50 protein-coding genes (1 of these 50 running past the window's edge) are annotated in these 56,113 nt (G+C 62.0%); 29 read left to right on the forward strand and 21 right to left on the reverse strand.

What is annotated here, in order from left to right:
• Together recJ and NCCP436_RS03130 are read left to right on the forward strand one after the other, a co-directional pair.
• Positions 1-1,278, forward strand: partial view of a single-stranded-DNA-specific exonuclease RecJ gene (gene recJ, locus NCCP436_RS03125; protein WP_220802331.1) — the 3' portion only. Its footprint begins 432 nt before the window's first position; 1,278 of the gene's 1,710 nt are visible here — the last part of the coding sequence; its start codon lies beyond the left edge, outside the window; it ends in the stop codon at positions 1,276-1,278.
• 99 nt (positions 1,279-1,377) lie between these two features.
• Positions 1,378-2,100 carry a tellurite resistance TerB family protein gene (locus NCCP436_RS03130; protein ID WP_220802332.1) on the forward strand — a complete coding sequence of 241 codons (723 nt, stop codon included), beginning with the start codon at positions 1,378-1,380 and terminating at the stop codon, positions 2,098-2,100.
• Position 2,101: 1 nt separating this feature from the next.
• Here the strand turns inward: NCCP436_RS03130 and NCCP436_RS03135 are convergent, their stop codons facing one another.
• Positions 2,102-3,868, reverse strand: coding sequence for a SulP family inorganic anion transporter (locus NCCP436_RS03135; protein ID WP_220802333.1), 1,767 nt, complete (start codon positions 3,866-3,868; stop codon positions 2,102-2,104).
• 191 nt (positions 3,869-4,059) lie between these two features.
• On the opposite strand from NCCP436_RS03135, the gene prfB reads away from it, so the two are divergent.
• From prfB to NCCP436_RS03175, 8 genes are all read left to right on the forward strand, one after another.
• Positions 4,060-5,155, forward strand: a protein-coding gene (prfB, locus tag NCCP436_RS03140; protein WP_220802334.1) for a peptide chain release factor 2 whose coding sequence is annotated in 2 segments (ribosomal slippage) — positions 4,060-4,131 and positions 4,133-5,155 — 1,095 coding nt in all. Because the reading frame shifts where the segments join, the coding sequence is not laid out codon by codon here.
• Positions 5,156-5,303: 148 nt separating this feature from the next.
• Complete coding sequence (gene lysS / locus NCCP436_RS03145) at positions 5,304-6,806, forward strand: lysine--tRNA ligase (RefSeq protein WP_220802335.1); 1,503 nt, start codon at positions 5,304-5,306, stop codon at positions 6,804-6,806.
• Positions 6,807-6,932: 126 nt separating this feature from the next.
• Positions 6,933-7,646: a TetR/AcrR family transcriptional regulator gene (locus tag NCCP436_RS03150; RefSeq protein WP_220802336.1), complete on the forward strand. Its 714-nt coding sequence runs from the start codon at positions 6,933-6,935 to the stop codon at positions 7,644-7,646.
• A 37-nt stretch (positions 7,647-7,683) separates the two neighbouring features.
• Complete coding sequence (locus tag NCCP436_RS03155) at positions 7,684-8,244, forward strand: hypothetical protein (protein WP_220802337.1); 561 nt, start codon at positions 7,684-7,686, stop codon at positions 8,242-8,244.
• Positions 8,244-9,533: a flavohemoglobin expression-modulating QEGLA motif protein gene (locus NCCP436_RS03160; protein WP_220802338.1), complete on the forward strand. Its 1,290-nt coding sequence runs from the start codon at positions 8,244-8,246 to the stop codon at positions 9,531-9,533. Before NCCP436_RS03155 ends, NCCP436_RS03160 begins: the two co-directional genes overlap by 1 nt.
• A gap of 58 nt (positions 9,534-9,591) precedes the next feature.
• Positions 9,592-10,338, forward strand: coding sequence for a TIGR00266 family protein (locus NCCP436_RS03165; protein WP_220802339.1), 747 nt, complete (start codon positions 9,592-9,594; stop codon positions 10,336-10,338).
• Between the two features lies 1 nt (position 10,339).
• A complete protein-coding gene (locus NCCP436_RS03170) occupies positions 10,340-11,206 on the forward strand; it encodes an alpha/beta hydrolase (protein ID WP_220802340.1) in 867 nt (288 codons plus the stop codon).
• Positions 11,206-11,529 (forward strand): hypothetical protein, encoded by a 324-nt coding sequence (locus NCCP436_RS03175; protein ID WP_220802341.1) that lies wholly within the window; start codon positions 11,206-11,208, stop codon positions 11,527-11,529. Before NCCP436_RS03170 ends, NCCP436_RS03175 begins: the two co-directional genes overlap by 1 nt.
• Before the next feature lie 60 nt (positions 11,530-11,589).
• Here the strand turns inward: NCCP436_RS03175 and NCCP436_RS03180 are convergent, their stop codons facing one another.
• Complete coding sequence (locus NCCP436_RS03180; protein WP_220802342.1) at positions 11,590-12,375, reverse strand: OmpA family protein; 786 nt, start codon at positions 12,373-12,375, stop codon at positions 11,590-11,592.
• Between the two features lie 46 nt (positions 12,376-12,421).
• Positions 12,422-12,835, reverse strand: coding sequence for a DUF4398 domain-containing protein (locus NCCP436_RS03185; protein WP_220802343.1), 414 nt, complete (start codon positions 12,833-12,835; stop codon positions 12,422-12,424).
• Between the two features lie 883 nt (positions 12,836-13,718).
• Here NCCP436_RS03185 and adk point away from each other — a divergent pair.
• The 5 genes from adk (at position 13,719) to NCCP436_RS03210 (ending at position 17,467) form a co-directional block, all read left to right on the forward strand.
• Complete coding sequence (gene adk, locus NCCP436_RS03190) at positions 13,719-14,366, forward strand: adenylate kinase (RefSeq protein ID WP_220802344.1); 648 nt, start codon at positions 13,719-13,721, stop codon at positions 14,364-14,366.
• Positions 14,367-14,547: 181 nt separating this feature from the next.
• Positions 14,548-15,321 (forward strand): 5'-nucleotidase, lipoprotein e(P4) family, encoded by a 774-nt coding sequence (locus NCCP436_RS03195; protein WP_220802345.1) that lies wholly within the window; start codon positions 14,548-14,550, stop codon positions 15,319-15,321.
• Between the two features lie 116 nt (positions 15,322-15,437).
• Positions 15,438-16,121, forward strand: coding sequence for a tRNA (adenosine(37)-N6)-threonylcarbamoyltransferase complex dimerization subunit type 1 TsaB (gene tsaB / locus NCCP436_RS03200; protein WP_220802346.1), 684 nt, complete (start codon positions 15,438-15,440; stop codon positions 16,119-16,121).
• A gap of 105 nt (positions 16,122-16,226) precedes the next feature.
• Positions 16,227-16,574 (forward strand): hypothetical protein, encoded by a 348-nt coding sequence (locus tag NCCP436_RS03205; protein ID WP_220802347.1) that lies wholly within the window; start codon positions 16,227-16,229, stop codon positions 16,572-16,574.
• A 23-nt stretch (positions 16,575-16,597) separates the two neighbouring features.
• Positions 16,598-17,467: a DUF72 domain-containing protein gene (locus NCCP436_RS03210; protein WP_220802348.1), complete on the forward strand. Its 870-nt coding sequence runs from the start codon at positions 16,598-16,600 to the stop codon at positions 17,465-17,467.
• Between the two features lie 41 nt (positions 17,468-17,508).
• Here the strand turns inward: NCCP436_RS03210 and NCCP436_RS03215 are convergent, their stop codons facing one another.
• Complete coding sequence (locus NCCP436_RS03215; RefSeq protein ID WP_259651432.1) at positions 17,509-18,273, reverse strand: hypothetical protein; 765 nt, start codon at positions 18,271-18,273, stop codon at positions 17,509-17,511.
• A 105-nt stretch (positions 18,274-18,378) separates the two neighbouring features.
• On the opposite strand from NCCP436_RS03215, the gene NCCP436_RS03220 reads away from it, so the two are divergent.
• Entirely contained in the window at positions 18,379-19,167 is a 789-nt protein-coding gene (locus NCCP436_RS03220; RefSeq protein ID WP_220802349.1) for a class I SAM-dependent methyltransferase, read from the forward strand.
• A 1-nt stretch (position 19,168) separates the two neighbouring features.
• On the opposite strand, the gene NCCP436_RS03225 is transcribed toward NCCP436_RS03220, so the two are convergent.
• Positions 19,169-19,819: a TetR/AcrR family transcriptional regulator gene (locus NCCP436_RS03225; protein WP_220802350.1), complete on the reverse strand. Its 651-nt coding sequence runs from the start codon at positions 19,817-19,819 to the stop codon at positions 19,169-19,171.
• A gap of 141 nt (positions 19,820-19,960) precedes the next feature.
• Between NCCP436_RS03225 and NCCP436_RS03230 the strand changes: the two genes are divergently transcribed.
• Both NCCP436_RS03230 and NCCP436_RS03235 read left to right on the forward strand, forming a co-directional pair.
• Positions 19,961-21,061: an efflux RND transporter periplasmic adaptor subunit gene (locus NCCP436_RS03230; protein ID WP_220802351.1), complete on the forward strand. Its 1,101-nt coding sequence runs from the start codon at positions 19,961-19,963 to the stop codon at positions 21,059-21,061.
• Between the two features lie 6 nt (positions 21,062-21,067).
• Positions 21,068-24,151, forward strand: coding sequence for an efflux RND transporter permease subunit (locus NCCP436_RS03235; RefSeq protein WP_220802352.1), 3,084 nt, complete (start codon positions 21,068-21,070; stop codon positions 24,149-24,151).
• 34 nt (positions 24,152-24,185) lie between these two features.
• On the opposite strand, the gene bfr is transcribed toward NCCP436_RS03235, so the two are convergent.
• From bfr to NCCP436_RS03250, 3 genes are all read right to left on the reverse strand, one after another.
• Complete coding sequence (gene bfr / locus NCCP436_RS03240; protein WP_220802353.1) at positions 24,186-24,656, reverse strand: bacterioferritin; 471 nt, start codon at positions 24,654-24,656, stop codon at positions 24,186-24,188.
• Between the two features lie 260 nt (positions 24,657-24,916).
• Positions 24,917-26,446: a glycerol-3-phosphate dehydrogenase gene (gene glpD / locus NCCP436_RS03245; RefSeq protein WP_220802354.1), complete on the reverse strand. Its 1,530-nt coding sequence runs from the start codon at positions 26,444-26,446 to the stop codon at positions 24,917-24,919.
• A gap of 130 nt (positions 26,447-26,576) precedes the next feature.
• Positions 26,577-27,335 carry a DeoR/GlpR family DNA-binding transcription regulator gene (locus tag NCCP436_RS03250; protein ID WP_220802355.1) on the reverse strand — a complete coding sequence of 253 codons (759 nt, stop codon included), beginning with the start codon at positions 27,333-27,335 and terminating at the stop codon, positions 26,577-26,579.
• A 149-nt stretch (positions 27,336-27,484) separates the two neighbouring features.
• On the opposite strand from NCCP436_RS03250, the gene ybaK reads away from it, so the two are divergent.
• From ybaK to NCCP436_RS03265, 3 genes are all read left to right on the forward strand, one after another.
• Positions 27,485-27,955, forward strand: coding sequence for a Cys-tRNA(Pro) deacylase (gene ybaK / locus NCCP436_RS03255; protein WP_220802356.1), 471 nt, complete (start codon positions 27,485-27,487; stop codon positions 27,953-27,955).
• A 112-nt stretch (positions 27,956-28,067) separates the two neighbouring features.
• The gene (gene glpK / locus NCCP436_RS03260; RefSeq protein ID WP_220802357.1) at positions 28,068-29,555 is read left to right on the forward strand and encodes a glycerol kinase GlpK; all 1,488 of its coding nucleotides are present in this window, start codon (positions 28,068-28,070) and stop codon (positions 29,553-29,555) included.
• Between the two features lie 94 nt (positions 29,556-29,649).
• Positions 29,650-30,456, forward strand: coding sequence for a PhzF family phenazine biosynthesis protein (locus NCCP436_RS03265; RefSeq protein WP_220802358.1), 807 nt, complete (start codon positions 29,650-29,652; stop codon positions 30,454-30,456).
• Between the two features lie 11 nt (positions 30,457-30,467).
• On the opposite strand, the gene NCCP436_RS03270 is transcribed toward NCCP436_RS03265, so the two are convergent.
• Complete coding sequence (locus NCCP436_RS03270; protein ID WP_220802359.1) at positions 30,468-31,577, reverse strand: ABC transporter ATP-binding protein; 1,110 nt, start codon at positions 31,575-31,577, stop codon at positions 30,468-30,470.
• Positions 31,574-32,494, reverse strand: coding sequence for an ornithine carbamoyltransferase (gene argF, locus NCCP436_RS03275; RefSeq protein WP_220802360.1), 921 nt, complete (start codon positions 32,492-32,494; stop codon positions 31,574-31,576). Before argF ends, NCCP436_RS03270 begins: the two co-directional genes overlap by 4 nt.
• A gap of 388 nt (positions 32,495-32,882) precedes the next feature.
• Between argF and NCCP436_RS03280 the strand changes: the two genes are divergently transcribed.
• Together NCCP436_RS03280 and grxD are read left to right on the forward strand one after the other, a co-directional pair.
• A complete protein-coding gene (locus NCCP436_RS03280) occupies positions 32,883-35,009 on the forward strand; it encodes a molybdopterin oxidoreductase family protein (protein WP_220802361.1) in 2,127 nt (708 codons plus the stop codon).
• A gap of 108 nt (positions 35,010-35,117) precedes the next feature.
• Positions 35,118-35,444 (forward strand): Grx4 family monothiol glutaredoxin, encoded by a 327-nt coding sequence (gene grxD, locus NCCP436_RS03285; protein WP_220802362.1) that lies wholly within the window; start codon positions 35,118-35,120, stop codon positions 35,442-35,444.
• Positions 35,445-35,504: 60 nt separating this feature from the next.
• Here the strand turns inward: grxD and NCCP436_RS03290 are convergent, their stop codons facing one another.
• The 3 genes from NCCP436_RS03290 to NCCP436_RS03300 all read right to left on the reverse strand — a co-directional run bounded on the left by NCCP436_RS03290 (position 35,505) and on the right by NCCP436_RS03300 (position 38,651).
• Complete coding sequence (locus NCCP436_RS03290; protein WP_220802363.1) at positions 35,505-35,843, reverse strand: YdbL family protein; 339 nt, start codon at positions 35,841-35,843, stop codon at positions 35,505-35,507.
• 65 nt (positions 35,844-35,908) lie between these two features.
• Positions 35,909-36,100, reverse strand: coding sequence for a YnbE family lipoprotein (locus tag NCCP436_RS03295; protein ID WP_220802364.1), 192 nt, complete (start codon positions 36,098-36,100; stop codon positions 35,909-35,911).
• A gap of 4 nt (positions 36,101-36,104) precedes the next feature.
• The gene (locus NCCP436_RS03300; RefSeq protein ID WP_220802365.1) at positions 36,105-38,651 is read right to left on the reverse strand and encodes a YdbH domain-containing protein; all 2,547 of its coding nucleotides are present in this window, start codon (positions 38,649-38,651) and stop codon (positions 36,105-36,107) included.
• An 872-nt stretch (positions 38,652-39,523) separates the two neighbouring features.
• Here NCCP436_RS03300 and rmuC point away from each other — a divergent pair.
• Positions 39,524-40,999 carry a DNA recombination protein RmuC gene (gene rmuC, locus NCCP436_RS03305; protein WP_220802366.1) on the forward strand — a complete coding sequence of 492 codons (1,476 nt, stop codon included), beginning with the start codon at positions 39,524-39,526 and terminating at the stop codon, positions 40,997-40,999.
• Positions 41,000-41,010: 11 nt separating this feature from the next.
• Here the strand turns inward: rmuC and NCCP436_RS03310 are convergent, their stop codons facing one another.
• A complete protein-coding gene (locus NCCP436_RS03310) occupies positions 41,011-44,499 on the reverse strand; it encodes a PAS domain-containing hybrid sensor histidine kinase/response regulator (protein ID WP_220802367.1) in 3,489 nt (1,162 codons plus the stop codon).
• 197 nt (positions 44,500-44,696) lie between these two features.
• Between NCCP436_RS03310 and NCCP436_RS03315 the strand changes: the two genes are divergently transcribed.
• Positions 44,697-45,311 carry a GNAT family N-acetyltransferase gene (locus NCCP436_RS03315; protein WP_220802368.1) on the forward strand — a complete coding sequence of 205 codons (615 nt, stop codon included), beginning with the start codon at positions 44,697-44,699 and terminating at the stop codon, positions 45,309-45,311.
• Here NCCP436_RS03315 and NCCP436_RS03320 read toward each other — a convergent pair.
• The 6 genes from NCCP436_RS03320 to NCCP436_RS03345 all read right to left on the reverse strand — a co-directional run bounded on the left by NCCP436_RS03320 (position 45,290) and on the right by NCCP436_RS03345 (position 49,817).
• A complete protein-coding gene (locus NCCP436_RS03320) occupies positions 45,290-45,991 on the reverse strand; it encodes a YebC/PmpR family DNA-binding transcriptional regulator (protein WP_220802369.1) in 702 nt (233 codons plus the stop codon). The two genes, NCCP436_RS03315 and NCCP436_RS03320, sit on opposite strands and share 22 nt — an antisense overlap.
• A gap of 221 nt (positions 45,992-46,212) precedes the next feature.
• On the reverse strand, positions 46,213-46,494 hold the full coding sequence (locus NCCP436_RS03325; RefSeq protein ID WP_220802370.1) for a peptidylprolyl isomerase: 282 nt from the start codon (positions 46,492-46,494) through the stop codon (positions 46,213-46,215).
• A 101-nt stretch (positions 46,495-46,595) separates the two neighbouring features.
• The gene (gene phnE / locus NCCP436_RS03330) at positions 46,596-47,360 is read right to left on the reverse strand and encodes a phosphonate ABC transporter, permease protein PhnE (protein WP_220802371.1); all 765 of its coding nucleotides are present in this window, start codon (positions 47,358-47,360) and stop codon (positions 46,596-46,598) included.
• A complete protein-coding gene (locus NCCP436_RS03335) occupies positions 47,357-48,184 on the reverse strand; it encodes an ABC transporter permease (protein WP_220802372.1) in 828 nt (275 codons plus the stop codon). Before NCCP436_RS03335 ends, phnE begins: the two co-directional genes overlap by 4 nt.
• Positions 48,178-48,978, reverse strand: coding sequence for a phosphonate ABC transporter ATP-binding protein (locus NCCP436_RS03340; RefSeq protein WP_220802373.1), 801 nt, complete (start codon positions 48,976-48,978; stop codon positions 48,178-48,180). Before NCCP436_RS03340 ends, NCCP436_RS03335 begins: the two co-directional genes overlap by 7 nt.
• A complete protein-coding gene (locus NCCP436_RS03345; protein WP_220802374.1) occupies positions 48,975-49,817 on the reverse strand; it encodes a putative selenate ABC transporter substrate-binding protein in 843 nt (280 codons plus the stop codon). The genes NCCP436_RS03340 and NCCP436_RS03345 overlap by 4 nt, the downstream gene beginning before the upstream one ends.
• A 150-nt stretch (positions 49,818-49,967) precedes the next feature.
• Between NCCP436_RS03345 and selD the strand changes: the two genes are divergently transcribed.
• The 4 genes from selD (at position 49,968) to NCCP436_RS03365 (ending at position 53,865) form a co-directional block, all read left to right on the forward strand.
• Positions 49,968-51,002: a selenide, water dikinase SelD gene (gene selD, locus NCCP436_RS03350; RefSeq protein ID WP_220802375.1), complete on the forward strand. Its 1,035-nt coding sequence runs from the start codon at positions 49,968-49,970 to the stop codon at positions 51,000-51,002.
• The gene (gene mnmH, locus NCCP436_RS03355) at positions 51,002-52,108 is read left to right on the forward strand and encodes a tRNA 2-selenouridine(34) synthase MnmH (RefSeq protein WP_220802376.1); all 1,107 of its coding nucleotides are present in this window, start codon (positions 51,002-51,004) and stop codon (positions 52,106-52,108) included. The genes selD and mnmH overlap by 1 nt, the downstream gene beginning before the upstream one ends.
• A gap of 75 nt (positions 52,109-52,183) precedes the next feature.
• Positions 52,184-53,074 (forward strand): NAD(P)-dependent oxidoreductase, encoded by an 891-nt coding sequence (locus NCCP436_RS03360; RefSeq protein ID WP_220802377.1) that lies wholly within the window; start codon positions 52,184-52,186, stop codon positions 53,072-53,074.
• Entirely contained in the window at positions 53,071-53,865 is a 795-nt protein-coding gene (locus NCCP436_RS03365) for a hydroxypyruvate isomerase family protein (protein WP_220802378.1), read from the forward strand. Before NCCP436_RS03360 ends, NCCP436_RS03365 begins: the two co-directional genes overlap by 4 nt.
• Before the next feature lie 28 nt (positions 53,866-53,893).
• Here the strand turns inward: NCCP436_RS03365 and NCCP436_RS03370 are convergent, their stop codons facing one another.
• Entirely contained in the window at positions 53,894-56,074 is a 2,181-nt protein-coding gene (locus NCCP436_RS03370; protein WP_220802379.1) for a hypothetical protein, read from the reverse strand.
• Positions 56,075-56,113 lie beyond the last annotated feature (39 nt).

Below are 56,113 nucleotides of genomic sequence, written 5' to 3' on the forward strand. Positions count from 1 at the left end.
GCCAAGGCCGCCGGGCTCAAGGTGCTGGTCACCGACCACCACCTGCCGGGGCCGGAACTGCCCGCAGCTGACGCCATCGTCAATCCCAACCAGCCGGGTTGCGCCTTCCCGAGCAAGGCCATGGCCGGCGTCGGGGTGATGTTCTACGTGCTGCTGGCGTTGCGCGCGCGTCTGCGTGAAAACGGCTGGTTTGCCAGCCGTGGGGAGCCGAACCTGGGCGAGTTGCTCGACTTGGTGGCGCTTGGCAGTGTGGCCGATGTGGTGCCGTTGGATGCCAACAACCGCATCCTGGTGCACCAGGGGCTGGCACGCATTCGCGCAGGTCGGGCACGGCCAGGACTGCGGGCGATTCTCGAAGTGGCCGGGCGCGATCATAGGCGCATTACTTCCACCGACCTGGGTTTTATTCTTGGCCCACGGCTGAACGCGGCCGGGCGCCTGGACGACATGAGTCTGGGGATCGAATGCCTGCTCTGTGACGACGAGGCGCTGGCCCGCGACATGGCGGTACAGCTCGACCAGCTCAACCAGGATCGCAAGGCCATCGAGCAGGGTATGCAGCGCGAGGCGCTGGCGCAGCTCAAGGATTTGGCTCTGGACGATATGCCGTTCGGTCTGTGCCTGTTCGAGCCGGACTGGCATCAGGGGGTGATCGGCATCCTCGCTTCGCGGCTGAAGGAGCGCTATCACCGCCCGGCCATCGCCTTTGCCGATGCAGGGGAGGGCATGCTCAAGGGCTCGGCGCGTTCGGTGCCGGGGCTGCATATCCGTGACGCGCTGGACGCCGTGGCGGCGCGCCATCCGGGGCTGATCAGCAAGTTTGGCGGGCATGCCATGGCCGCTGGACTGTCGCTGCCGCAGGCTAATTTCGGCGCGTTCGCGGCCGCCTTCGATGCCGAGGTGCGTCGCCAGCTCAGCGAGGACGACCTGACCGGTCGACTGCTGTCTGACGGACAACTGGCAGCCCACGAGTTCCACCTGGAACTGGCGCGCGCCTTGCGCAACGCCGGCCCCTGGGGCCAGCACTTCCCCGAGCCGCTGTTCCATGGTGTGTTCCAGATCGTGGGGCAGCGCATCGTAGGTGAGCGCCATCTGAAACTGGTGCTCAAAACCGAGTGCGGCAGCATGCAGCTCGACGGCATCGCCTTCAACGTGGATCGCGACGTCTGGCCCAACCCCACGCTGCGCTGGGCTGAACTGGCCTACAAGCTCGATCTCAACGAGTTCCGTGGTGTCGAGAGCGTGCAGTTGTTGGTGGTACATATCGCGCCGCGCTGATGTCGGCAGGGCGACGGTAATATCCGGAAGCACTCCGACGGCTGTCCGCAGTGACGCCCAGGCCTACACTCAGCAGGATTTTCTTGCGGAGAATGTGTGATGAATACCCGTGGACTGCTCGACCAATTGCTCAAGTCCGGACAGGATCTGTTGCAGCAAAAGGGTGGCTCTGGTGTTTCCTCCGGTTTCGGTGAGGCGCTCGGCAGCTTGCTCGGCAGTGGCGGCAGCAAGCCCGCAGGTTCTGGCGGCGACCTCGGGTCGTTGCTCAAGGGGGCTGGTGGTGGCGCTGCGCTGGCCATGCTGCTGGGCAACAAGCGGGTGCGCAAGGCTGGCGGCAAGTTGGCGGTCTATGGCGGTCTGGCCGCGCTCGGTGTGCTTGCCTACAAGGCCTACGGCAACTGGCAGGCGCAGCAGGGACAGGCACAATCGATCGAGCCGCGTACGCTTGATCGCCTGCCGGCGCCACAGGTCGAGCAACATAGCCGCGCTATTCTCAAGGCGCTGGTAGCGGCGGCCAAGGCTGATGGTCATGTGGACGAGCGCGAGCGGCAGTTGATCGAGCAGGAACTGGCCCGGCTGGAGCCGGACGCCGAGCTGCAGGCCTGGCTGCACACTGAGCTGAACACGCCGCTGGATCCGCAGTCCGTAGCCAAAGAGGCTGTTACGCCGGAGATGGCGGCGGAAATGTACCTGGCCAGTGTGCTGGTGGTGGACGAGCAGCACTTCATGGAGCGGGCCTATCTGGATGAGCTGGCGCGCCAACTGCAATTGGCGCCGGAGCTGCAGCGCGAGCTGGAGGCTCAGGCAGGTATCAGCCGTTGAGTCAGTCGGCGTGCCGGATACTGTCCGGCCTGGCATGACTGCCATGGTCATTCAGGTAGGCATCCACCGCCGCCCCTACAGTTGGCTGGAAGTGTTGCTCTCGGGCCGGATCTAGCAGACCGAAGCGGCGCATCTTGTCCTTCACCGGGCTTTTCACTTCGGCAAAGTGCAGTTCGATTCCGGCCTGCGTCAGCAGTCGTTCCAGTTCCGTGAGCATATCTGCGGAGGTTACGTCGATGCTGGTAACCGGCTCGGCAGCAACCACTACCCTGTGCACCGGCGTCGGTGCGCAGGCTATAGCCTGTAGCAGACTCTGCTGGAATAGCTCGGCATTGGCGAAGAACAGCGGTGCATCCCAGCGAAACAGTAGCAGGCCGGGAATCTGCTGCGCTCCCGGGTTACGCTCGATGTCGTGAAAGCCGCGCACGCCGTCGACCTGGCCGAGAACGGCGTAGTAGGGGCGCCAGGCATCCCAGAGAAACTCGATGATCGCCAGCAGCACGGCCAGCCCGATGCCCGGGATCACGCCAAAGGCCAGTACGCCGATGAAACAGGCTATGGACAGCCAGAACTCCCACTGCTGGATGCGGAAGATGCGGCGCAGATCCGTGACCACGAACAGGCCCATGACGGCGGCTATCACCACGGCGGCCAGCGCACTGGTGGGCAGGTATTGCATCAGATCCGGCGCCAGAACCAGCAGCAGGGTAACGCACAGGGCGCCGACCACGCCGGTCAGTTGGGTCCTGGCGCCAGCTGCCTCGGCTACTGGCGTGCGCGACGAACTGCTGCTGACCGGAAAACCCTGGAACAGTCCGCCGGCCAGGTTGGCGGCGCCAAGCGCGATCAACTCCTGATTCGGGTCAACAGGGCGACCGGTACGCGCGGCATAGGTGCGCGATAGCACGCTGGTGTCGGCGAAGGCCACCAGCGCTACGGCGACGCCGCCCAGCACCACGCTGGCCAGATCAATGCCGCTGAGCCAGGGCAGGGTCAGGCTGGGCAGTCCCTGCGGCAGCTCGCCAAGTATCTGTACGCCGCGGGTATCGAGATCAAGCAGGGCGACAAGCAGAGTCGCCAGGGTCACCGCGATGAGGATGACCGGCAGTTGGCGGAAGCGCTGGAGCAGCAGGATCAACGTCAGTGTCCCGGTCCCAACGGCCAGACTATAGGGATTGATCAGCCCGGCGAGCGAGGCTTTGGTGATGACGTAGAGGTCTTGTACGGGGTTCTGGCTGTCGATGGAAAAGCCCAGCAGCCGTGGCAGCTGGCTGATCAGTACGCTGAGGGCGATGCCATTCATGTAGCCATAGCGGATCGGCTTGGACAGCAGTTCGGTGACAAAGCCCAGGCGCAGCAGACCGGCGATTATGCAGGTCAATCCTGCTACCAGTGCCATCATGCTGGCCAGGGTGATGGCCCGCATTGGGTCGCCTCTGGACAGAGGCAGTACCACGGCAAGTATCAGGGCGGCCAGGGCTGAGTCCGGGCCTAGCACGAGGATGCGGCTGGGGCCGAACAGGGCATAGGCCAGCAGCGGCACTATGGTTGCGTACAGGCCGTAGATTCCTGGCACCCCGGAGGCTTCGGCATAGGCGATACCTACCGGCACCAGCATGCTGGTCAGTACCAGGCCGGCAGCGATGTCTTTTGGCAGCCAGCTCATGCGGTATTCGCGCAGGACTTGCAGGCCGGGGAGCCAGCGTCGCCAGCTACTCTGCCGTGGTGACAGGACCTGACGGGAAAATGGCTGTGGAGAAGATGGCATGTGCAAAGGATTCGGCAAGACGTATGGCAAGTAAAGCGCATAACGCCAGCCGATCACCAGCGAGAGGATCCGGCTGGCATGCCGCCGGTCAATAGAATTGCCGGTGCAGACTATCGACGGGCTGCCAGAGTATTTGGGGTCAGGTATAATCCGGGGCTTTTCCGTCCGATTTGCCACGAGCGCGACCAACCATGGAAATCAACCCGATCCTCAACGCCATCAAGGACCTTTCCGAGCGCACCCAGACTATTCGGGGGTATCTTTGACTACGATCAAAAGCATGATCGGCTGGTCGAAGTAAACCGCGAGCTCGAAGATCCGAGCATCTGGAACAATCCCGAATATGCGCAGAACCTCGGGCGCGAGCGTGCCATGCTGGCACAAATCGTCGAGACCATCGACGACCTCAGCAGTAGCCTGAGCGATTCCCGCGATCTGCTGGACATGGCCGTCGAAGAGAATGACGAGACCGCCGTGGCCGATGTGGCCAGCGAAGTAGAGCGCTTGCGCGAAATCCTTGAGAAGCTTGAGTTCCGCCGAATGTTCAGCGGTGAGATGGACCCGAACAACTGCTATCTGGATATCCAAGCGGGTTCCGGTGGCACCGAGGCGCAGGACTGGGCCAACATTCTGCTGCGCATGTACCTGCGCTGGGCTGACAAACGCGGCTTCTCGGCCGAAATCGTCGAGCTGTCCGAAGGCGAGGTGGCCGGCATCAAGGGCGCAACCGTACATATCAAGGGTGAGTACGCCTTTGGCTGGCTGCGTACCGAGAGTGGCGTGCACCGTCTGGTGCGCAAGAGCCCGTTCGACTCCGGCAACCGTCGTCATACCTCGTTCACTGCGGTATTCGTATCGCCGGAAATTGACGACAACATCGAGATCGAGATCAACCCGGCGGATCTGCGTATCGACACCTACCGCTCTTCCGGTGCCGGTGGCCAGCACGTCAACACCACCGACTCGGCCGTGCGTATCACCCACGTGCCGACCAATACCGTGGTGGCCTGCCAGAACGAGCGTTCCCAGCACGCCAACAAGGACACCGCCATGAAGATGCTGCGGGCCAAGCTGTACGAGATGGAGATGCAGAAGCGCACGGCAGCTTCCCAGGCCCTGGAAGACTCCAAGTCCGATATCGGCTGGGGCCATCAGATCCGCTCTTACGTGCTGGATCAGTCGCGGATCAAGGATCTGCGTACCGGTGTGGAGCGCAGTGACTGCGACAAGGTGCTCGACGGCGATCTGGACGAGTACCTCGAGGCCAGCCTCAAGCAGGGGCTTTGAACCGGCGCGGCGTAGTCCGCTGCCCCGATCGCTCAGGGCTTTGCCGTTGCAGGCCCGGAGCCGTGCCCGAAGTGGAGGCTGTTCGTCCTGCTTCGGGCCATCAATTTGCAACAGGCGATGAATCGCCTTACCAGGAACTCCCGCAATCATGAGTGACCAACAACTCGACTCCCTCGAACTGCAACAGGAAGAAAACAAGCTGATTGCCCAGCGCAAGGAAAAGCTTGCCGCCATCCGTAAGCAGGGCATTGCCTTCCCCAACGACTTCCGCCGCGATAGCCTGTGTGGCGAGCTGCAGAAGAAGTACGAAGGCAAGAGCAAGGAAGAGCTGGAGGCCGCAGCCATTCCGGTCAAGATTGCCGGGCGCATCATGCTCAACCGTGGGGCCTTCATGGTGCTGCAGGACACCAGCGGCCGTTTGCAGGTCTATGTGGATCGCAAAGGCCTGCCGGCGGAAACCCTCGAAGCCATCAAAACCTGGGATCTGGGCGACATCATCGCTGCCGAAGGCACTCTGGCCCGCTCCGGCAAGGGCGACCTGTACGTACACATGAGCAATGTACGACTGCTGACCAAGTCGCTGCGCCCACTGCCGGACAAGCACCACGGCCTGACCGATACCGAGCAGCGCTACCGTCAGCGTTACGTCGACCTGATCGTCAACGAGGAAACCCGTCACACCTTCCGCGTGCGTTCGCAGGTGATCGCGCATATCCGTCGTTTCCTCAACGAGCGCGGCTTCCTCGAAGTGGAAACCCCGATGCTGCAGACCATCCCCGGTGGCGCCGCGGCCAAGCCGTTCGAGACGCACCACAATGCGCTGGACATGGCCATGTTCCTGCGTATCGCCCCGGAGCTGTACCTCAAGCGCCTGGTGGTCGGTGGCTTCGAGAAGGTCTTCGAGATCAACCGCAACTTCCGCAACGAAGGGGTCTCGACCCGGCACAATCCCGAGTTCACCATGCTCGAGTTCTACCAGGCCTACGCAGACTATCGCGACAACATGGATCTGACCGAAGAACTGTTCCGCGAGCTGGCCATGACGGTGCTGGGCACTACCGACGTGCCGTATGGCGACAAGGTGTTCCACTTCGGCGAGCCGTTCGCACGTCTGTCGGTGTACGACTCGATCCTCAAGTACAACCCGGACATTACCGAAGCCGATCTCAACGACATCGACCGAGCCCGCGAGATCGCCAGGAAAGCCGGCGCCAAGGTGCTCGGCCATGAGGGACTGGGTAAACTGCAGGTGATGATTTTCGAGGAGCTGGTCGAGCACAAGCTGGAACAGCCGCACTTCATTACCGAATATCCCTTTGAAGTATCGCCGCTGGCGCGTCGCAATGACGACAACCCGAACGTTACTGACCGCTTCGAGCTGTTTATCGGCGGGCGTGAGATCGCCAACGCCTACTCCGAGCTTAATGATGCCGAGGATCAGGCCGAGCGCTTCCTCGCTCAGGTGGCCGAGAAGGACGCCGGTGACGACGAGGCCATGCACTATGACGCCGACTTCGTCCGTGCGCTGGAGTACGGCATGCCGCCGACCGCCGGCGAAGGCATCGGTATCGACCGCCTGGTCATGCTGCTGACCAACTCGCCGTCGATCCGCGATGTCATCCTGTTCCCGCACATGCGTCCGCAGGCCTGATGGCCTGCCATGGGCCGTCCGATGGCGGCTCGTGGTAGCTATCCATCCGGCACTGAGTGATAGTTGGGGAAGGGGCGAAGCATAACGCTCGCTGGTCATCTTCAGAACGTAGAGGATCGAGTCATCGTGAGTTCCACGTCTTTGTCCCCGAATGCCGCCGAAGCGGCTTACGCGGTCGCCGAAAGAGTCCATTACCAGGGACGCAAGACCAGTCGTCAGGGCAGTGAACAGCGTCGTCAGACGATTCTTGAGGCGGTCATGCGCATCATCGTACGTGATGGTGTGCGTGCCGTACGCCACCGCGCGGTGGCTGCCGAAGCCCAGGTGCCGCTGTCGGCGACCACCTATTACTTCAAGGATATCGATGACCTGATCACCGATACCTTCGCTCTGTTCGTCGAGCGCAGTGCTGCACAGATGGCATCTTTCTGGGCCGGTATCGAGGAGAGTGTGGCTCAGATGGTCAGTCGCCTGGACGGTAGCGAACAGGCCCGTCGGCAGTTGGCCGACGAACTGGCCGCAATGGCGGTGAAGTATGTGCAGCACCAATTGCGTGAGCGTCGTGACCATCTGATCGTCGAGCAGGCTTTCCAGCAGGAGGCGCTGCTCAATCCGCGTCTGCGCGATCTGGTTCGGGCGCACCGGCGTATCCTGCAGCAGGGAGTGACTCACTTCTTTGAAGTACTCGGTTCACGCCAGCCGGAGCAGGATGCGGTGTTGTTGACGGCCACCATCGTACGAGTGGAGTATCAAGGCCTACTCGATGGCCCTGAACAACTGGACAGCGAAGGAATGCTGGCCATCCTTAAACGCTACATGAACCTGGTTCTTGGCTTTTGAAGCCGAGCCGGTCGGCGTTATTCACAAGGAGAGCGAAATGAAAGTCTGGCGCATACTGGTTGCCTTGTCCTGCCTGCTACTGGGAGGCTGCCTGGTTACTTTCAAGGAGCCTATCCCGGCCAATGAGGCGGCTCCCATAGCGCTGCTGGGCGAGTGGACTCAACTGGATGAATGGGGCGACCGGTTATTCCTGGAAATCACCCGGGCCGGCGCCAATCTCTACCAGGCACGACTGAGTGAAGGCAGCACCGACAGTGCAGCAAGTCTGGAGACTTTCGGTTTCACAGTTTCCCATCATGGCCGCCGCTGGTATCTGTCAGCCGGTTTGCCGAAAAGCGTCGGTGCCAACTTTGCCATCGCCGGATTCGAGCTGACCCGCAATAACGAGCTGGTGATCTACAACCTGGATGTCGCACGGATTCAGCAGGACATGCAGCGTGGTCTGCTGGAAGGGCAGACGGTGACCATGCCGGAGGCCGATGGCGTGCTGATCACCAGCCCGCTGGACAAGGTGTTTGGCTACCTTGATGATCCGGCCAATGCCGGCTTGTTCGTCGAAGTGGCGCGCTATCAGCGAGTCGAGCTACAGGAACCCTGATGAACGAAGCACTTGAGCTGGACGACTATCAGCGCTGCATCCGCAGCCTTTCCGACCGCATCGTCGAGGCACAGACGCCGATTCGCGTACTTGATGCGGTAAAGTGGGACGACTCCATCCGTGAGGATTTTCTCAAGGCCAAGGGCAAGGCCCTGCCGGCCGTCGACCGTGACTATTACCGGGGCCGGCCGTTGGCATTCGATGCCGCTGCGAAGAAACTGGAGTTCCAGAATATCGAGCGCGATATCACCCGCCAGTTGGGCCAGTTCAATCCGGTTGGACAGATCATGCGGCGCATGTGCAAGGAGTACCGCATGGTGATCCGCATGCTCGAGGCACGCGGAACCGAGGATTTCGGACTGATCTCGCAGGAGCTTTACGGCGCCGCTTCCGACGCCTTTCATGCCGGCGATCCAACCCTGGCGGATCTTGGTCTGATGCTGTCGGATTACCTCAACAACATCGCCGCCCGTGGCGATCTGGAAGACGAGCCGAAGACACTGGCTGCTGGCGATGCCGTGGATATTCTGCAGCAGCGCCTTGCCGAAGTGTTTGGTGACGACACCATTCGCGTGTTCGAGTCCGATGGCATCCTCGCCGATGCTGCAGCTGGTGCCGACTACATCAAGATCCGCAGCGATGCGCGTTTCAACGCTCGTGATGTCAAGGCACTGGAGGTTCACGAAGGGCTGGTGCATGTCGGCACCACGCTCAATGGCCTGAACCAGCCGATCTGCACCTTCCTGGCCAAGGGCCCACCTTCGTCGACGGTGACCCAGGAGGGGCTGGCGATTCTGATGGAGGTTATCGCTTTCGCGTCCTACCCGACCCGCCTGCGCAAGCTGACCAACCGCACCCGGGCCATTCATATGGCCGAGGAGGGTGCTGATTTTCTCGAGGTGTTCGCCTTCTTCCGCGAGCAGGGCTACGACATGGCTTCCAGCTACAGCAATGCCGGCCGGGTATTCCGTGGATCCCTGCCGAACGGTCTGCCGTTCACCAAGGATCTGTCGTATCTCAAGGGTTTCATCCTGATTTACAACTACATCCAGCTGGCGGTGCGCAAGGGCAAGCTGGAGCAGATTCCGCTGCTGTTTTGCGGCAAGACCACGCTGGAGGACATGCGTACCCTGCGCAAACTGGTGGACGAAGGTCTGGTGCTGCCGCCCAAATACCTGCCGCCGCAGTTCCAGGATATGAATGCGCTGTCGGCGTGGATGTGCTTTTCCAACTTCCTCAACCATCTGAGTCTGGACCGCATCGAGGCGGATTACGCCAATATTCTCTAGAGGCTTCAGATTCCTTCAGCCGCACCCCGGATGAAATCCGGGAACCGGAGACCTGTACGTGTCCTCTCATCAACTGGAGTACGAAATCCTCGGCGCATCAGCGCAATTGGTGGAGATCATTCTCGATCCCGGCGAGACGGTGATCGCCGAAGCCGGTGCGATGAACTACATGACCGACGGCATACGCTTCGAAACGCGCATGGGCGACGGTTCGACCAGCGGCCTGCTGGGCAAGCTGTGGAGCGCCGGCAAGCGCATGCTCACCGGCGAGTCGCTGTTCATGACGCATTTCAGCAATGCTGGTAGTGTCCAGGCGCGGGTAGCTTTCGCCGCGCCTTATCCGGGCACCGTGGTGCCCATCGACCTGGCCACGATCGGCGGGCGGTTGATCTGCCAGAAGGATGCCTTTCTCTGTGCTTCTTACGGTACCAGCATCGGCATCAGCTTTGCCAAGCGTTTGGGCGCCGGTTTCTTTGGTGGCGAAGGCTTTATCCTGCAGAAACTCGAAGGCGATGGCTTGGCGTTTGTGCATGCCGGCGGCGCCGTGATCCGCAAGGAACTGAACAATGAAACCCTGCGTCTGGACACCGGTTGCCTGGTTGCCTTTACCTCGGGCATCGATTACGACATCGCGCTGGCGGTAGGGCTGAAGACCATGTTGTTTGGTGGTGAAGGTATTCTCCTGACCACACTTAGGGGAACCGGCAGCGTATGGATCCAGAGTCTGCCTTTCTCGCGTCTGGCCGGACGTATCCAGGTCGCAGTCGGGCAGGCTCGTGAGGAGGTAAGGGCCGGTGGCAAGTAGCATGCGCATGTTGGTGCTATTGGCCGGACTGCTGCTGTCCGGCTGCAGCGGGCTGCTGTTCTACCCGGAAGCCGGGCTGCCAATCACTCCGGAACGTGCCGACCTGGAATATCGCGATGTCGAGCTGCGTGCCGCCGATGGTACGCGTTTGCATGCATGGTGGTTGCCAGCCAGGACAGGGACGAAAATCAAGGGTACGGTGCTGCATCTGCATGGCAATGGCGGCAATCTGGCCTGGCACTTGGGCGGTGTTTACTGGCTCCCTGAGCAGGGCTATCAGGTGCTGATGCTGGATTACCGAGGTTATGGTCTGTCCGCTGGAAAGCCGCGGCTGCCGGAGGTCTATCAGGATATCGACGCAGCCTTTGCCTGGCTGGCCCAGGCTCCGGAGGTGCAGAACCGGCCGTTGCTGGTACTTGGACAGAGTCTGGGCGGTGCGCTGGTGGTGCACTATCTGGCTGAGCGGCCCGAACGGCGGGTGCAGATCAATGGCCTGGCACTCGACGGAGCGCCGGCGAGCTACCGAGATGTGGCACGTTACGCCCTGAGTAATTCCTGGTTGACCTGGCCATTGCAGGTGCCGCTTTCCTGGTTGGTGCCCGATGGCGAGAGTGCAGTGCGCAGCATCGACCAATTGCAGGGGCTGCCCCTGCTGATTTATCACAGTGTTGACGATAGGATCGTGCCGTTTTCCAATGGGCGCCGCCTATACCGGGCTGCGCGCCCGCCGCATGCCTTTCAGGCAACCCGTGGTGTGCACGTGCAGACCTTTGCCGAGCCTACCTGGCGCCAGTCGTTACTGGCGTTCTTCAGTGCACCGCTGGCATTCGTCGAGCGTCGTGCCGAATCTGCAGAAGAGAGTCCGTAATGTCCGAACGAGATCCCATTCCCCTGATCCTCACCGCTGTAGCCAGCATCGTCGGTACCGTTGGTGTGCTGTGGTATTACGGCTACGTGCATTTTGCCAAGCCCGAGGATGCGCTGTTGCTGTCCGAGTTCACCATGCTCAAGACCATTCCGGGCGAGGACTACCGGGTTTCTCTGAAGCCGGCGGATCAGGTGGCGCAGTGCATCGATGGTGTGCTGGTACTTTTCGACACCCAGCAGAAGGGGCTGACCGGTGTTCTGGTGGATGATCGCAAGCGTGCGGTGCGCTGCACGGGCCAGGAAACCCCGCAGCTACAGGAGTAAGTTTGCCTGACAGAAAAAGAAACCCGCCATCAGGCGGGTTTCTTTTGGGGCGAGGTTCGGTCAGATAGCGCTGGCCGAACGGGGAGCCACCGGGCGGTTGTCGTTGGAGATGGTGACCTCCACGCGACGGTTCTGTGCACGACCGGAATCGGTGGAGTTATCGGCCACCGGATATTCCTTGCCGTAGCCCTGAGCGACGATGCGCGACGGCTCGATGCCGGCGCGAATCAGGGCGCGGCGCACGGATTCTGCGCGACGTTCGGACAGACCCTGGTTGTAGCTGGCCGAGCCAACACTGTCGGTATAGCCCTCGACGATCACCTTGCGCTCCGGATTTTCCTGGAGGAAACGAGCCAGTTGGGTAATGTTTGGCAGGGCGCTGCTCTTGAGTTCGGCCTTGTTGAAGTCGAACAGTACGTCGCCAAAAGTGACCAGTGTGCCGCGGTCGGTCTGCTTGGCGTTGAGGCTCTCCTGCAGTTTGCGGATCTCGGCGTCACGGGCGTCCAGCAGAGCCTGGGCACGTTTTGCCGAGGTGTTTTTTAGTTCTGCTTCCGCAGTGCGCAGGGCGATAGTCTGCTTGGCAACTTCGACGCGCTGGTTGGTCAGGTAGGCCAGTTGGTCGACCTTCTCTTTGTCCTCTTTCTCCAGGTAGGCCTTTTCGGCTTTGTTCAGCCACTCCTGGGCTTCCTTGGTCTCCAGAGCTGCAACCTTACTGGCCTGCGGATCACTCTGCAGAGAGGAGAAGTTGCTGCGAGCAGCCTCGAGGCCGGGATTGGGTTGGTACGAGCAGGCGGCCAGGCCGACGCTAAGCGCCAGCAGGGCAGGAATCATGACGAGTTTGCGCATGGCGTTCATCCTTTAATCAAAGTGCAAATGAGTAGTGTGTGTAGGCTCATTGCGCGTTGCGCATGCCTTCCTTACGCAGTTCCTGAACACCCTGGCGAGCATCCTGAAGCGCACGCTCGGCCTTGGCTGCCTGTGCCTTGCGTTCGGCCAGTCGGGCATCCCATTCGGCCTGTTCAGCCAGACGGCGGGCCTTGTCATATTCTTTCTCGTGCATGGCCAGCTCGGCTTCCTTGAGCTTGTCTTGCGCCGATTTCATCTCCACCGCCGCGAATTCAGTGCCTCCGGCGCTGATGGCTGAGTTCACCGCTGATTTAGTCACGGCATGCTGCTCGGTCGGCGGGTTGCCGGCACAGCCGGCCAGCACCAGGCTGCTGCCCAGTACCAGAGCTGCCAGTTTGATCCCATGCAGACGAGAGCGGTGGGATTTTTCGGTATGGGTATTCATGGCGGCTAACTCCATTTGAAACACTCCTAAATGAATATGTCCGTGCCTTCAAATTCATCCGCGACAAGGGATGAACTACGTGAAATGGACATGGCGTTTTGCTAAATGGTTCCGAAAAAAACTGAGCTGGATTCTTTTTTGCATGACCATTCAGTCATTTTTTTTGCTTCGAATAGCCCGGCCATGGGGCAGTTCAGTGCTATCGATGTTTGTACCTGCAAGATGGAGCGAGTAGGGCACGTGCTATCCCCAGCCAGCAGTGCAAGGGGAGTCGTTCATTCTGAAAACAGGAGTGGAAGGCGACGACATGACGTGAATCAGTGCACGTCTGGGCGAGTAGGATGAGCGGTCTGTCGAGCCGCTCAGCCCTCGGATCCTATGCTCTGTACGACGATTGCCTGGTGGAGCAGGTACTGGCTTGGCTCGAGGTTTTTACGCGACCTATTGTCGCATGCCGGTGCTTCGGTTCTGGAAATGACCGGTCAGTCTCGATGCCGGTGTGCAGTTTCGAGCCCCTGGAATCCATCTGCGCGGGCAATACCTACCTCTATTCGCATTACTCGCTTCAGGCCAGGCTGATGGCTTCTTGCTGCCTGCGAAAACAGGCGTCGCAGAGCCTTCTGGAGCAGGTGCAACCGGTCAGTATGACGCGTGACGTCACAGGTTTTCGTCGCACTGAGTGGGTCTGCAGGCAGGGTTAGGGACACCGCCTGAAAGCCCTCTGCCGGCTGTCGCCAGACGGTATTCCCTCCGACTTTCGATGGCTTGTGCACCCGAAACACGCTGTGTATCTTGGGCACCCTTTTGGTACTACAGCTGCCGAAGACGCACAGATTAAGAGATTGGCCCCATGAGGCGAGTCCGACCGATTACTACATAACTCTTGAGGAGCACATCGATGCGCGTGATTCTGCTGGGGGCGCCCGGTGCCGGCAAAGGCACTCAGGCTCGCTACATCACCGAGAAATTCGGTATTCCGCAAATTTCCACGGGCGACATGCTGCGCGCTGCGGTCAAGGCCGGCACCGAGCTGGGCCTGAAGGCCAAGAGCGTCATGGACGCTGGTGGTCTGGTTTCCGATGACCTGATCATCAATCTGGTCAAGGAGCGTATCGCCGAGTCGGACTGCGCCAATGGTTTCCTCTTCGATGGCTTCCCGCGCACCATTCCGCAGGCCGAAGCTCTACGTGATGCCGGCATCGCACTCGATCATGTGGTGGAAATCGCCGTGGATGATGAGGAAATCGTCAAGCGCCTGTCCGGCCGCCGTGTTCATCCGGCTTCCGGGCGTGTCTATCATGTCGAGTACAACCCGCCGAAAGTTGCCGGCAAGGACGATGTTACCGGTGAGGATCTGGTGCAGCGCGATGACGACAAGGAAGAGACCGTGCGTCATCGTTTGTCGGTCTACCATTCCCAGACCAAGCCACTTGTCGACTTCTATCAGAAGCTTTCCGCCGAGACTGGTACGCCCAAGTACACCCATATCCCGGGTGTTGGCAGCGTCGAGGAAATCACCGCCAAGACCCTGGCCGCACTCGCCTGAGCTGCGCACCAGTCGTCTGTCACCCAGGGCCCCGAAAGGGGCCTTGGTCGTTTATGGCGTCCGGATATGTTCTGGTCGCTTTCAGGCATGTCCCTGATCACGACGTAGCTAGTATCGAAGATGCAAGCTTCCGGCCTGCGTCGGAGCGCGTCGACAACCTGTTAGGAAGAGGGCATGGTACATGACCGAGAAACGCATCTGGCTGGGCCTTGCGGCGTCGCTGTTGAGCACTCCACTGGTATTCGCCGAACCTGCCGCAGAGTTCAAGGCTGACTGTTCCGTCGCGCAATTCACCATGGGCTTGCGTTTTCAGCAGCAGTCCGCGGAGATCCAGGCACTGCAACTGCAGGCCTACAACATCGCCACGGAAAGGCTCGACAAGGCGGTGGCTGCGGCGAAAGATCCATCGAAGCTGGCCATCGTTACCGACCTCGACGAAACCGTAATCGATAACAGTGCGTTGCTGGTGCGCGATCTGGCCAACTGTCATCAGTACGACGTCTGGGATACCTGGTTGCCCTGGGAGCGTGACGGTACGCCGGTGCTGATCCCCGGTGCGAAGAAGTTCCTCGAACATGCCGACAGGCTCGGAGTGACCATCCGCTACATCTCCGATCGCGCCGACGAACAGAAGAAATACACTCTGGCCACCCTGACCAAGCTGGGGCTACCGCAGGTGTCAGAGGAGAGTGTGCTGCTGCTCGGCCCGCCCAAGGTGGAACGACGCGCCATCGTCAGTGCCGATCACCAGATCATCCTGCTGCTGGGTGATACCCTGCATGACTTCGATGCACGCTTTCGCAAGACGCCGCTCGACGCTCAGCGCCAGACCGTGGCCGATGAGGCCGGCAAGTGGGGCGTGGAGTGGATAGTGTTCCCCAATGCGGGCTATGGCACTTGGTCCGAGGCGCCGCTCAAAGGTTGGGAGGCCGAGCTTGTGGTCGAGCCCTGGTAAGGCGGCAGTGAGCGATTCAGGTCGTCCCGCACAAGCCTCACAGACGTCATGAGGCTGGAAAAAAAAACTCCGAGCCGGTCTAATGCCGGCTCTTTTTATTTGACCGTCTGAACGCAATGACCACTCTCCTGGCCCTGGATACCGCCACCGAAGCCTGTTCCGTCGCGCTGCTGCATGATGGCCGCGTACTCAGTCACTACGAGGTGGCACCACGCCTGCATGCCCAGCGCCTGCTGCCGATAATCCGGCAACTGCTGGGGGAGGCAGGCATTACTCCGGGAGCACTGGATGCCATCGCCTTCGGGCGCGGCCCGGGAGCCTTTACCGGGGTGAGGATTGCCGTGGGGGTGGTGCAGGGGCTGGCTTTTGCTCTGGATCGCCCCGTATTGCCCGTATCGAATCTGGCATTGCTGGCGCAGCGTGCGCTGCGTGAGCACGGCGCCGAGCAGGTCGCGGCGGCCATCGATGCGCGAATGGATGAGGTTTACTGGGGCTGTTATCGCGCCGAGTCTGGTGAAATGCGCCTGTGTGGGAAGGAGGCAGTGCTGCCGCCGGAGCAGGCAGAGGTGCCACGCGGCAGCCAAGGGCGCTGGTTCGGTGCCGGTACTGGCTGGGGCACATATGGCAAGCGCATTTTTCTGCAGCCTGCGGGGCAGGACGGTGCAATGCTGCCGCATGCAGAGGATCTGCTGAGCCTGGCGCGCTTTGCATGGGGTCGCGGCGAGGCGTTGCCGGCGGATCAGGCGCAGCCGGTGTACCTGCGCGACCAGGTCGCCACCCCCAAGGCACCGATAGTCTGATCCCGGCAAGGCGAGGCGCATGACAGGCGGCATTTGCCAAGCCTCGGACGCGCCGCTACATTGCCTGCATCAGTAGCTGCATAGAGCTTTCGCGGACGTTTCCAGATGCGCATCGACGGTTTCCTTCCTCCGTACTCGCCGGATCGTGGGCCCCGCTCGGGGACAGCGGTCACGCCCTATCGCGAAGCGCAACACGAGGCCGAGGTTCGTCAGGAGCAACCGGTAGCACCGGCCGTCAGCCAGGGGCTGGAGCCGGTTGCGCAGATTCGCCGGGTGCAGCCTGGCCAGCCCGGTACCGACAGCCTGCCGAGCAGTGTCCGAAGCGGGCAGCTTCTGTACGACGCCGTTCCAGGCAGCCGCACCACACAAGCACTGGCCAGCTACAGTGCAACTGCAGCTTACGGCCAGGATTACGATGCCCAGGAAGTGCTCGGGCTCGATCTCTACGCCTGAAAATCTGCTGTCTTGACCGCCCGATGAATGCCCTTCTGCCGTACCGGCTCGGCTGTCCGTCATGGAGCGAAGCTGCCTGGCGCGGCTCGCTGTACGCCGACGATGCGCGTTCGGCTGATTTCCTCACCAGCTATGCCCGTGTGTTCAATGCGGTGGAGGGCAATACCACCTTCTATGCTCGTCCTTCTGCGCAGACTGTAGCGCGCTGGGCCGAGCTAATGCCGGCCGAGTTCCGTTTCTGTGCCAAGCTGCCGCGTGACATCAGTCATGCCGAGGATCTGTGCCGGCAACTGGACGAAGTAGCCAGCTTTCGGCAGCTGCTTGCGCCACTTGGTGCTCGGGTGGCCCCGTACTGGTTGCAGTTGCCGGCCAGCTTCGGCCCATCGCGCCTGGCTGAATTGGCCGCTTTCCTTGAGGCCTGGGGAGATTGGCCTTTGGCGGTTGAGCCACGGCATGTCGAATTCTTCGCTAAGGGCGAGGCCGAGCGCACGCTTAACTGCCTGCTGCTGGGGCGGGGAGTCGAGCGCATCTGCCTGGACACTCGTGCCTTGTTCAGTTGTACCTCAAAGGACAGTGCGGTGCTGCATGCCCAGTCGCGCAAGCCGCGTCGCCCCACCCGACCAACGGCCTTCAGCAGCAGCCCGCAGTTGCGCTTTATTGGCCATCCAGAGCTACTGGCCAATGATCCCTTTATGGCGCCCTGGCTGGACAAGGTCGCCGGCTGGATTGAACAGGGCTTGTCTCCCTATGTGTTTGCCCACACCTCGGACAACCGTCTGGCTCCGCAACTGGCCCGGCGCTTTCATGAGGGCCTTATGCAGCGCCTGCCGGGGCTGCCCGAACTGCCGGAGCTGGATGCTGCTCCAGCGCTGCATCAGCTTGACCTGCTCTGAGCTGGCTATGGTCGATGGCGTTTAGTCGCCTGGACAGGGATTCAGCGCTTGGCCAGCAACAGGTCGGCGGCCTGCCCCTGGCGACCGTCGCTGAATTCGAATTGGCCAAGCTGAGCAATCCGGTCGTAGGTGCCCAGTGCCTGATGGATATCGCGGGCATGCAGTTCTATGGCGCTCACTGCGGAATCGGCAAGGCTTTGCAGGTGCTGACGTCCTAGAGCATCGAAGCGCAGCAGGCGCAACTGCTCGAAGACGCTATCGGCCGCATCGATACGGCCGTCGCCATTCTCGTCGAAACGTGCCAGCTCGGCAAAGCCGTTGGCGGCCCCATGCTGGTCGCCGAACAGTTCGCGGCCGTCATCAATGCGGCCATTGCCGTTGCGATCCAGTGCCAGCAGGGCATCGTCGCCGGTAGGAACACTGATTTGATCGAGACGTCCGTCGGCATCCAGGTCAAAACGTACCGGACGGCTGAGGCCGCTAGTGGAAAAGCCGTTCCCGGCCAGGTCCAGAACCAGCGGGTCGATCTGCTGCGGTACTGGCTCGGCATTTACCTGCAGCTCCAGGCTACGCTGCTCCACCAGGCGCCGACTGAAGGCCTCGGCCTGCAAGGCCGCCTCCGGTGCTTCGCTGGCCTGGCGCAGCTCATCGGCTACCTGTTCCGACGGCTCCTGCTCGATGCCGAGCGTGCGACGCAGGATCTGGTAGTCGACAGATTCGCGGGTCGCCTGTTCAAGATCCTGCTCCAGCGAACGCGGGCTGGCGGTGCTGGCGGAATGGCGTGGGGACTGGATGCTGTCGATCATGCTATCTCCCGATGCGGTCGATGGGCGCCGGCTCTGGCAGAATGTGCATCTTGGTTATCGGCCATATGGTCGATGGTTTGAGTCATGTCCGGGAAGAACGCACCGATGTCCGACCAGCGGTATAACGCCAGCATCTGTATCCAGTCCCTGGATCCCCGTCATGCCGAGGCGACCGAGGAGTGGGCCGCGCGCCTGGGGCTGGCTATGGGCGGGGAGGCGGAGTATGCCCTGCAACTTGGGGACGACGGCCTGCAATTGGTCGAGCTGGGGGAACGTGCCCCGGGGCCTGTGCGGGTGGATTTTGTTGAGGGCGCGATGGCGCACCGGCGCCAGTTTGGCGGCGGTAGCGGGCAGATGATCGCCAAGGCGGTCGGTGTTCAGCCAGGCATTCGCCCACGCATCCTCGATGCTACGGCAGGCCTCGGTCGCGATGCCTTCGTACTGGCCAGCCTGGGTTGCGAGATGACTCTGATAGAGCGCCAGCCGCTGGTTGCGGCGCTGCTGGCGGACGGTTTGCAGCGAGCCCGATGCGATCCGGAGGTGGCGCCAATCGTTGCCCGCATGCGGTTGCTGGATGGTGATGCCATCGAGTTGATGCAGCGCTGGCAGGAGCCACTGGCACCACAGGTGATCTACCTTGACCCCATGTTTCCCCATCGCGACAAGAGCGCTCTGGTGAAAAAGGAGATGCGTCTGTTCCGGCCCTTCGTCGGCGACGACACGGATGCACCAGCTCTGCTGGAGGCGGCCTTGGCACTGGCAAGCCATCGGGTGGTCGTCAAGCGTCCACGCAAGGCGCCAGCTATCGAGGGTGTGCGTCCTGGCTATGTGCTGGAGGGTAAGTCCAGCCGCTATGACATCTACCCGAAGAAGAAGCTGGTGGCGACTGACTGAGTCAGCCTGTCTGGCCTGCGCGGTAGGCGCGCAGGAAAAGCTGTACCGAGTCCTGCACGTGGGCTTCCGCTTCTTCCTCACTCAGTGGGGCGGCACAACCGATCAGCAGGCGGAAGTGTGCGCCACCCTTGAGCAGGCTGAAGAAGTGGTCGGCGGCCCGCAGTGGATCCTCCACCTGCAGCAGGCCACGCTGATCCGCCTTGCGCAGGAGTAACGCCATTTCCTCCAGCACGCGCTTGGGGCCTGCTTCGTAGAAGGTGCGGGACAGCTTCGAGCCCTGGTTGGCCAGGCTCACCATCATCCGGTGCATTTCCAGCGATTCGCGGCTGTTGATCAGCGCCAGGAAGCCGCGAGCGATATCTATCAGCTGGTTTTCCAGTGGTGCTTCTTCTTCCGGCAACTGGAACAACAACTCCGGCAACTGCTCCTGACACTTGGCCTTGATGGCGGCAGAGAACAGCGTCTCCTTGTCGGTGAAGTGACTGTACACGGTAAGTTTGGAAACCCCGGCTTCGGCGGCGATGGCATCCATGCTGCTGCCCTCATATCCGTGGCGGAGGAACAGTGTCTTGGCCGCATCCAGAATGGCACGACGCTTGGCGGGATCCTTCGGTCGGCCTGGGCCGGTGGATTGCAACAACTTGTCAGGCATTGGCGAGTTTTAAAACTGGACTGGCGGGTTTGCTATTTTTACTATACCGGCCAGTATAAATATTCCCAAGGGCACTGTGGTGCTGGTCGCGCGCAGGATGCTCGTAGGTCTCTTCCACCTTCTCTGAACGGTTTCAGACACATGTCCCGCTACCATCCTTCTCTCACTGCGTTACTGGGTTTAGCGCTGCTGTTGTCGGCTTGCGGCAATAGCGAGCCGCCACAAGAGTCGGTTCGCCCTGCACTGGTGGTGCAGCCGCAGCCGGCCAGCGCACTGGTTGACAGCTATCCAGGGGAGGTTCGCGCTCGCTACGAACCGGAACTGGCCTTCCGTATCGCCGGCAAGGTGGCCAGACGCCTGGTGGAAGTCGGTGATCGGGTGAAGAAGGACCAGCCGCTGGCCGAGCTGGATCCACAGGATGTGCGCCTGCAGCTGGAGGCCATTCGTGCTCAGGTGACGGCGGCAGAGGCCAATCTGCAGACCGTGCGCGCCGAGCGCGAGCGCTACAAGGCGCTACTGGGGCGCAACCTGGTCAGCCGCTCGCAGTTCGACAGCATCGAGAATCAGTACCGCGCTGGCGAGGCGCGGCTCAAACAGGTGCGAGCCGAGTACGATGTGGCCCGCAATCAGGCCGGTTACGCGGTATTGCGTGCCTCGCAGGACGGTGTGATCGCCCGACGTTCGGTGGAGGTAGGACAGGTGGTGGCAGCCGGGCAGGCCGTATTCACCCTTGCTGCTGATGGCGAGCGTGAAGTTTCCATCAGCCTGCCGGAGCAGAGCATCGGGCGTTTTTCGATTGGTCAGGTGGTCGAGGTTGAGCTCTGGTCGCAGCCGGATCGGCGTTTCTCCGGTCGTATCCGCGAGATGGCACCGGCCGCCGATCCGCAGTCGCGTACCTTTGCCGCGCGCGTCGCCTTCAGCGAGGGCGAGGTGCCGGCAGAGCTTGGGCAGAGCGCGCGGGTATTCATTGCCAGTCATGCAGAGGTGCCGCTGGCTGTGCCGCTGTCGGCCGTTAGTGCCGAGCAGGGCCAGCCATTCGTCTGGGTCATCGACCCTAAGACGCAGACAGTGCAGCGCCGGGTGGTGCGTATCGGCGCCTATGGTGATGACCGGGTTCCGGTGCTGGAGGGGTTATCGGCCTCCGATTGGGTGGTGGCGGCCGGGGTGCAGATACTCCGTGAGGGGCAGTCGGTACGACCGGTAGATCGGGAAAACCGTGCCGTTGAGCTGAGCAAGGAGTAAGCGCGGATGAGCTTCAATCTCTCGGCATGGGCGCTACGCCACCGTCAGATCGTCCTCTACATCATGCTGCTTTTCGCCGTGGTCGGGGCGTTGTCCTACACCAAATTGGGGCAGAGCGAGGATCCGCCTTTTACCTTCAAGGCCATGGTGATCCGCACCAACTGGCCGGGCGCCAGCGCCGAAGAGGTCTCGCGCCAGGTCACTGAGCGCATCGAGAAGAAACTGATGGAGACCGGCGAGTACGACAAGATCATCAGTTTCTCTCGCCCGGGTGAGTCCCAGGTCACCTTTGTCGCACGCGACTCCATGCGCAGCGCGGAAATTCCCGAGCTTTGGTATCAGGTGCGCAAGAAGGTCAGTGACATCCGCCATACTCTGCCGCCCGGTGTTCAGGGGCCGTTCTTCAATGACGAGTTCGGCACTACTTTCGGCAACATCTATGCCTTGAGTGGCAGCGGATTCGACTACGCAGTGCTCAAGGATTACGCGGATCGCCTGCAACTGCAGCTGCAGCGGGTCAAGGACGTTGGCAAGGTCGAGCTGATCGGGTTGCAGGACGAAAAGATCTGGATCGAGCTTTCCAATACCAAACTGGCGACCCTCGGCCTGCCGCTGTCGGCGGTACAGCAGGCTCTGGAAGCGCAGAATGCGGTGGCGGCAGCAGGCTTCTTCGAGACCGCCAGCGAGCGGATTCAGCTGCGGGTTACTGGCCGCTTCGAGTCGGTGGATGAAATCCGCAACTTCCCCATCCGGGTCGGTGATCGCACCTTCCGCATTTCCGATGTGGGTGAGGTCAAGCGCGGTTTCAACGACCCGCCTGCGCCCCGCATGCGCTTTATGGGCGAGGACGCCATTGGCATCGCAGTGTCGATGAAGGACGGTGGCGACATCCTGGTGCTGGGCAAGGCGCTGGAGCAGGAGTTCGCCCGCCTGCAGCAGACCCTGCCAGTGGGGATGGAGCTGCACAAGGTATCGGATCAGCCGGCTGCGGTTAAAACCGGCGTAGGTGAGTTCGTCAAGGTGCTGGTCGAGGCCCTGGTAATCGTGCTGGCGGTCAGTTTCTTTTCCCTTGGTCTGCGTACCGGCCTGGTGGTGGCACTGGTGATTCCTCTGGTGCTGGCGATGACCTTTGCTGCCATGTATTACATGGGCATTGGCCTGCACAAGATTTCCCTTGGAGCGCTGGTGCTGGGGCTTGGTCTGCTGGTGGACGACGCGATCATTGCGGTGGAGATGATGGCGATCAAGATGGAGCAGGGCCTAGATCGCTTCCGGGCGGCCAGCTTTGCCTGGACCAGTACGGCCTTCCCGATGCTCACCGGCACCCTGATTACCGCCGCCGGTTTTCTGCCTATCGCCACCGCCCAGTCCGGTACTGGCGAATACACCCGCTCGATTTTCCAGGTGGTAGCCATCTCGCTGATTGCCTCGTGGATTGCCGCTGTGATGTTCGTGCCATATCTGGGGGACAAGTTGCTGCCGGATCTGGCGAAACGTCATGCCGAGCGGAACGGCGCTGGCGAGGCCGATCACGATCCCTATGCAACAGCTTTCTATCGTCGGGTACGGGCCACTGTGCAGTGGTGCGTACGTCACCGTGGCACAGTGATCCTGCTGACCATTGCCCTGTTCGTTGCCTCGGTGTTGCTGTTCCGCTTCGTCCCGCAGCAGTTCTTCCCGGCCTCCGGGCGGATGGAGCTGATGGTCGACATCAAGTTGGAGGAGGGCGCCTCGCTGAGTGCCACCGAGGCCGAAGTGCGCCGTCTGGAAAGTCTGCTGCGGGAGCAGCCGGGCATCGACAACTATGTTGCCTACGTCGGTACCGGTTCACCACGTTTCTATCTGCCTCTGGACCAGCAACTGCCTGCGGCCAGCTTTGCCCAGTTCGTGGTACTGGCGAAAGGTATCGAGGAGCGTGAGCAGTTGCGCAGTTGGCTGATACAGGTGCTGAACGAGCAGTTCCCGAACCTGCGCAGTCGGGTCAGTCGTTTGGAGAATGGTCCGCCAGTGGGCTATCCCATCCAGTTTCGCGTCAGCGGCGAGCACATTCATGAGGTGCGTGCGCTGGCCCGCCAGGTGGCGGACAAGGTGCGTGAGAACCCGCACGTGGTTAACGTGCATCTGGATTGGGAAGAGCCGAGCAAGGTGGTGATCCTGAATATCGACCAGGATCGTGCACGCGCACTGGGCGTCAATACCGCTCAATTGTCGCGTTTTCTGCAGGGTTCGCTGTCTGGCACCAGCGTCAGTCAGTATCGCGAAGGCAACGAGCTGATCGAAATTCTGCAACGCGGCACGCCGGATGAGCGTAAGTCGCTGAGCCTGCTACCGAGCCTGGCGGTGCCGACCGACAGTGGTCGGCAGGTTGCTCTGTCGCAGGTGGCAACGCTGGAATATGGCTTCGAGGAAGGCATCATCTGGCATCGCAACCGCCTGCCCACGGTGACCGTTCGCGCCGATATCTACGGGCCGCAGCAGCCCGTCACCTTGACCCAGCAGATCCTGCCTACGCTGGAGCCAATCCGCGCCGAGCTGTCGGATGGCTACCTGCTGGAGGTAGGCGGTACGGTAGAAGACTCCGCGCGTGGCCAGAGGTCGGTGAACGCCGGTATTCCACTGTTCATTGTGGTGGTGCTGACGCTACTGATGCTGCAGCTCAAGAGTTTCTCGCGTTCGGCTATGGTGTTTCTCACCGCGCCGCTGGGGCTGATCGGGGTCACTCTGTTCCTGCTGATTTTCCGCCAGCCGTTCGGCTTCGTTGCCATGCTTGGTACCATCGCTCTGGCCGGGATGATCATGCGCAACTCGGTCATTCTGGTGGATCAGATCGAGCAGGACATCAGCCAGGGGCGCGATCGCTGGCAAGCCATCATCGAGGCGACGGTGCGGCGTTTTCGTCCCATCGTACTGACTGCGCTGGCTGCAGTGCTGGCGATGATTCCGCTGTCGCGCAGTGTTTTCTTCGGGCCGATGGCCGTGGCCATCATGGGCGGCCTGGTGGTGGCCACGGCACTCACCTTGTTGTTCCTGCCGGCGTTGTATGCGGCGTGGTTCCGGGTCCGCGAGAGCGAGCCGGGAGCGCAGGGCTAAGGTGCTGCCTCCGTGCTTATTTCGCAGAGGTGAATCACTCGTCCATTTGTGACTGTAGGTAGTTCTGCAGGCCGACCGCATCGATCAGGCTCAGTTGGGTTTCCAGCCAGTCGATGTGGTCTTCTTCTGACTCCAGAATATCTTCCAGAAGGTCACGGCTGGCATAGTCCCCGACGCTTTCGCAGTAGGCGATGGCTTCCTTCAGGTCGGCATGTGCCTTGTGCTCGATCTTCAGATCGCACTCCAGCATTTCCCGGGTATTCTCGCCGATCAGGATTTTGCCCAGATCCTGCAGGTTTGGAATGCCCTCGAGGAACAGAATGCGTTTGATCAGCCGATCCGCGTGCTTCATCTCGTCGATGGACTCATGATACTCATGATCGCCGAGTTTCTTCAGGCCCCAGTCTTCGTACATGCGTGCATGCAGGAAGTACTGGTTGATGGCGACCAGTTCGTTACCAAGAATCTTGTTCAGGTGTTGAATGACCTTCTTGTCGCCTTTCATGACAGCTCCTGCACTTTTCAATAACCGTGACGAATTTCAATCTACTGCCGATCTTCTTCTTGTGTCAAACCTAAGTTATTGAAACCTAAGTGAAATTAAAAAATAATAAGAATGGTTTAATTCCGCATCGAGAGAGCAAATCATTGAATTGACTTGATAAAGTTCGGACGGTTTATTGCATTGCGGGTCTTTTTGAATAACTCCGGTAATTTTTATTTCGATAAAAAGCCCCGCAGAGCAGGGCAGGTGGATATGACGCTTCAGGTCATATGAGCAGGACAGGGCGTCAGACGTTTCAGATATTCGTCCAGCCGCGTCTGCTCGGCTGGCGAAAGATAGAGACCGAGCTTGCTTCGCCGCCAGAGAATGTCGGCACTGCTGCGGGCCCATTCTTCCTGGCAAAGGTAGTCCACTTCTCGGGCATGGAGGCCGCCGCCGAGGTGTTCTCCAAGGTCAGCCTGTGTGGTTACCCCTTCAAGTAGACGCCAGACACGGCTGCCGTAGCTGGTAGCCCAGCGTTGGGCCAGGCTGCGTTCGAGCCAGGCATGACGCTGGCAGAGAGCGTCGATAAGTTCTGTCGGGTTGCGTAGCCCTTCTCCGCCCGGCAAGGCTGCGCTGGCAGTCCAGCTGACCCCCATGTCCGGGAAGTAGGGCGCCAGTTGCGCCAGGGCGGACTCGGCCAGCTTGCGATAGGTGGTCAGCTTGCCGCCGAAGACTGACAGCAGCGGCGCCTCGCCGGCACCACCTGAAAGTGACAGGGTGTAGTCGCGGGTAATGGCCGACGGGTCGTCTGATTCGTCGTCGCACAGCGGGCGGACTCCCGCAAAGCTGTGCAGCACGTCGGCATGGCTCAACTGTTTGCGAAAATGCGCATTAACCACCCGCAGCAGATAGTCGGTTTCCTCCGGAGTAATAGACACCTGGGCCGGATTGCCCTGGTATTCGCGATCGGTGGTGCCGATCAGGGTAAATCTATCCAGATAAGGGATGGCAAAGACAATGCGGCGATCCTCGTTCTGCAGGATATAGGCCTGCTCGCCGTCGTGCAGACGCGGAACGATGATGTGGCTGCCCTGTATCAGGCGGATACCGTAGGGCGAGGGTTGTTGCAGGTCGTCACGGATGAAGCGGGCGACCCAGGGGCCGGCTGCATTGACCAGGGCACGGGCGCGGATCGACAGCAGGCTGCCATCGCAGCGCTCAAGATGGATATGCCACAGTCCCTTGCTGCGTCTTGCGCTGACGCAGCGTGTGCGGGTGTGGACGTGAGCACCATGTTCACGTGCCGCCATGGCGTTGAGTAGCACCAGACGAGCATCGTCGACCCAGCAGTCGGAGTACTCGAATCCGCGGGTCATTTCCGCCTTCAGCGGGCTGTCGTCGGCAAAGCGCAGGCCGCGCGAAGACTGCAGGCGCTTGCGTTTTCCCAGGTGGTCGTAGAGAAACAGTCCGGCACGGATCATCCAGGCAGGGCGCAGATGCGGCCTGTGCGGCAGGATGAAACGCATTGGCTTGACGATATGTGGAGCCTTGGCCAGAAGTACCTCGCGCTCGGCCAGGGCCTCGCGTACCAGGCGGAATTCGTGGTGCTCCAGGTAGCGCAGGCCGCCATGGATCAGCTTGCTGCTGGCCGACGAGGTGTGGTTGGCCAAATCATCCTTTTCGCAAAGGAACACCGCTAGTCCTCGGCCGGCTGCGTCGGCGGCGATGCCGGTACCGTTGATGCCGCCTCCAACAACGGCAAGATCGTAGACTTCGGCAATGGGGCTGGCGAACGGTAGATGTGGCATAGGACTCGCTCGTTTAGTATTTTCGAATTCTATATTTTCGATATTGAAAATATTCTAGGCGAGTAAGCGCGTCTACGCCAGTCGGTGCGCACTTTCGCACCGGGCGTTGATGGGGCGCGAGAGGAGGAACTCAGACCAGGTCGAGCTGAATCTTGTGGTTGTGCAGCAGGCGGGTGATGGCGGCCGAGGGTGGGCTGTCGGTGAAAACCCGGTCGACCAGGGCGATGGGGCCCAGGCGTACTACGGCGTTGCGACCGAACTTGCTCGAGTCGGCGGCGAGGAACACCTGTCGGGCATTGTCGATAATGGCTTGGGAGACGCGGACTTCCTGATAGTCGAAATCCAGCAGGCTACCGTCGTCATCGATGCCGCTGATGCCGACAATGGCGTAGTCGACCTTGAACTGCTGGATGAAATCTACTGCGGCCTGACCGACGATACCGCCGTCGCTACGCACCGTGCCACCAGTCACCAGTACTTCGAAATCGGCCTTGCTGCTGAGCAGAGCGGCGACGTGCAGGTTGTTGGTGATGATCTTCAGACCCTTGTGGCTCTGTAGTTCGCGAGCGATGGCCTCGGTAGTGGTGCCGATGTTGATGAACAGTGAGGCGTGATCCGGAATCTGCGCCGCCACGGCTTCGGCGATGCGCTGCTTTTCCTCGCGCATCTGGCCGGCGCGCATGCCGTAGGCAGTGTTCTGGATACTCGAGGATTCGCATGCGGCGCCGCCATGGGTACGTCGCAGCAGGCCATGTTCGGCGAGCTGGTTGATGTCGCGACGGATAGTCTGCGGGGTTACCGCGAAGGTCTGGGCCAGTTCGTCGATGCTGACGTAGCCACGTTCGCGGGCGAGGTTGAGAATGTCGTGTTGGCGCGGCGCGAGATGCATGGGCTCTTCCTGTACGGGTGACTCATTATATGGGGAGGCCGAAAAGCTAGGCGAGTACGACAGACTGCTGGATGACTGAGAGGAGTAGCTACGAGCGATTCTGGCCTGCTAATGTAGTGCAATCCAACATCGTATTTTCGTAAACGAACATGACCCCAGCAATTGATCTGTTGAAGAAGGCCGGAGCCGAGCACCGTGTACACAGTTATCAGCATGACCCCAAGGCGCCGTCCTACGGGATGGAGGCCGCGGAAAAGCTGGGTCTGCCTCCGGAGCGAGTGTTCAAGACGTTGTTGGCGGTAACCGAGCGGGGTGAGCTGCTGGTGGCGGTGGTGCCGGTTGCAGGCAATCTGGATCTGAAGGCACTGGCCCAGGCCGCCGGGGCAAAGAAGGCCGAGATGGCGGATCCGGCTGCAGCTCAGCGTGCCACCGGGTATCTGGTCGGTGGTATCAGCCCGTTGGGCCAGAAGAAGCGCCTGCGCACCTTCATTGATCAGTCGGCACGGCAGCATGCCAGTATCCACGTGAGTGGTGGCCGACGTGGCCTGGAGCTGGAGCTTTCGGCCGAGACGCTGGCAAAGCATACCCAGGCATGCTTTGCCGCCATCGGCAAGGGTTGACCGATACTTGATGCGTGTTGCTCCAAATGGGGCAACCTCAGGATTTTCATAGGCCGCAGGCGGTTGGCAGCGGCAACAGCACAGCTGTATCGATAACGACAAGGAATTACGCATGTCTCACTACTTGCTAGCCATCGATCAGGGCACCACCAGTTCCCGTGCCATCATCTTCAATGACCAAGGGTTGCCGGTTGCCCGGGCTCAGCAGGAGTTTCGACAGTACTTTCCTCAGGACGGCTGGGTGGAGCATGACGGGCGTGAGATTTGGCTGTCCAGCCTTGCCGTGTGCAAGGAGGCAATCAGTGTCAGTGGCCTGGATCCGTCCGCGATCAGTGCCATCGGCATTACCAATCAGCGGGAAACCACTCTGGTCTGGGATGCCCGGAGCGGCGAGCCGATTCATCCGGCCATCGTCTGGCAGGATCGACGTACCGCTGAGTACTGCGCTGCATTAAAGGAGCAGGGACACGAGGCGATGGTGACAGAGCGCACCGGGCTGCTGATCGATCCCTACTTTTCAGCTACCAAGCTGCGCTGGATCCTGCACAACGTTCCGGGTGCCCGCGAGCGCGCGCAGCGCGGCGAATTACGCTTCGGAACGGTCGACAGTTTTCTGCTTTGGCACCTGACTGGCGGCAAGGTGCATCGTACCGACGCCAGTAACGCCTCGCGTACGCTGATGTTCAACATCCACACCCAGCAGTGGGACGCTGAGCTGCTGCAGTTGTTCGATATTCCGACAAGTCTGTTGCCCGAGGTGCTGGACTGCGCGGCCGAGTTTGGTCAAACCGAGGCCGGGTTACTGGGGGCCAGCATCCCGGTGCTAGGTATGGCTGGTGATCAGCAGGCGGCACTGATCGGCCAGGCCTGCTTCGAGCCGGGTATGGTCAAGAGTACTTATGGCACTGGCTGCTTTATGGTGCAGAATACCGGCGAGCACCCGGTCAGTTCGCGCAACCGCCTGCTTACGACCGTGGGCTACCGTCTCAATGGCAAGGTCACCTATGCCGTGGAGGGTAGCATCTTTGTTGCCGGTGCGGCGGTGCAGTGGCTGCGCGACGGCATCAAGCTGATCAGCCATGCCCGTGACAGCGAGGCGCTGGCCGAGGCCACCGGCGAGGCCAGCGGTGTCTATCTGGTTCCGGCGTTCACCGGCCTGGGCGCGCCCTACTGGGATCCGAAGGCGCGTGGCGCCATTTTCGGTCTGACCCGTGACACCGGAATCAAGGAAATCGTCACTGCCGGCCTGCAGTCGGTGTGCTACCAGACCCGCGACCTGCTTGAGGCCATGCGCCAGGATGGCGCTGCCGCTCCCAGCGCGCTGCGTGTGGATGGCGGAATGGTGGAGAACAACTGGGTCATGCAGTTTCTTGCCGACATCCTCGGTGTGAGCGTGGAGCGTCCCGAGGTGACTGAAACCACCGCGCTGGGGGTGGCCTACCTGGCTGGGCTGCAGTTGGGGCTGTACCCGAATCTGGCGGCTATCGCCAGTCACTGGCACCGTCAGCAGCGTTTTGAGCCACGAATGCAGGCCGATCAGCGCGAGCGCCTGTATGCCGGCTGGCTGGATGCGGTGAAACGGGTGCGCAGCGAAGGCTGATTTTGTCATCTGTACTCCGGCAGCTGTGTCTGTTGCCGGAGGCTTTTGCCGGGCATGCTGATGCCTTGAGTGATCACGCAGTAGGAGCCCTTGCATGCCGTTGTCCTATCACCAGATCGATGCCTTCACCCAGCAGCCGTTTTCCGGCAACCCCGCTATCGTCTACCGACTTGAGCAGTGGCTTGACGACGAACTGATGCAGCGCATTGCGGCGGAGCACAATCTGGCGGAAACCGCCTTTCTGGTGAGGGAGGACGAGGCCTGGCATATTCGCTGGTTTACGCCGCTGAGCGAGGTGCCGCTGTGCGGTCACGCCACTTTGGCGGCGGCCAAGACCCTGTTTGACCTGTACGGCGAGCCGGGACCGGTGCTGCGCTTCACCTGTCTATCCGGTGTGCTGCAGGTCTCCCGTGAGGGGGAACTGCTGGAGCTGGATTTCCCGGTGCGGCCGACCGTGCCGGTGTCGTCGGATCTGCGCGAACGGGCGCAGGAGGCCTTGGGCCTGCCGCTCCAAGAAGTGCTGGCGCTAGCCGATGCCGATGGTGAGGTGCAGGAACTGATGCTGGTGCTGGATTCCGAGGTGGCGCTACGTGAGCTGAAGCCGAAGCTGCCGGCACTGGCCGCGTTGCCGGGGTTGGGTGTGGTGGTTACTGCCGCCGGCCGGCAGTATGACTTCGTCTCGCGCTATTTCGCCCCGGCCATCGGCATTGATGAGGATCCGGTGACTGGCTCGACGCACTGCATGCTGGTGCCTTACTGGGCGCAGTGTCTGGGGCGCGACACGCTGCATGCGGCACAGTGTTCGGCGCGCGGCGGCGAACTGTTCTGTCGGCTGGAGGGCGAGCGGGTAAAGATTGCCGGCCATGCACGGCATGTCGCCAGTGGTCGGCTGCTGATTTGACGAAGTCCGGCTTAGCTGCCGCTGCTGAAGCGGCGCACGCCGCCGGAATCATTGAGGTGCAGTTGGGCAGCTACGCTGCCCTGAGCCGGGAAGGCCACCAGGTGATCGGCAGCTACGCGAATGCCCACCTCATCGCCAGGCAGATGATCGTCATGGCTGGGAAAGATCGATTCCAGCTGGGTGCCGGTGGGCAGCTGCAGACGGTAGAGCGTAGCGGCGCCGAGGAAAGTCTTGCCGATGATGCGCGCCTTCAGTTCGCTGCCTTCGTCCGGCACGATGTCGTCCGGACGCAACAGCACGTCCACCGCGCTGCCCTGTGCCCAGGTATAGGCACGGTTGCCGCGGATGGCGCCGAGCTCGGTCTGTACCACTTCCGGGCTGAGCAACTGGCCGCGGATGAAGTAGCCCTGGCCGATGAAGCTGGCGACGAAGGGCGTCAGCGGCTCGTGATAGAGGTTGAAGGGCGTATCCCACTGTTCCAGATGGCCGTTGCGGAACACGCCGACATGATCACTCACGGCAAAGGCTTCTTCCTGATCATGGGTGACCAGAATGGCGCTGGTGCCGCGTGCCTTGAGGATATCGCGCACTTCATGACTGAGCCGGCGGCGCAACTCGCCATCGAGGTTGGAGAAGGGCTCGTCGAGCAGTAGCAGCTGCGGTTCCGGGGCCAGTGCGCGGGCCAGTGCGACGCGCTGTTGCTGGCCTCCGGACAGTTCGTGCGGGTAGCGTCGGGACAGGTGGTCGAGCTTGACCAGCGCCAGCAGTTCCCGCGTCAGCCGTTCGACTTCCGGGTGTTTGCGGATGCCGAAGGCGACGTTGTCTGCCACGCTCAGATGGGGGAACAGGGCGTAGTCCTGGAACACCATGCCGATGCGGCGTTTCTCCGGCGCCAGGGTAAAGCCGGCACGGGATATGACCTGGCCGGCCAGCTCGATCTCGCCTTCAAGCACCGGCTCAAAGCCGGCGATGGCGCGTAGCGTGGTGGTTTTGCCGCAGCCGGAAGGGCCGAGCAGGCAACCGATGTCGCCGGCTTTCAGGTGGAGGTGGAGATCTTCCACCACCGTGTGCGCCTGGTAGCCGCAGCTCAGCCCGCGCAGTTGCAGCAGTGGCTGACTCATGCGTGGTGGTAGGCCGGCTCGACCAGCAGCTCCAGCAGCGCCTTCTGCGCGTGCAGGCGGTTCTCGGCCTGATCCCAGACCACCGAGCGCGGATCGTCGAGCAGCTCCTCGCTGATTTCCTCACCGCGGTGGGCCGGCAGGCAATGCATGAACAGCACGTCCTCGGCAGCCAGGTCGAGCAGCTCGCCAGTGACCTGGTAGGGGCGGAACAGGCTCATGCGCTGCTCGGCTTCGTCTTCCTGGCCCATGGACGCCCAGACGTCGGTGCTGACCAGATGGGCGCCGGCCACCGCCTCGCGCGGGTCGCGCAGCACCTGCACGCGGTCGCCGGCCAGGGCAAGGAAGCGTGCATCCGGCTCGTAACCTTCCGGGCAGGCCACCTTCAGCTGGAAGTCGAACTGGATTGCCGACTCGATGTAGGAGTGGCACATGTTGTTGCCATCGCCGATCCAGGCCACCGTCTTGCCGGCGATGCTGCCGCGATGCTCAAAAAAGGTCTGCATGTCGGCCAGCAACTGGCAGGGATGCAGGTCGTCGGACAGTCCGTTGATCACCGGTACGCGCGAGTGGGCGGCAAATTCGGTGAGGGTGCTGTGGGCGAAGGTGCGGATCATCACTGCATCGAGCATGCTGGACATCACCCGAGCCGAGTCGCTGACCGGCTCGCCGCGGCCCAACTGAGTATCGCGCGGAGAAAGAAAGATGGCCTGGCCACCGAGCTGAATCATGCCGGCCTCGAACGACAGCCGGGTACGGGTCGAGGCCTTCTCGAAGATCATGCCCAGAACACGATTCTTCAGCGGCTCGAAGAGTACTCCGCGGTTGCGCAGATCTTTCAGTTCGATGCCTCGGCGGATCAGACCCACCAGCTCTTCCGGTGTGTAATCCATCATCGAGAGAAAGTGTCTGACGCTCATCGTTAACTACCTTTATCGCTCAGTTGGCAAGCCAGTGTCCGGTTCGGGAACGGCGGAAACAGCAGGGCTTGCAGCAGGGAGGCCGCAGGGTGCGACGAAACAGGGGAAGACGCGATCTTATAAGGAAATGGCGAGACGGCGCAAATGAGCCGTTGACAGAGATACGCTCTGTCTTGCCGGGCCTTTTCCGCTAGGCGCGAGGGCGCTCGCAAGGTTGGCTGAGCGCCTTGTCGTGTCCATCGGCTGAGCCCGGAAGGGGCATCGCGAATTGGCAGGCATGATGCCAGCCGATTCATGTGGCGAACGCTGCTGGTGTCGTTTCGGTGCACGGCCCATAGTGCTGTGACAGCCCGAATGGTTGTCCTGAAGAAGAACAAGAGGTCAGGCCATGACCACGTCCCTGCATTACCGCGCATGCCATCTGTGCGAGGCCATCTGCGGTCTTGCCATCGAAACCGAGGTTCTGGTTGATGGCCAGGTGCAAATCCGCTCGGTCAGGGGCGATGCCGAGGATGCCTTCAGTCGTGGCCACATCTGTCCGAAGGCGGTGGCGTTGCAGGATATCCAGAATGATCCGGATCGCATCCGTCAGCCGCTGCGTCGCATTGGCCGGCAGTGGCAACCCATCGCCTGGGACGAAGCTTTCGAGCTGGTTGCTGAACGCCTGAGTGCCATCCGCGCAGAGCACGGGGCGAACGCCGTGGCCGTCTATCAGGGTAATCCCAGCGTGCACAACTATGGGTTGATGACCCACAGCAACTACTTTCTCGGTCTGCTGAAAACGCGCAACCGCTTTTCCGCGACCTCTGTGGATCAATTGCCGCATCATTTGACCAGTCACTTGATGTACGGTCATGGGCTACTGATTCCGGTGCCAGATATCGACCATGCCGACTTCATGCTGATCCTCGGCGGCAATCCACTGGCCTCCAATGGCAGCATGATGAGCGTGCCGGATGTGGAAAAGCGGCTGAAGGCCATTCAGGCTCGTGGCGGCCGGTTGGTGGTGGTCGACCCTCGGCGCAGCGAGACGGCGGCCATGGCCGACCAGCATCTGTTCGTCCGACCAGGCAGTGACGCCGCCCTGCTGCTGGGGGTGCTCAACACCCTGTTCGAGGAGGGGCTGACCCGTTCCAGTCATCTGCCGGTGGAGGGGCTGGAACAGGTACGTGAGGCTGTTGCCGGCTTCACGGCCGAAACCATGAGCGAGCGTTGCGGCGTGCCGGCGGCGGCCATTCGCCAACTGGCGCGGGACTTCGCTGCGGCGGAAAGGGCGGTCTGCTATGGACGCATGGGAATTTCCACCCAGGTCTTCGGTACGCTCTGCCAGTGGCTGGTGCAATTGCTCAACCTGGTCACCGGCAACCTTGACCGTCCGGGCGGAACCCTGTGTACCACGCCGGCGCTGGATCTGGTGGAAAATACCTCGGGCGGACATTTCAACTGCTGGCAAAGCCGGGTATCCGGCCTGCCGGAATATGGCGGTGAACTGCCGGTTTCCGCTCTGGCCGAGGAAATTCTGACTCCTGGCGAGGGGCAGGTTCGGGCCCTGGTGACGGTGGCGGGCAACCCGGTGCTGTCGACTCCCAATGGCCGCCAGCTGGAGCAGGCTCTCAGAGGGCTGGAGTTTATGGTGGCGGTGGACTTCTACATAAACGAAACCACCTGCCACGCCGATCTGATCCTGCCGCCGACGGCGCCGCTGGAGCATGACCACTACGACACCACCTTCAACCTGCTGGCGGTGCGCAATGTCACCCGCTTCAATAGCGTGATCCTGCCAAAGCCGGCTGAGGCACTGCACGACTGGGAGATATTCATCGGTCTGGCGCAGGCCTATGCAGCGCATAACGCTTTGCAGTTGAAGCCCACCCTGGCACCAGAGCAACTGATCGACACGGGGCTTCGCGCCGGGCCTCATGGTGAGCGCAGCGAACGGGGGCTGAATCTGGACAGGTTGCGCGAATACCCGCATGGGCTTGACCTTGGGCCGTTGCAGCCGAACCTGGTCGCACGGCTGAAAACCTCCAGTGGCAAGGTGCAGGCTGCGCCGACACCGTTGCTGGCCGATCTGCAGCGTTTTGCTGCGCAGCCGGCGACCGGTGCGCATGAGTTGTTGCTGATCGGCCGCCGCCACGTACGCAGTAACAATTCTTGGATGCATAACTATCAGCGCCTGGTGAAGGGCAAGCCGCGTCACCAGTTGCTGATGAGTCCACAGGATCTGGCCTGTCGTGGCCTGGTCGATGGTCAACGGGTACAGGTCCGTTCGCGGGTTGGCTGTATCGAGGTGGACGTCGTTGCCAGTGAGGAGGTGATGCCGGGAGTGGTCAGCCTTCCCCATGGCTGGGGCCATGCTCGTCCAGGTGTCCGGCTGGAGATCGCCCAAGCTCAGCCTGGCGCCAGTGCCAATGACCTAACCGACGAGAGCCGGGTCGACGCGCTGTCTGGTAATGCAGTGCTCAATGGCGTGCCGGTGGAGGTGCAGGCCCTGCAGGGACTGAGCGGCGCATGAAGTTTGCCGCAACGGCGTGACAAGGCCGAGCATTGCGCTCGGCTTTTCGCTACAATCGCGGCAAACGTGTCGACCCTCGGGTCGCAAGGTCTATGCTGAGGTGCCCCCATGGATATCATCGAAACCATCAAAGAGCAGATCGCCAACAACACCGTTCTGCTGTACATGAAAGGCTCGCCCAATGCGCCGCAGTGCGGCTTTTCCGCCCGTGCCGCACAGGTGGTGATGGGGTGTGGCGAGAAGTTCGCCTATGTCGACATTCTGCAGAATCCGGAAATTCGCGCCAATCTGCCGAAGTATGCCAACTGGCCGACCTTCCCTCAGCTGTGGGTGAATGGCGAACTGGTGGGCGGTAGCGACATCCTGCTGGAGATGTACGAGAAAGGCGAACTGCAGACCCTGATCAAGGAAGCCGTGAGCAAGGCCAACGCCTGATTTCTCCCGGTCCTGTCGAAGAACCCGCCATCAAGGCGGGTTCTTCGTTTCCAGGAGGCGTTATTTGCGTACCCACTGGCCGTTGAGTTGGATGAACTGGCCCTTGGGAGTGCGGTCGATGGCCTTTTTGCCGGCGATGGCTTCCACGTCGCTCAGGCTGATGCCGTTGTCCTTGGCCACCTTCTGGTACTCGGCCTTGCGGGCCTGATTGATCAGCTGGGCAATCTCGTCGGCCTGGCCGCCCGGGGTAATGACCCCAAGATAGCCGTTGGGTTGTTCGCCCAACTGACCGCTGGCCTTGGCTTCGCTCAGGGCGCTCATGGCCTGGTTGAGGTTCAGCGCATGGGCCGGCAGGCTCAGGGTCAGTGCCAGCAGCAGGGGCATAAGGTATCGAGTCATCTTGTTTCTCCTGAAAATAAATGCCGCCATCCGGGCCTGGTGGCGTTCGGACTGGCACTGTGTGCTCAGAACAGTCCGCTATCTTCGCTAAATACGCTGTCCAGCGCCTTGTCCACCTTGATGTAGATTTCGTGCTCGACCTTCACATTCAGGTTGATGTTGATCGGTTCATTGGGCATGGCCAACTGCACCGTCGGGGTGCAGGCCTGGCACAGCAGCCCGAGACCCAGGGCTGCGAGGAGACGGTACTGACGCATGGCACTACTCCTTTGGCTCGTCAGGGACGCGCTGGCGCATCCGTTGCTGAATCCGCTGGCGGATGATGTCGCTGACCTTGTCGGTCAGTTGCAAACTGGCCAGCAGGGTCGGGATGTCTTCTTCCAGATTGATGTTGAAGTGGATGGGGCGTCCCTTCTCGATGTCCGGGTTCTGTCCGTGCAGCCGCATCCCCAGCCGCAGTGTGCCGGAGGGATCGTACTCCAGGCTACTGCTGAGTAGATCGTAGTGGAAATCTTCCAGGGCATCGGTGACCAGCTTCATGCCCGGATTGGCCTGGCCCATGGCGCGGATGCGCGGCGAGTTGAAACGCAGCCGGCCGCCTGGCGCGCGGGCCTCAATCAGGCCCTGTTCGATACTGAGCGAATCGCCCAGGCGCAGCGGCAAGTTGCCATCCAGCAGGCCGCTGCCTTCCAGGCCTTCAGCCGGGTATACGCGAAACAACTCGGCCAGATCCAGGCCGCTAAGTTTCAGCGGTAGCAACAGGCTTTCCCTGTCGAGGGTCCAACTGGCCGGCTCCAGGCTCAGGCTGCCTTTGAGAATGCCCAGATTCGCCTGCTGCAGGCTTAGCCGCCCCGCCGTGGGGCGTTGCAGATCGGCCTGATAGCGTGCCTGCAATCGTAGTGGGCCGAGGACGATACCTGGATCTATCTGGCGGGCATTCAGGTCTGGAAGTTCGAGACGGATCTGGTTGCCGGACAGTTGCACCAGCAGATCAGCATCCACGCCACTCAGGCTGCTGCGGTCATATACGCCGGCCAGTCCTCGTGCGTTCAGGCTGGCCCGTAGCTGCAGGGGACGATCTGTTAATTGCAGGCTGGCCTCGGCATGCAGGCGACCGTTATCCAGGTTGAGCAGGGGAGGCCAGGCGGACAGGGTTTGTGCCAGAGGGTTGCCGGCGCGCAGGAATAGCTCGTCCAAGCGGACTTTGAGGTGCAGCCCGGAACTGGTGCGATCCAGTTTCAGCGCGAGGTTCAATCCGCTGTCGGCCTGCAGAGTGCCGTCCAGCTTTTGACTGTTGTCGTCGGTGGTCAGCCGGCCCTGCCAGCCCCAGCCTTGTGGCAGCAGTTGTGGGTGATTGAGGTTTTCACTGCGCAGTTGCAGCGGTCCGTTCAGCTTGGGCGCCTCGGTTGTACCGGTGATTTCCAGTCCGGCAAGATTCAGCTCGCTTCGCAGCAGCTCCAGTTCGGCGCTTTGCAGGTGCTGGAGGCTTGCACGGGAGCTATCGCCCAGTTGCAGTTGCAGTTGCCGGGTGCTGGCGCTGCCGCTCAGATCGAGAGCCACTTGCAGGCCTTCCAGGCGCTCGCTTCCCAGTTGCACGTGCGCGCTGTGCGCACGGAGCTGAAGCCGCTGCACGTCCAGCTGCCAGTCCTGTGATTGCTCAAGAGCCAGTTCTGCCTGCGCCTGTAGTGTCAGCGGGCCTTGAGCGTTGACCTGCAGTTGCAGCGCCAGAGCGGAGTCTGCTGTCTCTGGTCGTGGTTGCAGGTCGATCTGCCAGAGCTGTGTCTGCAGACCTTCCGGCAGGGCCGCCTGCCACGGCATGTCGCGACTGTCGAGTTGCAGTTTGCCGTGCAACTGGCGGGCCTGCCATCTGTCGCCTGTATTGTGCAGGTCGAGCTTTAGCTCGCCGCTGACCAGACCGATACCCGGCAGAGGCCAGGGGATGGGCAGTTGTCCGTCGATGCGCAGCCAGCCACGGGCAGCCAGCAGGTCGTCGATACCCCGGATAGATGCTGGCAGTTGCAGCTGCCAGTGAGCGCCAACCCCAGCTTGCCTGGGAGTTGCCGGCAGGCTGGCGAGGTCAAGTGATGTCCACTCTGCGAGCCAACGGGCTACCCAGTCGATTTCCTGCAGAGGTTCGAGCAGCAGAACACCCTGCCACCGCAGGGCATCAGTCACTGCCGACAGGTCACTGCGCAGATTCAGCTGCTGGTGCTCGTCCAGATGCAGTGCCGCCTGCAGTTTCCGGGCATCTGTCTGGGCGTTGCCGAGCCCCTGCAGTTGCGCTTCCAGCGTGGCGCTGTGACTGTCTCGCAGCAATCGCAGGCGTAGCAGAAGGGCATCGTCCTGTTGCCGAAGGCCCAGGTTGCCGCGCAGGGTGCAGTAGCCGCTGTGGCATGGCAGCAGAGCTTCGGCGTTGCTGACATCGATCTGCCGGGGCAGCCAGGGCAGGGTGTCCAGTATTGGGCGCAGGTCCGTATCCGGGCTGGAAGCTGTCCGTGTTTCATCCGGGGCGGGTTGCCAATGCAGCTGCAGGTTGTGAATGTGGACTCGGTAACGAGGGCTGCCAGTGGCCAACCAGTAGAGTTCGAGACGATCAGCGTGAGCCTGCAGCTCGCCTTCGCTGCGCTGCACCAGGCTTGCCTCATGCAGCTGAACGCCGCGCCAGGATAGGGTCAGGCGTTGCCAGTCCAGCGCCATGTGCTGTTCCAGAAGCATCTGCTGCAGGCGGTGACCGATATAGCCGGCGAGCAGCAACAGCAAGGCCGGTATCGCGATGCAGACGCTCAGCCAGACTCGCCGGTGGCTCATGGGATCTCCTTCCCCTATGCGTTGCAGGGCACGGTAGCGCATGCCCGGTCGGGTGCCAAGCGACTGTAGCGGCTATTGGACAACAACAGGAGCCGCCATGCAGGAGATAGCCCTTGGCAGGCCTGGTTAACGACCGACAAGGCCCTGAAACAGGGCGCTGCGCGCATTTGTCGCACAGGTTTGTGCACAATGGCGGAGCCGCTTGTCATCCTACTGTCAGAACCGTCCGTAACTGTTTGATTTACCGCGAGTGTTTCATAAGTCAATGAAAAATATGATTTTTTTCAATTGGTGAAAAAATCGACATTCTGTCTGGAGAGCCCATATTACAAGGTGTTGCGGTCGTTTCGCTCAAGTTGTCAACTGAGTTATCCACAGCATTTGTGGATTGTCAGAGGAAGTATTCGGCAGGCCTTTACCTTGGCCGTAAAAGGAGTAGAGTGGCGCGCCTGTTTTGCCGTCTCGCTTTGTTCATGGCCCGTCTCATCTCTTCTGTTTTTCCCTCTTCCAGAACCTCTGTCCCGACCCGTATCGCCTTGTGGCTGCTCGATAGTCCGCGTCTGGGGCATACCCGGCGCGTTAAGCGCATTGCTGGGAGTCTGCTTCGGCAGCCGGCACTGAAGGGCTGTGTACAGGCGCAGAGTCGGCTTGGCCGGCTGCTTTGTCATGACTGCAAGGGCCCTCGTGATCGCCGGATTGGTCAGGAGCTGCTGCGTCAGGCCGCTCGGGCCGGTGATAGTGAAGCGCAGCGGGAACTGGAGCTCCTCTTGAGCTGAACTGGTGCCTGCGGCGCCCGTTATACTGCCGGCCAGGGTGCCTGAACCGTGATGTCTGCTTCAGCGCCGTGTCATTCAGAAGAGCCCGGAGCCTCTATGCCCATTGATCCCTTGTCTCTTGCGCTCGGCATGGTGGCCGTGCTGCTGCCTATGCTGGCAGGCCTGTGGAAGCTGCACCGGCAGCGGTTGCACGAGCAGGCTGAGCAGGCGCTGCTGCAGGCCCGGCTGGAGCAGATGCAACTGGGGCAGGCCGGTCTTCAGGCGCAGCTTGAGGCCTGTCGTAGTGAGCTGGCGGAGGTCAGCGAGATCAAGGTTGAGCAGCAGACTGAGCTGGCCGCCTTGCGTCGGGAGAACGAGTTGCTGCAACAGGAACGGCAGGTCGCCCGTGAGGCGGCGCTGTCCTGGCAGCAGCAGCGTGAGCGTAGTGAAGCCGAGCTGCGTCGGTTGAGCGCCGAATGCGCGGCACTGGCCGCCGAGTTACAGGAAAACCGGGATAATCAACAGCAGCGCCTAGACGATCTGCAAGGCGCCCGTGACGAGCTGCGGGCGCAGTTCGCCGAATTGGCGGCAAAGATCTTCGATGAGCGCGAGCAGCGTTTTGCCGAAACCAGCCAGCAGCGCCTCGGCCAGCTGCTCGAACCGCTTAAGGAACGTATCCAGGCATTCGAGAAACGTGTCGACGAAACCTACCAGTTGGAGGCGCGCGAGCGCTTTTCGCTGGCCCGTGAGTTGGAGCGACTGCAACAGCTCAATCAGCGCCTGGGCGACGAGGCGACCAACCTGACTCGGGCGCTGAAGGGGCAGAAGACCCAGGGCAACTGGGGCGAGCTGGTGCTGGAGCGGGTACTGGAGCACGCCGGGCTGGAAAAGGGGCGGGAGTATCAGACTCAGGTCAGCCTGAAGGGCAGCGGCGGGGAACGATTCCAGCCGGACGTTCTGATCCGTCTGCCAGGGGACCGGCAGGTGATAGTCGACGCCAAGGTCAGTCTCAATGCTTACCAGCAGTATGTAGTGGCGGTAGACGAGGTTACCCGCAAGCAGGCCCTGAAACAGCACCTGGTGTCCCTGCGGGGCCATCTCAAGGGGCTCTCCGGCAAGGATTACCAGCGTCTTGAAGGGCTGCACAGCCTGGACTTCGTCCTGCTCTTCGTTCCTATCGAGGCGGCCTTCGCTGCGGCATTGCAGGCCGATCCAGAGCTGTTCCAGGAGGCCTTCGAGCAGCAGGTGGTCATTGTCAGCCCGACAACCCTGCTGGCCACCCTGAGGGTGATCGACAGCCTCTGGCGCCAGGAGCGCCAGGGGCAGAATGCCCGAGAGATCGCCGAGCGTGCCGGACAGCTGTATGACAAGTTCGTCGCCTTTATCGGCGACCTCGATGAAATGGGCAACCGTCTGCAGCAACTGGATCGAGCCTACGGCAGTGCTCGCAACAAGCTGGTGGATGGCCGCGGCAACCTGATTGGCCGGGTGGAGAACCTGAAGCTGCTGGGCGCCCGGGCCAGCAAGAGTCTGCCGGCCGAGTGGCTGGAGCGTTCAGCGGATCTGCCGGCGCTTGACGAAGCCGGCGACTAAGCCGCCTGGGCTCATCCGCGCAGTGCCAGGTGGCGGCTGAGCAGCGCCCGCAGTGCAGCAGGCTTGACCGGCTTGGGCAGATAGTCCAGGCCGGCGGCATGTACCTCGGCTACCAGTTCGGGGCGACCATCTGCACTGATCACAACGCCGGGTACCGGTTCACCCAGGCGCGTGCGCAGCCAGGCCATCAGTTCGGTGCCGGTTTCGCCCTCGTCCAGGTGGTAGTCGATCAGAGCCAGTTGCGGGTGAACATCTTCGCTCAGCAGATGCTCGCACTCCAGCCGGTTGCGTGCCGTCCAGACTTGGCAGCCCCAGCGTGACAGCAGGCTGTGCATGCCGGTTAGGATACTGTCTTCGTTGTCGATGCAGAGTACCTGGATGCCTTGCAGCGGCTGCTCCTGCACCGTCCGGGCAGGACGCACCGGCGGCTGCGGCGCGGGACGTGCCACCATGGGCACGCTGACACTGAAGACGCTGCCCTTGCCGGGCCAGGAGCGTACCTCCAGGCGGTGGGAAAGTACCCGGCACAGTCCGTCGGCAATCGCCAGACCCAGGCCCAGACCCTTCTCGGCGCGGGTCTGGTGGCTGTCGAGGCGCTTGAACTCTTCAAAGATTATCCGGAGTTTGTCCTCGGGGATGCCGGGGCCACGATCCCAGACTTCCAGACGCAGGCAGCGCCCCTCACGACGCACGCCGAGGATCACTCGGCCCTTCGCGTAGCGGAAGGCATTGGTCATGAAGTTTTGTAGGATGCGGCGCAGCAGCTTGATGTCGCTGTCGATCCACTGGCGGCTGCCGTGTACGCGCAGATCAATGTCCTGTTCAGCCGCCAGTACGCCGAACTCGGCTGCCAGGGTGTCGAACAGGCTGGAGAGGGCGAAGGGGTGACGATCCGGCGTGACGCGGCCGTTCTCCAGGCGGGAGATATCCAGCAGGTCGGTGATCAGGTCTTCGGCCGAGCGCAGCGAACTGTCAAGATGGCGTACCAGCTCCTGGGCTTCGGCCGGTAGTGCATCTTCCTGGTGAGCCAGAGCGGCGGAGAACAATCGTGCGGCGTTGAGTGGTTGCATCAGGTCGTGACTGACCGCAGCCAGGAAGCGGGTCTTGGACTGGTTGGCCGCCTCTGCATGGGCCTTGGCCTCGCTCAGTGCCTGATTGAGCTGCGACAGCTCCTGGGTGCGTTCGGCCACGCGGCGCTCCAGGCTCTCGTTGGCTTCCTTGAGCGCACGCTCGGCCTCGCGGAATTCGGTGATGTCGGTAAAGCTCATGACGAAGCCGCCGCCAGGCATGGGATTGCCGATCAGTTCGATGACCCGGCCGTTGGGAAAGACTCGTTCATAGGTGTGTGCCGTGCCCTGGCGCATCCAGTACAGGCGTCGAGCCACGCTTTCCTCGATGTCGCCGTTGCCGAGCATGCCGCGCTGAGCATTGAAACGGATGATCTCGGCAATCGGTCGGCCGACGTAAATCAGCCCATCCGGATACTCGAACAGCTCCAGATAGCGATGGTTCCAGGCCACCAGGCGCAGATCCCGGTCGACTACGCTGATGCCCTGGGTAATGTTTTCGATGGCGCCTTGCAGCAGGGCGCGGTTGAATTGCAGCACCTCGCTGGCTTCGCCGACGATGCGCACCACGTCCTCGACCTGCATTTCGCGGCCTTCGATGGCCGCCTTGACCACAGCGCGGGTTGAGGAAGCACCCAGCACACCCGCCAACAGGCGTTCGGTATGGGCGATCCATTCGCTGTTGGCCGGCAGATCCGGGTCGAAGTCTTTACCCTTGCCGTGCCGCTGGGCGAAGCGCACGAAGCTCTTGCGTGCGCGTTCCTCGCCGACGAAACGACTGGCGAGCACCAGTAGGTCGGAAACCTGTACGGCTAGCAGACTGCGGCTGCTTGGCTTGATACCGAGATCGTGGCCGATGAAGCGGCTGGCCTGCCAGTGCTCGGATACCCGCGTACGGGAGAACCACGAGACCCAGGCAAACAGCATGAAGTTGCCGGCTACCGACATTACCACGCCGCGCGTCAGTGGATCGACTTGCAGACCCAGTGGCGCGTAGAGCAGGCTGGTCAGGCCTGGGAAACTGTCCAGCGACCAACCCATGCCGCGTGCCACCAGCGGCAGCACCAGCGTGTAGAACCACAGCGCCGAGCCAAGGATCAGCCCGGCGAATACCCCGCGGCGGTTGGCCTGTTTCCACATCAGCGCGCCGAACATGGCCGGTGCCAGCTGGCCGATGGCAGCGAAGGAAACCTGGCCGATGGTGGCCAGACTGGCGCCTTCGCCAAGCAGTCGGTAGCAGACGTAGGCCAGCAGAAGGATCAGCACGATGCTGGCCCGACGGGCCGTGAGCATCCAGTGGCGGAAGGCCTCGAAGGGACGCTCGGTGCTCTGTCGGCGCAACAGCCAGGGCAACAGCATGTCGTTGGATATCATGGTTGAAAGGGCCACCGAGGCGACGATCACCATGCCGGTTGCGGCCGAGGCACCGCCGATAAAAGCCAGTACGGCCAGATCCGGGTGCGACTGCGCCAGAGGCAGGCTGATAACGAAGGAGTCGGGAGTGATGCCCGGCGGCAGCAGCATTTGTCCTGCCAAAGCGATAGGCACCACGAAGAGCACGGCAAGTATCAGGTAGGCCGGGAATATCCAGCGTGCCAGGCGCAGATCCTGCGGTTCGATGTTCTCAACCACAGTGACATGGAACTGCCGCGGCAGGCAGACGATGGCGATCATCGCCATACCGGTCTGCACCAGCATCGCCGGCCAGTTCACGGCTTCGTTCCAGAAAGACTCAAGCTTAGGCGTGCTGTGGGCCTGGTTGAGCAGGTCGCCGAAGCCGTTGTAAAGACCGAAGGTGACGAATGTGCCGACGGCAAGGAAGGCCAGCAACTTGACCAGCGACTCGAAGGCAATGGCCAACACCATGCCGCGATGGTGCTCGGTCACATCCAGGTTGCGCGTGCCAAACAAAATGGTGAATAGAGCCAGGGCCAGTGACACGATCAGGGCGGTATCCTGGGCGCTGGTGCCGGTGTCCTGGGCCTGCATGCCAATCAGCAGGTTGACGCCGAGGACAATGCCCTTGAGCTGCAGGGCAATGTAGGGCAGCACCCCGACCAGGCAGATAAGCGCCACGACTACGGCAAGGGGCTGCGACTTGCCGTAACGTGCGGCGATGAAGTCGGCAATGGAGGTGATGTTTTCCTGCTTGCTGATCATCACCATCTTCTGCAGCACCCAGGGCATGGTCAGCAGCAGAATGATCGGCCCCAGATAGATCGGCAGGAACGACCAGAGCTGCTCGGCTGCCTGGCCTACAGCGCCGAAGAAGGTCCAGCTAGTGCAGTACACTGCCAGCGACAGGCTGTAGACCCAGGCGCGAAACCGAGGCGACATTGGCGTGCTGCGCCGATCTCCGTAAAAGGCGATGGCAAAGAGTATGGCCATGTAGATTAGGGCGACCGCAGCGATCAGCCCGGGGGACAGCGACATGCGAACTCCAGAACGCAGTAGGGAACAAAAACGGCCTGGTTTGAAACCAGTGTGCATTATTGAGTGTTGCACAAAGCCGGCAGCAGTCGGCTGCGACCAAGGTAGAAGGTGCGGAATTAGGCTACCGCGATAGATTGTGCCCGAGCCTGGCGCCTGATAGCGTGATCGTCTTGCGATGCCGTTAGAGGAAGGAACCCATGTTCAAGCCGCAGTTGGTCACCTTGCAGCGGGGTGCGTTGCGTCTAGAGCCGCTGTCCGAAGCCGATATCCCGGCTCTGGTGGCGCTGGCCGAGATCAACCGCGATGAGTTGCTGTACATGAGCGGAACCCAGCGTCTGGACTGGTATCGCAGAGCCCTGACCGACCTGCGCGAGGAGCGTGCCCTGCCGTTCGTGGTCCGGCTCGGTGACCGGCTGGTAGGAACCACTCGCTTTGCCGATTTCATGAGTGCCTTGCCGGCCTGCGAGATCGGCTGGACCTGGCTTGACCGCAGCCAGCATGGCAGTGGACTCAACGGCAGTATCAAGTACCTGATGCTCCGGCACGCCTTCGAACAGTGGGGTATGGTTCGCGTGCAACTGAAGACTGCCGCTAGCAATCTGCGTTCGCAGCGCGCCATTGAAAAGCTCGGGGCCCAGCGTGAGGGTGTGCTGCGCAATCACCGGCGGCTGGCCGATGGCCGCCTCGATGACAGCGTGTTGTACAGCATCACCGATCAGCAGTGGCCGCTGGTGCGGGCGCAGCTTGAGACTCGCACCAGCAGCGGGCCGACGGCAGGAGAGGCGGTGGCTCAGCCTGCCAGGCCAACGTAGACGTTCTGCACGTCGTCGTGGCCGTCGATGGCTTCGAGGAAGGCTTCCACTTCTTCCAACTGCTCTGCAGTTAGATTGGTGACCGGATTTTTCGGGCGATAACCGAGCTTGGCCGAGTTGACGGTAAAGCCCTGTTCCGGAAGGGACTTGCACACGGCATCGAGATCCGTAGGTTCGGTGATGAACAGGATCGCACCCTCGTCATCCGGAACAAAATCCTGAGCACCGGCCTCGATGGCCGCCAATTCCGGGTCGGCACCGCTGTCGCTACTGGCTTCGATAAGGCCGACATGATCGAAGTCCCAGCTCACCGAGCCGGAAGCGCCCAGTTGCCCCTTGCGGAACAGTACGCGGATCTCCGCCACGGTGCGGTTCACGTTGTCGGTCAGACACTCGACGATCAGAGGCACCTGATGCGGAGCGAAGCCCTCGTACTGGGTGCGCTCGTAGTTGACCACCTCACCGGAGAGGCCAGCTCCCTTCTTGATGGCGCGCTCCAGGGTTTCCTTGGGCATGGACGCCTTTTTCGCCTGATGCACGGCCAGACGCAGCTTGGGGTTCATGTCGGGATCGGCACCGTTACGCGCGGCGATCATGATTTCCTTTACCAGCTTGCCGAAGATCTTGCCTCGGGCGTTGGCGGCGGCTTCTTTGGGTTTGGCTTTCCACTGTGCGCCCATCTGGGGTCTCCTGGCCAATGGGTAAGAATCGACATCGTGATGTGCCACGATGGTCGGGCAGGCTGCGGATTTTAGTGTGTTGCGCGGCGCACGGCATCTGTAAATTCTGTCGTTTGCTGGCGCGCCTGTTCAGCAGGGACTGCTGTAGCACGTGGGAAGGGTGCTGCGCCGGCCGGGTAGGGTTTGCTGGCGCAGGCTGGAGGACTCAACGGGGCAGAGGGTCAATCCTGACGGCTGGTGACTTCTACCAGGTGATAGCCGAACTGAGTTTTCACCGGTCCCTGCACGACGCCGACAGGCGCGCTGAACACCACGGTATCGAATTCCCGAACCATCTGGCCTGGGCCGAAGGAGCCCAGATCGCCGCCACTGCGGCCGGAGGGGCAGGTGGAGTGATCCTTCGCCAATTGGGCGAAGTCGGCGCCGCCTTCGATGGCGGCCTTGAGTTCGTTGCACTTGTCTTCGCTGGCGACCAGGATGTGGCGGGCAGAGGCGCGAGGCATGAGAGAGTCTCCTTGTGATTGAGTGGCGAAGCCTAACGCAATCGACCCGCCAGGCAAACGCCGGAGCCGGGCGACGCGCCCCGGCATGGTATCGGCATATGTCAGGCGGTCACCCATTTCTGCCTCGCCCAGCCGCTGAAGCCGTCCACCGCCAGCACCAGCACCAGCATGGCCAGGATCACCGTGGCGGCCTGGGCCTCCTGAAACAGGCTGAGGGACATGTAGAGCATCTGCCCGAGGCCGCCGGCGCCGACGAAGCCGAGCACGCTGGCCATGCGGATGTTGTTCTCCCAGCGGTACAGCGAGTAGGCCACCAGCTGCGGCCAGACGCCCGGCAGGGTGCCGTAGCAGAACGCGGCGACGCGCCCGCCGCCGCTCTCGCGGATGGCCTCGGCCGGTTCGCGCGGGGTGTTTTCCAGCGCCTCGGCGAACAGCCGGCCGAGCACTCCGGCGGTGTGCAGGGCCAGCGCCAGGGTGCCGGCATTCGGGCCGAGGCCGGCGGCCAGCACCATCAACGCCGCCCATACCAGCTCGGGGATGGCGCGCAGCGCATTGAGCAGTAGCCGCGTGGCGTGCAGGGCCAGGCCGCCGAAGCGTCCCGCGGCCGGCAGTGCCAGAGCCAGACCGAGCAGGGCGGCGAGCAGGGTGCCGATGGCCGACATGGCCAGGGTTTCCAGCGCACCGCGGCCGATCGCCTGCAGGTGCGGTGCGGAGAAGTCGGGCTGGAGGAAGGCACCAGCGTACTGGCCCATCTGCGCCAGGCTGTCGCCACCGACCAGTGCACCGAGATCGATACCCAGGTAGACGAACGAGGCGATCACTGCCACCAGGATGGCAGCCAGCAGGATCAGGTTACCGGTTCTCATGTCAGCCTCACGCGTAGCAGACGGCTGAGCAGGTCGGCGAGCAGCACTAGCAGCAGGAAGGTGAGCAGCATGCTGGCGACCTCGCCGCCGGCGAACATGCGCAGCGACAGGTCGATCTGCTGGCCCAGTCCGCCGGCGCCGACAAAGCCCATCACCACCGAGGCGCGGATCGCGCATTCCCAGCGGTAGACGGTGTAGGAAAGCATCTCCCCGGCTGCGTTGGGCAGTACGCCGTAGGCGAAGGCGGCCAGACGGCTGGAGCCGGCGCCGAGCAGGGCGCGGGCCGGGCGGGCATCGACCGACTCGAAGATTTCCGCATACACCTTGCCGAGCATGCCGGCGTAGGTGATGGCGATGGCCAGCACCCCGGCGGTGGGGCCGAGGCCGACCGCGCGCACGAACAGCAGCGCCCAGACGATCTCCGGTACGCTGCGCAGGAAGATCATCAGGCCGCGTACCGGCCAGCGCGCCAGCTGCGCCCACCAGGCCGGACGGCCGCCACGGTGCACGGCCGACAGCGACAGGGCGCGGCTGGCCAGCAGGGAGGCGGGAAAGGCGATCAGCAGTGCCAGGCTCATGCCGGCGGTGGCGATGGCCAGGGTTTCCAGCGTGGCGCGGCCAAGTAGGGCGAGGAACTCGGCGTCATGCGCCGGTGGCCAGAAGCCCTGCAGGAAGTTGGCCATGGTGCGGGCGTTGTCACCGTTGAACAGCACCGCCAGGTCCAGTTCGCTGATGCGAATGCCGGGCCACAGTAGCAACAGCGCCAGCAGGGTGAGCAGCAGGCGGGGCAGTGCGGCGGGGTCGCGTGGAGCGGTCTTCAGCATCGCGGGATCTGTACCGTCTGGGGTTGCACCGGCGAACTCGGCGCGGCCTGCAACTGCTCGTTGGCATACAGCGCGTCCAGCTGTTCGGGCTGCACCTCGACGGCCGGCAGGTCGAAGGCGATGCGCCCATCGCGAATGCCAACGATGCGGGGGAAATGCGCCAGCGCCAGGTCGACGGCATGCAGGCTGGCCAGCAGGGTCATGCCGCGCTCGGCGGCCTCGCGGTTGAGCACGGCCAGGGTGTGGCCGGCCAGCACCGGGTCCATGGCCGAGACCGGTTCGTCGGCGAGGATCAGCTCCGGCGCCTGGTACAGCACGCGGGCAATGCCTACGCGCTGCAACTGGCCGCCGGAGAGCTGGTCGCAGCGTTGATAGAGCTTGTCGGCGATATCCAGGCGCGCCAGGGCGGCCTGGGCACCGCCGGCATCCAGCGGGTGCAGCAGGTTGAGCAGGCCCTTGGCCAATGACCACTGTCCCAGCTTGCCGGCCATCACGGCGGTGACCACGCGCTGACGCGGCGGCAGTGGCGGTGCCTGGTGGATCAGACCGATGCGTGCGCGCAGACGCTGGCGCTGGCGGGCAGCCAGGCGCCAGGGGTTGTGCTGCAGCAGGTCGAGCTCGCCGCGCGTAGGTTGCAGGCTGGTGGCCAGCAGACGCAGCAGGGTGGTCTTGCCGGCGCCGGAGGGGCCGATGATGGCTACCCGTTCGCCGGGGCTGACCTCGAGATCGATATTTTCCAGCGCAACCTTGCCGTTGGCGTGGGCCAGGCCCACGCCACGCAGGGCGATGCTCACTTGAGCAGGCCGGCGGCGCGAGCGGCTTCCTCGATGCCTTCGTAGTTTTCAGGCTTGGTTTCGATAAAGCGGCTGGCGGCCTGCAGGTCGAGAATCGCTTTTTGCTCGGGCTTGGCCGGGTCGAGGGCGAGGAAGGCGCTCTTGATCTTCGCCTGCAGGTCGGCGTCGAGGTTGCCGCGCACGGTCCAGTTGTAGTCGTAGTAGGTCGGGGTGGTGGCGAAGACCTTGACCTTGTCGGTGTCGACCTTGCCACCATCGACCAGCTTCTGCCATACCGAGGCGTTTAGCACGCCAGCGTCGGCCTTGCCGGCCTGCACCCAGGCGGCGGTGGCGTCGTGGGCGCCGGAATAGGCCACGCGGCTGAAGAAGTCTTCCGGCTTGATGCCGTCCTGCAGCATGAAGTAGCGCGGCATCAGGCTGCCGGAGGTGGAAGACACCGAGCCAAAGGCGAAGGTCTTGCCTTTCAGATCCTGCAGCGATTTCACCGCCGGGTCGGAGGTGATGAACTTGCTGGTGAACTCGGCGTCCTGCTCGCGCTGCACCAGCGGCACGGCGTTACCGGTCTTCAGATGAGCCTGGACGAAGGTGAAACCGCCCAGCCAGGCCATGTCGATACGGTCGGCGGCCAGTGCCTCGACCACCGCGGCGTAGTCGGCCACCGGCACGAACTCCACCTTCATGCCCAGTTCCTGTTCCAGGTAGGCGCCCAGCGGCTTGAACTTGCGCAGCAGTTCGGTGGGGGCTTCGTCGGGGATGGCCGAGACCTTGAGGACATCGGCGGCTTGGGCGGAAAGAGACAGGGTCAGGCCGGCAGCTACGGCCAGGATGTGCTTGAGCATGGATATTCTCCGGTTCAATAGCGGAAAAAGGTATGAGGGGCGCCTTGGCGCTCGGCGAATACGGACGGGACTGCGGTGATTATAAGCGAGGCGAACGGCTGCTTTGCTAGAATCCGCGACCTGTTTCCGATTCTCCGAGAGCGTTGCCCCATGAGCGAGCCGATTCGTTTGACCCAGTACAGCCATGGTGCTGGCTGTGGCTGCAAGATTTCCCCCAAGGTGCTGGACGTGATTCTGGCTGGCAGCGGCGCGCAGAATCTCGACCCGCGCCTGTGGGTCGGCAATGCCTCGCGCGACGACGCTGCGGTCTATGCACTGGACGAAGAGCGCGGCGTGGTTTCCACCACCGACTTCTTTATGCCGATTGTGGATGACCCGTTTGATTTCGGACGGATTGCCGCGACCAACGCCATCAGCGACATCTACGCCATGGGCGGAGAGCCGCTGATGGCCATTGCCATTCTCGGCTGGCCGGTCAATGTGCTGCCGGCGGAAGTGGCTCGCGAGGTGATTCGCGGTGGCCGCGCCGTGTGCGATGCCGCCGGCATTCCGCTGGCCGGCGGCCATTCCATCGACGCACCAGAACCGATCTTCGGCCTGGCCGTGACCGGTGTGGTCGACAAGAAGCACATGAAGCGCAATGACACAGCCAGTGCCGGTTGCCGGCTGTACCTGACCAAGCCGCTGGGTGTTGGCATTCTCACTACCGCCGAGAAGAAGGCCAAGTTGCGAGAGCAGGACGTTGGCCTGGCGCGTGACTGGATGTGCACCCTGAACAAGCCGGGTGCTCGCTTCGGCAAGCTGGCCGGAGTGCGTGCCATGACCGACGTGACCGGTTTCGGCCTGCTTGGTCACCTTGTGGAAATGGCTGAGGGAGCAGGCCTTACCGCCCGGCTCGACTACGCCAGCGTGCCGCGTCTGCCGGGCGTGGAGCACTACCTGGCCGAGGGCTGCATCCCCGGCGGCACCCTGCGCAACTTCGACAGCTATGGGGAAAGGATTGCGCCGATCAGTGATGCGCAGCGCAACCTGCTGTGCGACCCGCAGACCAGTGGTGGGCTGCTGGTAGCCGTGGCACCAGAAGGCGAGGCCGAGTTCCTCGCGGTGGCCGCCGAGCAGGGGTTGGAGCTGGCTTCCATCGGCGAACTGGTGGCCCGACAGCGTTACGCGGTAGAGGTGCTGTGATGCGTGACAACAGCGCCGCCTACCGCGAGATCTTCCTCAATGATATCCCGATGATGGACATGCGCGCTCCCGTCGAATTTGCCAAGGGCGCCTTCCCCTGCGCCGTCAATTTACCCTTGATGACCGATATCGAGCGGCAGAAGGTTGGTACCTGCTACAAGCAGAAGGGCCAGCAGGCCGCCATCGAGCTGGGTCACCAACTGGTTTCCGGCAGGATCAAGGCTGAGCGTGTCGAGGCATGGGCGGCTTTTGCCCGAAGCAACCCGGACGGTTACCTCTACTGTTTCCGTGGTGGCCTGCGCTCGCAGATCGTCCAGCAGTGGCTGAAAGAGGTCGGCATCGACTATCCGCGGGTGATCGGTGGCTATAAGGCGATGCGCAGCTTTCTCATCGAAAGCCTTGATCAGGCCGTGACCGAGTGCGACTTCGTGGTGCTCGGCGGTATGACCGGCACCGGCAAGACCGAAGTGCTGGCCCGGCTGGACAACAGCATCGACTTGGAAGGGCACGCCAATCACCGTGGTTCCAGCTTCGGCAAGCGCGCTACCGGTCAGCCGGCGCAGATCGATTTCGAAAACCGCCTGGCTATCGATCTGCTCAAGCGCCGTGCGCGTGGCCAGCAGCAATTCGTACTGGAGGACGAAAGTCGCCTGATTGGCGCCTGTTCGCTGCCGCTGCCGTTGCACCTGAGGATGCAGCAATATCCGCTGGTCTGGCTGGAGGACAGCTTCGCCAGCCGTGTCGAACGAATCCTCAAAGACTACGTGATCGACCTGGCGGCGGAGTTCCTGACACTGCATGGTGAGGAGCAGGGCTTTGGGCGTTTTTCAGAGCGTCTGCTGCAGAGTCTGGACAACATCCGCAAGCGTCTGGGCGGCGAGCGTCACCTACGCCTGCGCAAGCTGATGCAGGAGGCCCTGGAAGAACAGCGGCACAATGCCTCGGTGGATCGCCACCGGAGCTGGATCGATGCACTGCTGCGCGAGTACTACGACCCGATGTATGTCTACCAGCGCGAGAGCAAGGCCGCGCGGGTGGAGTTCAGCGGCACCGCTGAAGCCGTGGAGGCGTATTTGCAACAGCGCCGGTCGCGGTGCGAAGCATAGACCCGGGCAGGCTCAGGGCGCGGGTATCGGTGGTATTGTATACAGTCGACTTCTTCCCGTTCTCCGGAGTTCCGCATGACTGCTTCACTGCCTGCTCTCGCTTTCGCCGGTATCGGCCTGATGGGCCTGCCCATGACCCGCCGCCTGCTGGCCGCCGGTTATCCGCTGAGTGTCTGGAATCGTTCGCCGGACAAGTGCGCGCCGCTGCTGGAGCAGGGCGCGCGTCAGGTTCAGAGCCCCGCCGAGCTGTGCCGTGACGCCGAAGTGGTGATGCTTTGCCTGGCCAACACCGAGGTGGTGCGCGAGGTGGTGTTCGGCCCCGGAGGGATCGTCGAGGGTGCCCGTGCCGGCCAGTTGCTGGTGGATTTCTCCAGCCTGGAGCCGGCTGCGACCCGCGAGATGGCAGCGGAACTGGAGGAGCGCACAGGCATGCGCTGGGTCGACGCACCAGTTTCGGGCGGCACCCCGGGAGCTGAAGCCGGTACTCTGGCGATCATGGCTGGCGGCCGCGAGGCGGATGTCGAGCTGGTGCGGCCGATCCTCGCGCACCTGGGCCAGCGCCTGACGCGTATGGGTGAGGTGGGGGCCGGGCAGGTGACCAAGGTATGCAACCAGATGATCGTCGCCTGCAATGCGCTGGTGATCGCCGAGGTGGTGGCACTGGCCGAGCGCGCCGGTGTCGACGCCAGCCTGATCGCGCCAGCGCTGGCCGGCGGCTTTGCCGACTCCAAACCCTTGCAGATTCTCGCCCCGCAGATGGCCGCCAGCCAGTTCGAGCCGGTCAAGTGGCATGTACGCACCCTGCTCAAGGATCTCGATACGGCAGTGAAGCTTTCGCGCGAGCAGGGTAGCGCCACGCCAATGAGCGGTCTGGCTGCGCAACTGATGCGCCTGCATGGCAGTCAGGGCAACCTGGAGCGCGATCCGGCCACGCTGGTACAGATGCTGCGTGAGGATCAGTCGTGAAAATCGCTGCCAACCTGTCGTTGCTGTTCACCGAACTGCCGTTGTCGCAGCGGATACAGGCCGCTGCCGCAGCCGGGTTCGATGGTGTGGAGATTCAGTTTCCCTACGAGCTGCCGGCCATCGCACTGAAGGAAGCTCTGGAGCGTGCCGGCCTGCCGCTGGTGCTGATCAACCTGCCAGCGGGTGATCTTATGGCGGGCGGCCCGGGCCTGGCCGCGGTGCCGGCGCGGCAGGCGCAGTTCGAGGCCGCGCTGGAGGAGGCGCTGAGCTACGCCGCGATGGTGCGCCCGGGCTGCGTCAACGTGCTGCCGGGACGGCTGGCCAAGGGCGTTGAACGCGAGCAGGCACTCGACTGCCTGGCCGCCAACCTGCGACGCAGCGCCGAAGCTTTTGCCGTGCTGGGTGTCCGGGTGCTGGTAGAGGCAATCAATCCAATCGACATGCCGGGTTTCCTGATCAACACTCCGCAGCAGCTGGATGAGCTGCTGCGCCAGGTGGATCATCCCAACCTGGCAGCGCAATTCGACCTCTATCACATGGCCCGGCAGGAGCTGGACGTTCTTGCAGGCATCCGTCTACTGGCCGGCCGTATTGGTCACGTACAGTTTGCCGACGTGCCCGGGCGTGGCGCGCCGGGTAGTGGCGATCTGGATTTTTCGCTGCTGCTCGACGGCTTGCGGGCCAGTGGCTATGTCGGCTGGCTGGGGGCCGAGTACCGGCCGGGGCCGCCGAACACGCCGGCGAGCCTCGGCTGGCTGGCGCACTGGCACCAGCTGACGCAGTCGCTCTGAGCGGATCGGGGGCGTTGCCCCCGTTGGTTCAGGCCTTCGGGTAGTCGTTGAGGGAGATGACCCGGGTCTTGCCGATGCGGTGGCGATAGATCTCGCGCAGGTACTTGATGGCCTGCTTGACGCTCTCGCGCGACAGACGGATGTCGTTGATGGAAACGAACTTGTCCCTATCGTGGATCAGCTCGCGGTACTTCTTCTCGTACATCGGCTTGATGGCGTACCAGTTGGTATCGAGGATCTTTGCCGGATCCTCGTACTCGTTGAGCATCGCGTCGAGCTGAGCCTCGTTGAAGCGCTCGGCGACGATGAAGTCGAGCATGGCGTCGTCCAGGCTGTCGTCGAAGCGGTAATGATCACGGGCGAAGCAGCGCTTGATGTAGGCGACGATCAGGGTCAGGAAATCGTCCGACAGGCACGGGCTCTTGACGATCAGGGTGGTCAGCGACAGGTTGGCCGAGGCGCCGATCACCAGAGCGTAGCGTTTGAGCGTGGTGTTGGGGAACAGGTTGTTAAGGTGGGTCTTGAGCCTGTTCAGATCCATGTACGACAGCTTGTAGTCCTTCGGCAGCGAGACTATGGATACCACCGACGAGCAGTTCTTGAAGAAGTGCAGCTCGCTCAGTTCCGAGGCGTCGTAGCCGCTTGACTTGTATTGCTCCAGGGCTTGGCGGTAGCGCTTTGATTCGATTGGCAGCAGGCTGATGCCCTCGATGGCCTGGGTCACCTTGTTGAAGTGCGGCAGGTCGATGGAACGGAAAAACAGATCGTCGATATCTAGGCGCTGAGGATGTGGCTCCTTGTCCAGTACCCGGAATTTCTCCGTAAGGTGGGCCTGCTGATCCGGCACCACGGACTCGGCATAGGCCACTGCCACCGGCCCGGCCAGGCTCATGAACAGGTCATTGGCATCGAGGCGGATGGTTTCGCCGATGTCGATGCCGGCACGGCGGAAGTAGTTCTGGTCGTAGTCGCTGGTCACCGCCTGGGCGGTGAGGATGTTGAAAATCTGCTGCGAGATGTACTGGTTGGCGTGACGCTCCATGGCGGTCACGTCGATGTTGTGGATGCTGCCGTCGCCGCTTTCCTCGGCGTAACGCATGATGTCGTTGGAGATCAGCATCATGGCGTTCCACGGGCGTACCCGACGCATCACGCTTTCGGCGCTGCTCTGTTCGTTGTCGAAGTTGTAGGAGAAATCCCATTCCTCGGCCAGGTACTTGCACAGCAGGCGTCCGGCGTTGATGTGCAGCGCTTCGGACATTTCGCTGCGCTGATTGGAGATGTTCGGCAGGATGCAGATACCGCTGGTGAAGATCGGCTCGAAGACGAAACCACGGTCGCGTTCGCCGTCACTTTCCTCGTCCAGCATCTTGGTGTCGAAGGTCTTGCTCATGTAGGCGAACTGCTGGGCCAGGCCGAATTCCGAAGCCATGCCCGAGCCAGTACCGCCGCCGGCGCTGAAAATATAGAAGTACAGACGCGACTGGTTGGCCTTGATACCGCAGGAGTCGATCAGATAGCTGTGGATGAACTTCCAGTCCTCGTTGGTGAAGCGCTGGGTATCCTTGTTGAGGATGATCTTGGCCAGGTACTGGCCGAGAATCGGCGCGTTGCCGGCGCCCCCCGCATGAACCTCGGACAAGTCCATGATCTTCATCTTGCTGTAGTCGCTGAGAAAACCGCTCGTCTCACCCTTGCGCGAGAAACGGATACGACCTTCGATGTCCTTGTCCAGGTCGCCGAGCATCACCAGTGGCTCGATCAAAAATACCGGCTTGCTGCTCTTGGCCGGTGTGCGCAGTAGGTTGCTGCGGATCCAGCGGCTGGGGCGCGAGCTTTGTTCGAGGGCAGCGGTGGCCTCGCTATGGAACTCTTCCAGATAGTACTGGCGGGCGTTGTAGACCAGCGAGGCAACATCCAGGGCGATATTCGAACCACAGCGACCAAGGCCGATCAGGCATACCGAGGGGAACTGCTGGATGCGGGTGGACTCGTCCTCGCTCAACGGTTCGGCCAATGGGAACACCATGTTGCGCAGGCCATCGAGGTTGTCGAGGATGCGCTCGATGTCACGTTCGGTGAAGTACAGGTATTGCTCGCCGTGGGCACTGGCCTGCGGCAAGGTGGTGGATATCGGCTCGTTATCGGCGATGTCTGCCTGGGTGATATCCCCGTTGCTGATCAGGACGTCTTTTTTTCTTGTTTTCATCGGCGGCAATCCGGCGGTTCAAGGTGTATTGGCAATTGG

The sequence above is a fragment of the Pseudomonas sp. NCCP-436 genome (assembly GCF_019656335.1).
Taxonomy (GTDB): Bacteria; Pseudomonadota; Gammaproteobacteria; order Pseudomonadales; family Pseudomonadaceae; genus Aquipseudomonas.

Bases quoted from the DNA above. Each gene is read 5' to 3' on its own strand.
- NCCP436_RS03130 (WP_220802332.1), top strand. From the start codon at position 1,378: ATGAATACCCGTGGACTGCTCGACCAATTGCTCAAGTCCGGACAGGAT.
- NCCP436_RS03135 (WP_220802333.1), bottom strand. From the start codon at position 3,868: ATGCCATCTTCTCCACAGCCATTTTCCCGTCAGGTCCTGTCACCACGG.
- lysS (WP_220802335.1), top strand. From the start codon at position 5,304: ATGAGTGACCAACAACTCGACTCCCTCGAACTGCAACAGGAAGAAAAC.
- NCCP436_RS03155 (WP_220802337.1), top strand. From the start codon at position 7,684: ATGAAAGTCTGGCGCATACTGGTTGCCTTGTCCTGCCTGCTACTGGGA.
- NCCP436_RS03160 (WP_220802338.1), top strand. From the start codon at position 8,244: ATGAACGAAGCACTTGAGCTGGACGACTATCAGCGCTGCATCCGCAGC.
- NCCP436_RS03170 (WP_220802340.1), top strand. From the start codon at position 10,340: ATGCGCATGTTGGTGCTATTGGCCGGACTGCTGCTGTCCGGCTGCAGC.
- NCCP436_RS03175 (WP_220802341.1), top strand. From the start codon at position 11,206: ATGTCCGAACGAGATCCCATTCCCCTGATCCTCACCGCTGTAGCCAGC.
- NCCP436_RS03180 (WP_220802342.1), bottom strand. From the start codon at position 12,375: ATGCGCAAACTCGTCATGATTCCTGCCCTGCTGGCGCTTAGCGTCGGC.
- NCCP436_RS03185 (WP_220802343.1), bottom strand. From the start codon at position 12,835: ATGGAGTTAGCCGCCATGAATACCCATACCGAAAAATCCCACCGCTCT.
- adk (WP_220802344.1), top strand. From the start codon at position 13,719: ATGCGCGTGATTCTGCTGGGGGCGCCCGGTGCCGGCAAAGGCACTCAG.
- NCCP436_RS03195 (WP_220802345.1), top strand. From the start codon at position 14,548: ATGACCGAGAAACGCATCTGGCTGGGCCTTGCGGCGTCGCTGTTGAGC.
- tsaB (WP_220802346.1), top strand. From the start codon at position 15,438: ATGACCACTCTCCTGGCCCTGGATACCGCCACCGAAGCCTGTTCCGTC.
- NCCP436_RS03205 (WP_220802347.1), top strand. From the start codon at position 16,227: ATGCGCATCGACGGTTTCCTTCCTCCGTACTCGCCGGATCGTGGGCCC.
- NCCP436_RS03210 (WP_220802348.1), top strand. From the start codon at position 16,598: ATGAATGCCCTTCTGCCGTACCGGCTCGGCTGTCCGTCATGGAGCGAA.
- NCCP436_RS03215 (WP_259651432.1), bottom strand. From the start codon at position 18,273: ATGATCGACAGCATCCAGTCCCCACGCCATTCCGCCAGCACCGCCAGC.
- NCCP436_RS03220 (WP_220802349.1), top strand. From the start codon at position 18,379: ATGTCCGACCAGCGGTATAACGCCAGCATCTGTATCCAGTCCCTGGAT.
- NCCP436_RS03225 (WP_220802350.1), bottom strand. From the start codon at position 19,819: ATGCCTGACAAGTTGTTGCAATCCACCGGCCCAGGCCGACCGAAGGAT.
- NCCP436_RS03230 (WP_220802351.1), top strand. From the start codon at position 19,961: ATGTCCCGCTACCATCCTTCTCTCACTGCGTTACTGGGTTTAGCGCTG.
- NCCP436_RS03235 (WP_220802352.1), top strand. From the start codon at position 21,068: ATGAGCTTCAATCTCTCGGCATGGGCGCTACGCCACCGTCAGATCGTC.
- bfr (WP_220802353.1), bottom strand. From the start codon at position 24,656: ATGAAAGGCGACAAGAAGGTCATTCAACACCTGAACAAGATTCTTGGT.
- glpD (WP_220802354.1), bottom strand. From the start codon at position 26,446: ATGCCACATCTACCGTTCGCCAGCCCCATTGCCGAAGTCTACGATCTT.
- NCCP436_RS03250 (WP_220802355.1), bottom strand. From the start codon at position 27,335: ATGCATCTCGCGCCGCGCCAACACGACATTCTCAACCTCGCCCGCGAA.
- ybaK (WP_220802356.1), top strand. From the start codon at position 27,485: ATGACCCCAGCAATTGATCTGTTGAAGAAGGCCGGAGCCGAGCACCGT.
- glpK (WP_220802357.1), top strand. From the start codon at position 28,068: ATGTCTCACTACTTGCTAGCCATCGATCAGGGCACCACCAGTTCCCGT.
- NCCP436_RS03265 (WP_220802358.1), top strand. From the start codon at position 29,650: ATGCCGTTGTCCTATCACCAGATCGATGCCTTCACCCAGCAGCCGTTT.
- NCCP436_RS03270 (WP_220802359.1), bottom strand. From the start codon at position 31,577: ATGAGTCAGCCACTGCTGCAACTGCGCGGGCTGAGCTGCGGCTACCAG.
- argF (WP_220802360.1), bottom strand. From the start codon at position 32,494: ATGAGCGTCAGACACTTTCTCTCGATGATGGATTACACACCGGAAGAG.
- NCCP436_RS03280 (WP_220802361.1), top strand. From the start codon at position 32,883: ATGACCACGTCCCTGCATTACCGCGCATGCCATCTGTGCGAGGCCATC.
- grxD (WP_220802362.1), top strand. From the start codon at position 35,118: ATGGATATCATCGAAACCATCAAAGAGCAGATCGCCAACAACACCGTT.
- NCCP436_RS03290 (WP_220802363.1), bottom strand. From the start codon at position 35,843: ATGACTCGATACCTTATGCCCCTGCTGCTGGCACTGACCCTGAGCCTG.
- NCCP436_RS03295 (WP_220802364.1), bottom strand. From the start codon at position 36,100: ATGCGTCAGTACCGTCTCCTCGCAGCCCTGGGTCTCGGGCTGCTGTGC.
- NCCP436_RS03300 (WP_220802365.1), bottom strand. From the start codon at position 38,651: ATGAGCCACCGGCGAGTCTGGCTGAGCGTCTGCATCGCGATACCGGCC.
- rmuC (WP_220802366.1), top strand. From the start codon at position 39,524: ATGCCCATTGATCCCTTGTCTCTTGCGCTCGGCATGGTGGCCGTGCTG.
- NCCP436_RS03310 (WP_220802367.1), bottom strand. From the start codon at position 44,499: ATGTCGCTGTCCCCCGGGCTGATCGCTGCGGTCGCCCTAATCTACATG.
- NCCP436_RS03315 (WP_220802368.1), top strand. From the start codon at position 44,697: ATGTTCAAGCCGCAGTTGGTCACCTTGCAGCGGGGTGCGTTGCGTCTA.
- NCCP436_RS03320 (WP_220802369.1), bottom strand. From the start codon at position 45,991: ATGGGCGCACAGTGGAAAGCCAAACCCAAAGAAGCCGCCGCCAACGCC.
- NCCP436_RS03325 (WP_220802370.1), bottom strand. From the start codon at position 46,494: ATGCCTCGCGCCTCTGCCCGCCACATCCTGGTCGCCAGCGAAGACAAG.
- phnE (WP_220802371.1), bottom strand. From the start codon at position 47,360: ATGAGAACCGGTAACCTGATCCTGCTGGCTGCCATCCTGGTGGCAGTG.
- NCCP436_RS03335 (WP_220802372.1), bottom strand. From the start codon at position 48,184: ATGCTGAAGACCGCTCCACGCGACCCCGCCGCACTGCCCCGCCTGCTG.
- NCCP436_RS03345 (WP_220802374.1), bottom strand. From the start codon at position 49,817: ATGCTCAAGCACATCCTGGCCGTAGCTGCCGGCCTGACCCTGTCTCTT.
- selD (WP_220802375.1), top strand. From the start codon at position 49,968: ATGAGCGAGCCGATTCGTTTGACCCAGTACAGCCATGGTGCTGGCTGT.
- mnmH (WP_220802376.1), top strand. From the start codon at position 51,002: ATGCGTGACAACAGCGCCGCCTACCGCGAGATCTTCCTCAATGATATC.
- NCCP436_RS03360 (WP_220802377.1), top strand. From the start codon at position 52,184: ATGACTGCTTCACTGCCTGCTCTCGCTTTCGCCGGTATCGGCCTGATG.
- NCCP436_RS03370 (WP_220802379.1), bottom strand. From the start codon at position 56,074: ATGAAAACAAGAAAAAAAGACGTCCTGATCAGCAACGGGGATATCACC.